The organism is Variovorax sp. GW823-FHT04F07 (assembly GCF_058795995.1).
On the sequence record NZ_JBXAIG010000001.1, the window covers coordinates 1 to 54,062 of the forward strand.

General features: G+C 68.3%; 58 protein-coding genes (1 of these 58 running past the window's edge). 31 read left to right on the forward strand and 27 right to left on the reverse strand.

Going from position 1 to position 54,062, the window contains the following annotated elements; genetic code table 11:
- Positions 1-182: 182 nt before the first annotated feature.
- Entirely contained in the window at positions 183-1,100 is a 918-nt protein-coding gene (locus AC1RAA_RS00005; RefSeq protein ID WP_062482210.1) for an AEC family transporter, read from the reverse strand.
- 116 nt (positions 1,101-1,216) lie between these two features.
- On the opposite strand from AC1RAA_RS00005, the gene AC1RAA_RS00010 reads away from it, so the two are divergent.
- Positions 1,217-2,191, forward strand: coding sequence for a tripartite tricarboxylate transporter substrate binding protein BugE (locus AC1RAA_RS00010; protein WP_447743126.1), 975 nt, complete (start codon positions 1,217-1,219; stop codon positions 2,189-2,191).
- A 67-nt stretch (positions 2,192-2,258) separates the two neighbouring features.
- Positions 2,259-3,173, forward strand: a complete 915-nt coding sequence (gene xerD / locus AC1RAA_RS00015; protein WP_492725759.1) for a site-specific tyrosine recombinase XerD — start codon at positions 2,259-2,261, stop codon at positions 3,171-3,173.
- A gap of 14 nt (positions 3,174-3,187) precedes the next feature.
- On the opposite strand, the gene AC1RAA_RS00020 is transcribed toward xerD, so the two are convergent.
- Entirely contained in the window at positions 3,188-4,072 is an 885-nt protein-coding gene (locus AC1RAA_RS00020; protein WP_062482221.1) for a LysR substrate-binding domain-containing protein, read from the reverse strand.
- A gap of 250 nt (positions 4,073-4,322) precedes the next feature.
- Here AC1RAA_RS00020 and phnD point away from each other — a divergent pair, with 250 nt between their 5' ends.
- From phnD to AC1RAA_RS00065, 9 genes are all read left to right on the forward strand, one after another.
- The gene (gene phnD / locus AC1RAA_RS00025; RefSeq protein WP_062482233.1) at positions 4,323-5,186 is read left to right on the forward strand and encodes a phosphonate ABC transporter substrate-binding protein; all 864 of its coding nucleotides are present in this window, start codon (positions 4,323-4,325) and stop codon (positions 5,184-5,186) included.
- Positions 5,183-6,040 (forward strand): phosphonate ABC transporter ATP-binding protein, encoded by an 858-nt coding sequence (phnC, locus tag AC1RAA_RS00030; protein ID WP_492725761.1) that lies wholly within the window; start codon positions 5,183-5,185, stop codon positions 6,038-6,040. The genes phnD and phnC overlap by 4 nt, the downstream gene beginning before the upstream one ends.
- Positions 6,037-6,855 carry a phosphonate ABC transporter, permease protein PhnE gene (phnE, locus tag AC1RAA_RS00035; protein WP_492725762.1) on the forward strand — a complete coding sequence of 273 codons (819 nt, stop codon included), beginning with the start codon at positions 6,037-6,039 and terminating at the stop codon, positions 6,853-6,855. Before phnC ends, phnE begins: the two co-directional genes overlap by 4 nt.
- Positions 6,856-6,917: 62 nt before the next feature.
- Entirely contained in the window at positions 6,918-8,021 is a 1,104-nt protein-coding gene (psrA, locus tag AC1RAA_RS00040; protein WP_492725764.1) for an iron-containing alcohol dehydrogenase PsrA, read from the forward strand.
- 73 nt (positions 8,022-8,094) lie between these two features.
- Positions 8,095-9,063 (forward strand): Bug family tripartite tricarboxylate transporter substrate binding protein, encoded by a 969-nt coding sequence (locus tag AC1RAA_RS00045; protein WP_062482231.1) that lies wholly within the window; start codon positions 8,095-8,097, stop codon positions 9,061-9,063.
- A 41-nt stretch (positions 9,064-9,104) separates the two neighbouring features.
- On the forward strand, positions 9,105-10,097 hold the full coding sequence (locus AC1RAA_RS00050; protein WP_492728307.1) for a Bug family tripartite tricarboxylate transporter substrate binding protein: 993 nt from the start codon (positions 9,105-9,107) through the stop codon (positions 10,095-10,097).
- Positions 10,098-10,142: 45 nt separating this feature from the next.
- Positions 10,143-10,724, forward strand: a complete 582-nt coding sequence (locus AC1RAA_RS00055) for a TetR/AcrR family transcriptional regulator (RefSeq protein ID WP_095947288.1) — start codon at positions 10,143-10,145, stop codon at positions 10,722-10,724.
- A gap of 94 nt (positions 10,725-10,818) precedes the next feature.
- Entirely contained in the window at positions 10,819-11,952 is a 1,134-nt protein-coding gene (locus tag AC1RAA_RS00060; protein ID WP_492725766.1) for a thiolase family protein, read from the forward strand.
- A gap of 39 nt (positions 11,953-11,991) precedes the next feature.
- On the forward strand, positions 11,992-12,444 hold the full coding sequence (locus AC1RAA_RS00065; protein ID WP_062474638.1) for a MaoC family dehydratase: 453 nt from the start codon (positions 11,992-11,994) through the stop codon (positions 12,442-12,444).
- A 9-nt stretch (positions 12,445-12,453) separates the two neighbouring features.
- On the opposite strand, the gene AC1RAA_RS00070 is transcribed toward AC1RAA_RS00065, so the two are convergent.
- Positions 12,454-13,134 (reverse strand): pentapeptide repeat-containing protein, encoded by a 681-nt coding sequence (locus AC1RAA_RS00070; RefSeq protein ID WP_492725768.1) that lies wholly within the window; start codon positions 13,132-13,134, stop codon positions 12,454-12,456.
- 8 nt (positions 13,135-13,142) lie between these two features.
- Positions 13,143-13,955, reverse strand: coding sequence for a ferritin-like domain-containing protein (locus AC1RAA_RS00075; protein ID WP_492725771.1), 813 nt, complete (start codon positions 13,953-13,955; stop codon positions 13,143-13,145).
- A 39-nt stretch (positions 13,956-13,994) separates the two neighbouring features.
- Here AC1RAA_RS00075 and AC1RAA_RS00080 point away from each other — a divergent pair, with 39 nt between their 5' ends.
- Both AC1RAA_RS00080 and hslO read left to right on the forward strand, forming a co-directional pair.
- The gene (locus AC1RAA_RS00080; protein ID WP_492725773.1) at positions 13,995-14,519 is read left to right on the forward strand and encodes a gamma carbonic anhydrase family protein; all 525 of its coding nucleotides are present in this window, start codon (positions 13,995-13,997) and stop codon (positions 14,517-14,519) included.
- Positions 14,520-14,550: 31 nt separating this feature from the next.
- Positions 14,551-15,549, forward strand: a complete 999-nt coding sequence (gene hslO / locus AC1RAA_RS00085; RefSeq protein WP_307590459.1) for an Hsp33 family molecular chaperone HslO — start codon at positions 14,551-14,553, stop codon at positions 15,547-15,549.
- A 12-nt stretch (positions 15,550-15,561) separates the two neighbouring features.
- Here hslO and AC1RAA_RS00090 read toward each other — a convergent pair whose 3' ends face one another.
- Together AC1RAA_RS00090 and AC1RAA_RS00095 are read right to left on the reverse strand one after the other, a co-directional pair.
- Complete coding sequence (locus AC1RAA_RS00090; RefSeq protein ID WP_492725776.1) at positions 15,562-16,437, reverse strand: NAD(P)-dependent oxidoreductase; 876 nt, start codon at positions 16,435-16,437, stop codon at positions 15,562-15,564.
- A 28-nt stretch (positions 16,438-16,465) separates the two neighbouring features.
- Positions 16,466-17,254, reverse strand: a complete 789-nt coding sequence (locus AC1RAA_RS00095) for an SDR family oxidoreductase (protein ID WP_492725777.1) — start codon at positions 17,252-17,254, stop codon at positions 16,466-16,468.
- A 106-nt stretch (positions 17,255-17,360) separates the two neighbouring features.
- Here AC1RAA_RS00095 and AC1RAA_RS00100 point away from each other — a divergent pair, with 106 nt between their 5' ends.
- Positions 17,361-18,236 carry an AraC family transcriptional regulator gene (locus AC1RAA_RS00100; protein ID WP_492725778.1) on the forward strand — a complete coding sequence of 292 codons (876 nt, stop codon included), beginning with the start codon at positions 17,361-17,363 and terminating at the stop codon, positions 18,234-18,236.
- A 3-nt stretch (positions 18,237-18,239) separates the two neighbouring features.
- Here AC1RAA_RS00100 and AC1RAA_RS00105 read toward each other — a convergent pair whose 3' ends face one another.
- The 8 genes from AC1RAA_RS00105 to pyrG are packed head-to-tail and all read right to left on the reverse strand — an operon-like array spanning position 18,240 to position 25,061.
- Positions 18,240-19,223: a hypothetical protein gene (locus AC1RAA_RS00105; protein ID WP_492725780.1), complete on the reverse strand. Its 984-nt coding sequence runs from the start codon at positions 19,221-19,223 to the stop codon at positions 18,240-18,242.
- Between the two features lie 52 nt (positions 19,224-19,275).
- Positions 19,276-19,953: an AAA family ATPase gene (locus tag AC1RAA_RS00110; RefSeq protein ID WP_492725782.1), complete on the reverse strand. Its 678-nt coding sequence runs from the start codon at positions 19,951-19,953 to the stop codon at positions 19,276-19,278.
- On the reverse strand, positions 19,950-20,582 hold the full coding sequence (gene pnuC / locus AC1RAA_RS00115) for a nicotinamide riboside transporter PnuC (RefSeq protein ID WP_492725784.1): 633 nt from the start codon (positions 20,580-20,582) through the stop codon (positions 19,950-19,952). Before pnuC ends, AC1RAA_RS00110 begins: the two co-directional genes overlap by 4 nt.
- Before the next feature lie 25 nt (positions 20,583-20,607).
- On the reverse strand, positions 20,608-20,886 hold the full coding sequence (gene ftsB / locus AC1RAA_RS00120; protein WP_070059525.1) for a cell division protein FtsB: 279 nt from the start codon (positions 20,884-20,886) through the stop codon (positions 20,608-20,610).
- A gap of 15 nt (positions 20,887-20,901) precedes the next feature.
- Positions 20,902-22,185 (reverse strand): phosphopyruvate hydratase, encoded by a 1,284-nt coding sequence (gene eno / locus AC1RAA_RS00125; protein ID WP_099796284.1) that lies wholly within the window; start codon positions 22,183-22,185, stop codon positions 20,902-20,904.
- A 52-nt stretch (positions 22,186-22,237) separates the two neighbouring features.
- A complete protein-coding gene (locus AC1RAA_RS00130; protein ID WP_062474654.1) occupies positions 22,238-22,528 on the reverse strand; it encodes a DUF1330 domain-containing protein in 291 nt (96 codons plus the stop codon).
- Positions 22,525-23,382, reverse strand: coding sequence for a 3-deoxy-8-phosphooctulonate synthase (gene kdsA / locus AC1RAA_RS00135; RefSeq protein ID WP_139705617.1), 858 nt, complete (start codon positions 23,380-23,382; stop codon positions 22,525-22,527). The genes AC1RAA_RS00130 and kdsA overlap by 4 nt, the downstream gene beginning before the upstream one ends.
- The gene (gene pyrG, locus AC1RAA_RS00140) at positions 23,379-25,061 is read right to left on the reverse strand and encodes a CTP synthase (protein WP_139705616.1); all 1,683 of its coding nucleotides are present in this window, start codon (positions 25,059-25,061) and stop codon (positions 23,379-23,381) included. Before pyrG ends, kdsA begins: the two co-directional genes overlap by 4 nt.
- 124 nt (positions 25,062-25,185) lie before the next feature.
- Between pyrG and coaBC the strand changes: the two genes are divergently transcribed.
- The 4 genes from coaBC to AC1RAA_RS00160 all read left to right on the forward strand — a co-directional run bounded on the left by coaBC (position 25,186) and on the right by AC1RAA_RS00160 (position 28,002).
- On the forward strand, positions 25,186-26,409 hold the full coding sequence (gene coaBC, locus AC1RAA_RS00145; protein WP_095947300.1) for a bifunctional phosphopantothenoylcysteine decarboxylase/phosphopantothenate--cysteine ligase CoaBC: 1,224 nt from the start codon (positions 25,186-25,188) through the stop codon (positions 26,407-26,409).
- Positions 26,409-26,849, forward strand: coding sequence for a hypothetical protein (locus AC1RAA_RS00150; RefSeq protein ID WP_492725787.1), 441 nt, complete (start codon positions 26,409-26,411; stop codon positions 26,847-26,849). Before coaBC ends, AC1RAA_RS00150 begins: the two co-directional genes overlap by 1 nt.
- Before the next feature lie 16 nt (positions 26,850-26,865).
- Positions 26,866-27,312, forward strand: a complete 447-nt coding sequence (dut, locus tag AC1RAA_RS00155) for a dUTP diphosphatase (RefSeq protein WP_062474662.1) — start codon at positions 26,866-26,868, stop codon at positions 27,310-27,312.
- A gap of 189 nt (positions 27,313-27,501) precedes the next feature.
- Entirely contained in the window at positions 27,502-28,002 is a 501-nt protein-coding gene (locus AC1RAA_RS00160) for a glycine zipper 2TM domain-containing protein (RefSeq protein ID WP_062474665.1), read from the forward strand.
- A 70-nt stretch (positions 28,003-28,072) separates the two neighbouring features.
- Here AC1RAA_RS00160 and AC1RAA_RS00165 read toward each other — a convergent pair whose 3' ends face one another.
- The gene (locus tag AC1RAA_RS00165; RefSeq protein ID WP_492725788.1) at positions 28,073-28,597 is read right to left on the reverse strand and encodes an FKBP-type peptidyl-prolyl cis-trans isomerase; all 525 of its coding nucleotides are present in this window, start codon (positions 28,595-28,597) and stop codon (positions 28,073-28,075) included.
- A 14-nt stretch (positions 28,598-28,611) separates the two neighbouring features.
- Here AC1RAA_RS00165 and AC1RAA_RS00170 point away from each other — a divergent pair, with 14 nt between their 5' ends.
- From AC1RAA_RS00170 to AC1RAA_RS00180, 3 genes are all read left to right on the forward strand, one after another.
- Positions 28,612-29,754 (forward strand): JmjC domain-containing protein, encoded by a 1,143-nt coding sequence (locus AC1RAA_RS00170; protein WP_492725790.1) that lies wholly within the window; start codon positions 28,612-28,614, stop codon positions 29,752-29,754.
- The gene (locus AC1RAA_RS00175; RefSeq protein ID WP_492725792.1) at positions 29,744-30,250 is read left to right on the forward strand and encodes a hypothetical protein; all 507 of its coding nucleotides are present in this window, start codon (positions 29,744-29,746) and stop codon (positions 30,248-30,250) included. Before AC1RAA_RS00170 ends, AC1RAA_RS00175 begins: the two co-directional genes overlap by 11 nt.
- A gap of 94 nt (positions 30,251-30,344) precedes the next feature.
- A complete protein-coding gene (locus AC1RAA_RS00180; RefSeq protein ID WP_056583267.1) occupies positions 30,345-30,593 on the forward strand; it encodes a hypothetical protein in 249 nt (82 codons plus the stop codon).
- A gap of 79 nt (positions 30,594-30,672) precedes the next feature.
- On the opposite strand, the gene AC1RAA_RS00185 is transcribed toward AC1RAA_RS00180, so the two are convergent.
- The 8 genes from AC1RAA_RS00185 to AC1RAA_RS00220 form a co-directional block, all read right to left on the reverse strand.
- Positions 30,673-31,452 carry an MBL fold metallo-hydrolase gene (locus AC1RAA_RS00185; RefSeq protein ID WP_070059518.1) on the reverse strand — a complete coding sequence of 260 codons (780 nt, stop codon included), beginning with the start codon at positions 31,450-31,452 and terminating at the stop codon, positions 30,673-30,675.
- Between the two features lie 5 nt (positions 31,453-31,457).
- Positions 31,458-32,537 carry an NlpB/DapX family lipoprotein gene (gene bamC / locus AC1RAA_RS00190; protein ID WP_307590484.1) on the reverse strand — a complete coding sequence of 360 codons (1,080 nt, stop codon included), beginning with the start codon at positions 32,535-32,537 and terminating at the stop codon, positions 31,458-31,460.
- A 156-nt stretch (positions 32,538-32,693) separates the two neighbouring features.
- Positions 32,694-33,590 (reverse strand): 4-hydroxy-tetrahydrodipicolinate synthase, encoded by an 897-nt coding sequence (dapA, locus tag AC1RAA_RS00195; RefSeq protein ID WP_370680965.1) that lies wholly within the window; start codon positions 33,588-33,590, stop codon positions 32,694-32,696.
- Between the two features lie 71 nt (positions 33,591-33,661).
- The gene (locus AC1RAA_RS00200) at positions 33,662-34,234 is read right to left on the reverse strand and encodes a class I SAM-dependent methyltransferase (RefSeq protein WP_492725794.1); all 573 of its coding nucleotides are present in this window, start codon (positions 34,232-34,234) and stop codon (positions 33,662-33,664) included.
- A 43-nt stretch (positions 34,235-34,277) separates the two neighbouring features.
- Complete coding sequence (locus AC1RAA_RS00205; RefSeq protein ID WP_167395003.1) at positions 34,278-34,421, reverse strand: hypothetical protein; 144 nt, start codon at positions 34,419-34,421, stop codon at positions 34,278-34,280.
- Positions 34,422-34,463: 42 nt separating this feature from the next.
- Entirely contained in the window at positions 34,464-35,690 is a 1,227-nt protein-coding gene (locus AC1RAA_RS00210) for an MFS transporter (protein ID WP_492725796.1), read from the reverse strand.
- A gap of 131 nt (positions 35,691-35,821) precedes the next feature.
- Positions 35,822-37,027: an MFS transporter gene (locus AC1RAA_RS00215; protein ID WP_492725798.1), complete on the reverse strand. Its 1,206-nt coding sequence runs from the start codon at positions 37,025-37,027 to the stop codon at positions 35,822-35,824.
- Positions 37,011-38,216 carry a serine hydrolase domain-containing protein gene (locus tag AC1RAA_RS00220; RefSeq protein WP_492725800.1) on the reverse strand — a complete coding sequence of 402 codons (1,206 nt, stop codon included), beginning with the start codon at positions 38,214-38,216 and terminating at the stop codon, positions 37,011-37,013. Before AC1RAA_RS00220 ends, AC1RAA_RS00215 begins: the two co-directional genes overlap by 17 nt.
- Positions 38,217-38,306: 90 nt before the next feature.
- Here AC1RAA_RS00220 and AC1RAA_RS00225 point away from each other — a divergent pair, with 90 nt between their 5' ends.
- From AC1RAA_RS00225 to AC1RAA_RS00245, 5 genes are all read left to right on the forward strand, one after another.
- Entirely contained in the window at positions 38,307-39,218 is a 912-nt protein-coding gene (locus tag AC1RAA_RS00225) for a LysR family transcriptional regulator (RefSeq protein WP_492725801.1), read from the forward strand.
- Positions 39,219-39,292: 74 nt separating this feature from the next.
- Positions 39,293-41,281 (forward strand): DNA topoisomerase IV subunit B, encoded by a 1,989-nt coding sequence (locus AC1RAA_RS00230; RefSeq protein ID WP_492725802.1) that lies wholly within the window; start codon positions 39,293-39,295, stop codon positions 41,279-41,281.
- Between the two features lie 33 nt (positions 41,282-41,314).
- Positions 41,315-42,250 carry a lytic transglycosylase domain-containing protein gene (locus AC1RAA_RS00235; protein ID WP_492725804.1) on the forward strand — a complete coding sequence of 312 codons (936 nt, stop codon included), beginning with the start codon at positions 41,315-41,317 and terminating at the stop codon, positions 42,248-42,250.
- An 87-nt stretch (positions 42,251-42,337) separates the two neighbouring features.
- Positions 42,338-44,734 (forward strand): DNA topoisomerase IV subunit A, encoded by a 2,397-nt coding sequence (gene parC, locus AC1RAA_RS00240; protein ID WP_095744758.1) that lies wholly within the window; start codon positions 42,338-42,340, stop codon positions 44,732-44,734.
- Positions 44,734-44,931: a hypothetical protein gene (locus AC1RAA_RS00245; RefSeq protein WP_253252366.1), complete on the forward strand. Its 198-nt coding sequence runs from the start codon at positions 44,734-44,736 to the stop codon at positions 44,929-44,931. Before parC ends, AC1RAA_RS00245 begins: the two co-directional genes overlap by 1 nt.
- 22 nt (positions 44,932-44,953) lie before the next feature.
- Here AC1RAA_RS00245 and AC1RAA_RS00250 read toward each other — a convergent pair whose 3' ends face one another.
- Positions 44,954-45,907, reverse strand: coding sequence for an ABC transporter substrate-binding protein (locus AC1RAA_RS00250; protein ID WP_492725806.1), 954 nt, complete (start codon positions 45,905-45,907; stop codon positions 44,954-44,956).
- Between the two features lie 562 nt (positions 45,908-46,469).
- Positions 46,470-47,597 (reverse strand): MBL fold metallo-hydrolase, encoded by a 1,128-nt coding sequence (locus AC1RAA_RS00255; protein WP_492725808.1) that lies wholly within the window; start codon positions 47,595-47,597, stop codon positions 46,470-46,472.
- A 154-nt stretch (positions 47,598-47,751) separates the two neighbouring features.
- Between AC1RAA_RS00255 and AC1RAA_RS00260 the strand changes: the two genes are divergently transcribed.
- Positions 47,752-48,288: a cysteine hydrolase family protein gene (locus tag AC1RAA_RS00260; protein WP_492725810.1), complete on the forward strand. Its 537-nt coding sequence runs from the start codon at positions 47,752-47,754 to the stop codon at positions 48,286-48,288.
- A gap of 7 nt (positions 48,289-48,295) precedes the next feature.
- Here AC1RAA_RS00260 and AC1RAA_RS00265 read toward each other — a convergent pair whose 3' ends face one another.
- Both AC1RAA_RS00265 and AC1RAA_RS00270 read right to left on the reverse strand, forming a co-directional pair.
- Positions 48,296-49,045 (reverse strand): metallophosphoesterase family protein, encoded by a 750-nt coding sequence (locus AC1RAA_RS00265; RefSeq protein ID WP_492725812.1) that lies wholly within the window; start codon positions 49,043-49,045, stop codon positions 48,296-48,298.
- A 296-nt stretch (positions 49,046-49,341) separates the two neighbouring features.
- The gene (locus tag AC1RAA_RS00270) at positions 49,342-51,036 is read right to left on the reverse strand and encodes a hypothetical protein (protein WP_492725814.1); all 1,695 of its coding nucleotides are present in this window, start codon (positions 51,034-51,036) and stop codon (positions 49,342-49,344) included.
- A 135-nt stretch (positions 51,037-51,171) separates the two neighbouring features.
- Here AC1RAA_RS00270 and AC1RAA_RS00275 point away from each other — a divergent pair, with 135 nt between their 5' ends.
- The 4 genes in view from AC1RAA_RS00275 to AC1RAA_RS00290 are tightly spaced (at most 56 nt apart) and all read left to right on the forward strand, a layout consistent with a single transcriptional unit that may run on beyond the window.
- Positions 51,172-51,843 carry an amino acid ABC transporter permease gene (locus tag AC1RAA_RS00275; RefSeq protein WP_062474717.1) on the forward strand — a complete coding sequence of 224 codons (672 nt, stop codon included), beginning with the start codon at positions 51,172-51,174 and terminating at the stop codon, positions 51,841-51,843.
- A gap of 31 nt (positions 51,844-51,874) precedes the next feature.
- A complete protein-coding gene (locus AC1RAA_RS00280) occupies positions 51,875-52,528 on the forward strand; it encodes an amino acid ABC transporter permease (RefSeq protein WP_062474720.1) in 654 nt (217 codons plus the stop codon).
- A 56-nt stretch (positions 52,529-52,584) separates the two neighbouring features.
- Positions 52,585-53,382: a transporter substrate-binding domain-containing protein gene (locus AC1RAA_RS00285; RefSeq protein WP_062474723.1), complete on the forward strand. Its 798-nt coding sequence runs from the start codon at positions 52,585-52,587 to the stop codon at positions 53,380-53,382.
- Positions 53,383-53,409: 27 nt separating this feature from the next.
- Positions 53,410-54,062, forward strand: partial view of an amino acid ABC transporter ATP-binding protein gene (locus tag AC1RAA_RS00290; protein ID WP_056583293.1) — the 5' portion only. The gene runs 103 nt beyond the window's last position; 653 of the gene's 756 nt are visible here — the first part of the coding sequence; its start codon is at positions 53,410-53,412; its stop codon lies beyond the right edge, outside the window.

A 54,062-nucleotide genomic window follows, 5' to 3' on the forward strand; every position in this document is an offset into this window, starting at 1 on the left:
CGAAGCGAGTTTGGGCGAGACCCCGCGAAACGCGAGCACCGCAGGTTGCCCGAAGCGAAGCGTAGGGACGCAGACAGCAGGGTCGCCTTTCTTTTGCCTACGTTTCTTTGGCGAAGCAAAGAAAAGTAGGTCGCCCGCCGGGGCGAGACCCGGCCTCGGAACGTCCTACGACCACGCGGCAACTACCGAGGCAGAGCCAACGCAAACGGCAAACTAACCACCCCCAAGATCGTAGACAGCGTCACCAGCCCCGCCACATAAGGCCCGTTGTATCCCATCCGAGCCGCCAACACATAAGCACTCGAAGCAGTCGGCACAGCAGAAAAAGCCATCAACACCGAAGCCTGCGTAGCGTCCAGCTTCAGTGCAAGCGACAACCCCCAAGCCACGAGCGGCAAGAAGAAGTGCCGTATCGCCAGCACAGACACCGCCAACACCTTCCCCCTCCCCAACGTCGCAAACTGCATCCCTGCCCCCGCCGCAAGCAACCCCAACGCCAGCGACGCAGCCCCGATCCGCGTGAGCGTCGGCGTCAACCAGCCAGGCACCGTGAGCCCCAGCACATTGGCCAGCAGCCCCGCCAGCGTCGCCACGATCAGCGGATTGCGCACCAGCTGCCGCACGAAGCCGGTCTGCGCATGCCGCGTCATCGGCCACACGGCCGCGATGTTGAACATCGGCACGCACACGCCGATCAGCACCGCGATCAGCAGCAGGCCTTCGGGCCCGGCCAGCCGCTCGGCCAGCGCCAGGCAGATGAACGAGTTGAAGCGGAACGCGATCTGCGCGCTGGCGGCGTGGTCGTGTCGATCGATGTGCGCGCGCAGGCCCGGCACGAAGGGCAGGGCGTAGGCCATCGCGATGCCGGCCAGCCCGACGCCGACGCCCGCGGTCAGCAGGCTCGAGGTCGCACCGAAGTCGAGCGGGCTGCGCACGATCGAATGGAACAGCAGGACGGGAAATAGAAAGTAATACACCAGGCTCTCGACCTGGTCCCACACGCGGCGGTCGAGCGCGGTGTAGCGGCACAGGAGCCAGCCGATGGCGATGAGGGAGAAATCGGGGAAGAGCAGCTGCGCGTAGTTCACCGCTTCGAGCATAAACCGGCACAACCGTGGGTATTCCACAGCATGACGGAAAGCCCCGACCCGCTAGCATCCGGGCTTCGCTTTTTTCCGGCCGCCCCGGCCGGTCCCGTCAAGTCAAGGAGTTATCGATGCAACGTCGTCAATGGAGCGCGTTCGTGGGCGCTGCCGCGCTGGTCACAGTGGCAGGCCAGAGTTTCGCGCAGGGCTATCCCACCAAGCCGGTCGAACTGAGCGTGCCGTTCGCACCCGGCGGCACGACGGACATCGTGGCGCGCGTGATCGCCGACCCGCTGGGCAAGGTGCTGGGTCAGCCCGTGGTGGTGATCAACCGCGCCGGTGGCGGCGGCATCGTGGGCGCGGCCGAAACCGCGCGCGCACCGGCCGACGGCTACAAGCTGGGCGTGGCCACGGTGTCGAGCACCGCCGCCAACCCGGCCATCAACCCGAAGACGCCGTACGACCCGATCACCGACTTCACGCCGATCATCAACATCGCGGCCACGCCGAACGTGATCGCCGTCAACCCGAGCTTCCCGGCCAAGAACTACGCCGAGTTCGTGGCCGAGCTGAAGAAGAACCCGGGCAAGTATTCGTACGCCTCGTCGGGCACGGGCGGCATCGGCCACCTGCTGATGGAGCTGTACAAGAGCCTGACCACCACCTTCGTCACGCACATCCCGTACCGCGGCGCGGGCCCGGCACTGAACGACGTGGTGGCCGGCCAGGTGCCGATCATCTTCGACAACCTGCCCTCGGCGATGCCCTTCATCCAGAGCGGCCGCCTGGTGCCGATCGTGGTGTCGGCGCCGACGCGCGTGGCCGGCCTGCCGAACGTGCCGACCTTCAAGGAAGTCGGCCTGGAGCCGGTCAACCGCATGGCCTACTACGGCATCCTCGGCCCCAAGGGCCTGCCGAAGGAAGTGGTCGACAAGATCAACGCGGGCGTGAAGAAGGCGGTGGAAGATCCGGCCGTGAAGAAGCGCATCGAAGACACGGGTTCGCTGATCGTGGCCAACTCGCCCGACCAGTTCGCTGCGCAGATCAAGGCCGAGTTCGACGTGTACAAGCAGGTCGTGAAGAAGCAGAACCTCAAGCTCGACTGAGCCTCTTCGCTTCCCCCGAAAGCCGCCCGCGTTCCGGGCGGCTTTTTCTTTTGTTATCTTGCACCGCATGACCGAGGCCGCCGCCGCTCCCCCCACCGCCGACATCGACACCTTCATCGACGCCCTCTGGCTCGAGGACGGGCTGTCGAAGAACACGCTGGCCGCCTACCGCCGCGACCTCGCGCTGTTCGCGCAGTGGCTGCGCGAACAGCGCGACGGCATGGGGCTCGACGCCGCGCGCGAGACCGAACTGCAGGCCTATATGGGCGTGCGCCTGTCCACCAAGGGCAAGGCGACCTCGGCGAACCGCCGACTCACGGTGTTCAAGCGCTACTACCGCTGGGCGCTGCGCGAACGCCGCATCACGGCCGACCCGAGCATCCGCCTCATGCCCGCGCGTCAGATGCCGCGCGCGATCAAGACGCTGTCCGAGAAGCAGGTCGACGACCTGCTGGCCGCACCCGATGTCGAGAGCCCGCTCGGCCTGCGCGACCGCGCGATGCTGGAGCTGATGTACGCGAGCGGCCTGCGCGTGAGCGAACTGGTCGCCCTGAAGGCCATCGACATGAGCCTGAACGACGGCGTGCTGCGCGTGCTCGGCAAGGGCAACAAGGAACGCCTCGTGCCCTTCGGCGGCGAGGCGCGGCGCTGGATCGAGCGCTACCTCGACGAGTCGCGACCCGTGATCCTCGACGGCCAGCAGACGCCCGACCTGTTCGTGACCGCGCGCGGCGCGGGCATGACGCGCGTGATGTTCTGGGTCATCGTGAAGAAGCAAGCCGCGGCTGCCGGCATCCATGTGCCGCTGTCGCCGCACACGCTGCGCCATGCCTTTGCCACGCACCTGTTGAACCACGGCGTCGACTTGCGTGCGGTGCAGTTGCTGCTGGGCCATGCCGACATCTCGACCACCACCATCTACACGCACGTGGCGCGCGAGCGCCTGAAGCAGCTGCACGCGGCGCACCATCCGCGCGGCTGACGCGGCCTTCGTTCTCAGCTCTTGCGCTTGCGCGCCTCGATGGCCGGCACCAGCGTGTCGTAGAAGGCGCTCACCATGCGCATCTCGCGCCGCTCGGCCAGGCACAGCACGTGGGCGTAGGTAAATATTTCGGTGTCGCTGAAGCCGACCATGTGCAGGTTGGGCCCCGGCACGAACTCCACCCCCGACACGGCCGCGATGCCCAGGCCTTGCGCCACGGCTTCGCGGATCACTTCGCGGCTGCTGATCTCCATCACCACGTCGACCTCGACCTTGGCTTTCGCGAGCGCCAGTTCGAGCGCCTTGCGCGTGGTCGACCCTTGCTCGCGCAGGATGAGCCGTTCGCCCTGCAGCTCCGCGAGCCGGATGTTGCGCCGCTTCGCGAAGCGGTGCGTGGAGGGCACGAACATCACGACCGGGTGCTGGCTGAAGGGCACCGACAGAAAGCGATCGTCGCGCACCAGCTGCGCGAGCACGCCGACGTCGGCGCTGTAGTCGAGCAGGCGGTCGAGCACGTCCTGTGAATTGCCGGTGCTCACCGTGACCTTCACGTCGGGGTAGCGCAAGCTGAAGTCGACCAGCATCTTGGTCACGTGGTACGGGCCCACGGCCGCCACGCGCAGGTGGCCGGTGCGCAGCTTGCCGGCGTCGCCGAGCAGCGCCACCGCATCGCCTTCGAGGCTGAAGATCTGCTGCGCCAGCTGCATGAGCTGTTCGCCGATCTCGGTGAGCTGCACGCGCCGGCCGCGCCGGTGAAAGAGCTCGACCTGGTAGGCCTCTTCGAGAAAGCGCACCTGCGTGGTGATGGTGGGCTGGCTCACATGCAGGTGCTCGGCGGCCCGCGTGAAGCTGCCTTCGCGGGCCACGGCATAGAAGGAACGCAGCTGGGTGAGGCGCATCGCGGGAGCCTTTCTGATCTATAGGTTCAGTATATAGATCATCGAAAAAATTTGAATTTGATCGATATGAGTACCAGTGATGTACTCGCGCTCAAGACGGACCAGGCCTCGACAGAAACACGCCGGACGTCCCGAATCCTCGCGTTGTCATGACCATGACACGCACGACTGGAAGACTCGAGACGGGTACTTTTGCCCTTCGAAACGACCTGAGGATTCCATGCAACGCAGACCACTGGAGACAACCATGATGAAGCGTAGAAAGCTGCTGCTCGGCACTGCCGCCGTGACAGCGTCCGCCTTCGTGCCGATGGCACGGGCACAGCAGGTTCTCACTGTCGGGCTGATTCCTTCCGAGGACTCGCGCGCCATGATTGCCAACAGCCAGGCCATGATGGACATGCTGTCCAAGGCCCTCGGTTTTGCGGTCAAGCCCTTCGTGGCGGCCGACTACAACGGCGTGATCGAAGCACTGCGTTCCAAGCGGCTCGACGTGGCCTACCTCGGCCCCTTCTCGTATGTGCTGGGCACCACGGTGGCCGACATCGAGGCCTTCGCGGTGGCCGAGACCAAGAAGGCCGGGCGCACCTCGTACCACAGTCAGATCGTGACCCACAAGGACACCGGCATCAAGACGGTGGCCGACCTCAAGGGCAAGACCTTCGCCTTCGTCGACCCGAGCTCCACTTCGGGCCATCTGTTTCCCAAGGCCGGCCTGCTGAAGGCGGGTTTCAACCCCGACAAGGATTTCGGCCGCGTGATTTTTTCGGGCTCGCACGACTCGAGCGCGATCGCGGTGCAGAACAAGAAGGTCGATGCCGCGGCCATTGCCGACCGCATCCTCGATGCCGCCGTGTCCAAGGGCCTGGTCAAGCGCGAAGACCTGGTCGAGGTCTGGAAGTCGGACCCGATCCCCGAGTCGCCCACCGTGTGGCGCAAGGACCTGCCCGCCGACCTGAAGACGCGCGTGCAGGCCGCCTTCCTGCAGGTGAAGGACATCCCCTGGTCCGACCAGGGCCTGCTCAACGGTTTCCACCCGACCAACGACGCGGCCTACAACATCATCCGCGACACGGCCAAGGTGCTGAACCTCGACCTGAGGAAGATGAAATGATCGAGATCCGCGGGCTGTGCAAGCGCTACGGCGACTTCACCGCGCTCCACCGTGTGGACCTCACGGTGGCCAAGGGCGAGTTCGTCGTCATCCTCGGCGCGTCGGGTGCGGGCAAGTCGACGCTGCTGCGTTGCATCAACCACCTGACCGAGCCGAGCGAAGGCGAGATCCACGTGGACGGCGAGCGCTCGCGCGGCGACCGCGCCGGGCTGCGCAAGGTGCGCCGCGACGTCGCGATGATCTTCCAGCACTACAACGTGGTGCCGCGCCTGTCGGTGCTCAAGAACGTGCTGACGGGGCGGCTGGGTTCCATGCCCGCGCTCCTGTCGTGGTTCCAGGTGTTCCCCGCGAAGGACATCGCCATCGCCCGCGAATGCCTGCGCCGCGTCGAGCTCGACCCCAAGGCCGACCTGCGCACCGACACGCTCTCGGGTGGACAGAAGCAGCGCGTGGGCATTGCCCGTGCGCTGGCGCAAAAGCCCAAGGTGATCCTGGCCGACGAGCCCGTGGCCAGCCTCGATCCGAAGACCTCGCGCAAGGTGCTCAACTACCTGAAGCAGGCCAGCCGGCAGGACGGCATCACGGTGATCTGCAACCTGCACCAGGTCGACTACGCCCGCGAGTTCGCGCAGCGTGTGATCGGCGTGGCGGCCGGACGCATCGTGTTCGAAGGCCGGCCCGACGAACTGACCGACGAGGTGCTGCACCTCATCTATCCGGGCGGCGTGGAAGAGGGCACCGAGGCCGCCGTTGCGGGCGCAGAGCCTGACACCGCAACGCCGAGCGTGCCCGCTGCGGCCCTTCATGCGGCGCCGGTGCGCACCGCCCCGCAACTCGCCATGGAGCAATCATGATCGCCCTCGGACGCTACAACCTGCTGATCGCCAAGAGCGCCGGCAACCCCGGCTGGTGGAAATACGCCGTGGCCGTGCTCGCCGGCATCGGCGTGCTCTGGTGGGCGGCCATCGGCAGCCAGGTGAGCTTCAGCGAACTCGGCAAGGGCATGCCCTGGATCGCCGACTTCCTGGGGCGCATGCTGCCGCCCAACTGGGAGTTCATGGGCAAGCTCGTGAAGCCGGCCATCGAGACCGTGCAGATCGCGCTGTGGGGCACGCTGCTGGCGGTGATCCTCGCGGTGCCGCTGTGCTTCTTCGCGGCGCGCAACATCTCGCCGAACGTCGCCGTGTTCCACGCGATGCGGCAGGTGCTGAACATCACGCGCGGCATCAACGAGATCATCCTGGCGCTGATCTTCGTGGCGGCCGTCGGCCTCGGTCCGTTCCCCGGCGTGCTGGCGCTGGCGCTGCATGGCGCGGGCATGCTCGGCAAGTTCTTCGCCGAGTCGATCGAGGAGATCGACCAGGGCCCGCTCGAGGCGCTGCGCGCCACCGGTGCAGGACCGATCCAGACCATCATCTTCGGCGTCATCCCGCAGGTGGTCACCGCGTGGATCGGCGTGATCGTCTACCGCTTCGAGACCAACCTGCGCCAGGCCACCGTGCTGGGCATGGTGGGCGCGGGCGGCATCGGCTTCGAGCTCGTGGGCAGCATGAAGCTGTTCCAGTACCAGGACACGGCCACCTGCATCCTGGTGATCGTCGTGATGGTCATGACGGCCGACTACCTCTCGACCCGGCTGCGCGGCTGGATCCAGCAGGGCGCGCGCTGATGACTCGATCGCTCTTCGCGTCTCTCCCCGCGGCTTTGGCCGCCTCCTGAAGAAACCTCTCCATGAGCGCCAACTACCACAACCCCGTGCACAGCGTGTACGGGGCAGGGGCCCTGCTGTCCCTGCCGAAGCTGCTCGAAGGACGGCGCGCCGCGCTGGTGACCTTTCCCGAGGCGCGCGCGCTGGGCCTGCTCGACCGGCTGGCGTCGGTGCTCGGCGATGCGCTGGCCTGCACGCTCGACCAGACGCGGCCCAACCCCGACGTGGCGGAACTGGCCGAGACCTACGAATGGTTCTGGCGCACGCACGCCGACGTGGAGGTGATCGTCGCGGTCGGCGGCGGCAGCGCCATCGACACCGCGAAGGCGCTGATGGTGGCCGACGACCACGGGCGCTTCGCGGACCTGGTGGCGGGCCTCGCGGGCGAGCGGCCCTTCGTGGCAACGCGCCACAAGACGCTCATCGCCGTGCCCACCACGGCCGGCACGGGCAGCGAGGTCACGCCCTGGGCCACCATCTGGGACCGCGAGCGCCAGAAGAAATATTCGCTGCACCTGCCGCAGACCTGGCCGACCTATGCCGTCATCGACCCCGAGCTGATGCTGTCGCTGCCCGCGGCGGTCACGCTGCAGAGCGGGCTCGATGCGCTGTCGCACGCGCTCGAAGCGATCTGGAACGTCAACGCCAATCCGCTGTCCGACACCTTCGCCGTGGCGGCCGTGCAGGACACGCTGGAGGTGCTGCCGCAGCTCATGGCCCGGCTCGACGACGTCGAACTGCGCGGGCGCATGGCACTCGCCGCGCTGAAGGCGGGCATGGCGTTCTCCAACACCAAGACCGCGCTCGCGCATTCCATCTCGTACGAGATGACGCTGCGCTACGGCCTGCCGCACGGCATCGCCTGTTCGTTCCCGCTGCCGATGGTGCTGGCGCGCGCCATCGGCCGTCGGCCCGACCGCGATGCGGTGCTGGCGCAGGCGCTGCGCATGCCGCTGGCCGAGGCACCGGCGCAGCTCGCGGCCTTCATCGAATCGCTTGGCGTGAAGACGCGCTTCGCCGACTACGGCGTGGGCGAGGACGAGGCGCGCGAGATGCTGCGCCATGCGCAGGGCGGGGCGCGCGGGCGCAACTTCATCGGCAACGACGTGCAGGTGCAGCAAGCCTGAGTTGCGCAGGGGCCGCACGGCCCCGGGATGTTTCAAAATGGACGCTCCCTTCAAGAGAGATCCAGAGACATCCATGAACCTTCGCAGACTCTGCACCGGCCTCGCACTGGCTACGACCGCCGGCCTTGCCATCGCCCAGGGCTTTCCCACCGCCAAGCCCATCCGCCTGATCGTCGGCTACCCGCCCGGCGGCGGCATCGACTTCGCAGCGCGCACGGTGCAGGTGCCGCTGCAAGAGGCGCTCAAGCAGCAACTGGTGGTCGACTACAAGCCGGGCGCCAGCGGCATGATCGCGGCGACCGAGCTCACGCGCCAGCCGGCCGACGGCTACACGCTGCTGCTGGCCAACACCGGCCCCTTCGCCATCGCGCCGTACCTGCAGAGCAAGCCGCCGTACGACCCGATCAAGCAGTTCACCTACATCGGCCAGATCAGCCAGGGCAGCTACATCGCGGTGACGCGGCCCGACCATCCGGCGAAGAACCTCAAGGAGTTCGTGGCGTGGGCCAAGGGCCAGCCCGGCAAGGTCAACTTCGCCTCGGGCGGCAACGGCACCTCGACGCACCTGAACGGTGAGCTCATGAACCAGGTGACGGGCCTGGACATGACGCACGTGCCGTACAAGGGCAGTGCGCCTGCGGTGCAGGACCTGCTCGGCGGGCAGACGCAGATCCTCATCGACGCGGGCAGCGTGCTGCTGCCGCAGGTGAAGGGCGGCAAGCTCAAGGCGCTGGCCGTGACCGGCCCCGTGCGCGACCCGCAACTGCCCGACGTGCCGACCGTGAAGGAGTTGGGCCTTGCAGGCATGGAGGCGGTCGGCTTCCAGGGCCTGGTCGGTCCTGCCAACATGCCCAAGGAGGTGGTCGATCGCCTGTCGGGTGAACTCGCGAAAGCCTTGGCGACGCCGGAGATCAAAGCCAAGTTCGCGACGGCCGGTGCCGAGGTGCATCCGCTCGGCCCGGCGGCTTTTGCGGCTTTCGTCAAGGCGGACAATGAGAAGTGGTCCAAGCTGATCCGCGAGCGCAAGCTGCAGCTGGACTGACCGATCTTCTATCTCATCGACGCATGCCTTTCATCGACACCATGAACTTCCTCGCCGCCTCCAAGCCTTCGCGCCGGACCACGACCCGGCTGCTCGCCGCCGCGGCGCTGTGCGCGGCCAGCGGCGCGCATGCGCAGGCCGTGCCGCGCACCGTGCGGCTCATCGTGGCCTACCCGGCGGGCGGTGTGAGCGACGTGGTCGCGCGCGCGCTCGGCGACCGGCTCGCCGCGCAGCTGGGCACCACGGTGATCGTCGACAACCGCGCGGGCGCGAGCGGCGCCATCGGCATGGACGCCGTGGCCAAGGCCGCGCCCGACGGTGCCACGCTGGGCTTCTCGGCCATTAGCCCGCTGGTGCTGAGCCCGCACCTGGGCAAGCTGCCGTTCGATCCGCTGAAGGACATCGTGCCGGTGGCCAGCGTGATGTATTCGCCCGTGCTGCTGGTGGCCACGCCCGCCAGCAAGGCGAAAGATTTCCGCGCGCTGATCGCCGAGGCCAAGGCGCAGCCCGGCGCGGTGCGCTGGGCCACGTCGGGGCCGGCCTCGCTCGGGCACATCGTGCTCGAACAGGTGCGCGCAACGGCCGGCGTGGACATCACGCACGTGCCGTACAAGGGCGGCGGCCAGCAGCTCAACGATGCGCTGAGCGGGCAGTTCGAAATTTTGTCGACCAACGCGAGCCCGACGCTGTCGGCGCACATCCAGTCGGGCAAGCTGCGCCCGCTGGCGGCGGGCGCACCCGCGCGACTCGACAGCCTGCCGCAGGTGCCCACGCTGGCCGAACTGGGCTACAGCGCGGCCAACATCCATTCGCTGTTCGGCGTGTTCGCGCCCGCGGGCACGCCGGCGGCGCTGGTCGCGAAGTACAACGCCGAGATCAACAAGGCGCTCGCCAGCCCCGAGCTGCGCGCCAAGCTCACGGCCACCGACAACGTGCCCGCCCCGGGCACGCCGGCCGCCTTCGCCAAGGAGATCGCCAGCGAGTTCGAGAGCAACGGCCGCATCGTGAAGGCCGCGGGCATCAAGGCCGATTGACCCCGGCGCTTGCAGGGTGGCGTCTACCTACCTTATAGTAGGTAGATGCATGACGCTTCAACCCTGGCTCCCGGCGGCACCCGCGATCAGATCCTCGCGGTGGCGCGCGGGCTCATCGAAACCCGTTCGTACCTGGGCTTCAGCTTCCAGGACGTGGCCAACGCGGTGGGCGTGCGCAAGGCCAGCCTCTACCACCACTTTCCCACCAAGGAAGCGCTGGGCATCGCGGTGATCCAGGGCGCCACGCAGGGCTTCAAGGACTGGGTGGCGGCGCGCGCGCGAGAGCCCAAGGACGCGCTCGAATCCTATTTCCGCATGTACCGCAACACGCTGAAGGCGGGCTCGGGCCTGTGCCCGGCGGGCGCGCTGGCGCCGGGCTGGGACTGCATCAACGAAGACCTGCGCCAGGCCGTGCAGGCCCTGCGCAACACGCAGGTGATGTGGCTCACCGGCGTGCTCGGCGCGCTGGTGCCGGCGCAGGCGCAGAAAGACAACCCCGTGGCTTCGCTCGCGGCCTTCGTGTTCTCGTCGTGCCAGGGCGCGCTGCTCGCGTCGCGCATGACGGGGCGCGTCGAAGACTTCGACGACGCCATCGCGCAACTGCGGCGCGCGCTGCCGCTGGACTGACCGATCCGTTTCACCACGGGCACGCCGGACGTGCCTTTTTTTGAACCCTGAAGCCTACCGATTGGAAGGTAGTTTTTCTCCAAGGAGTGTTCCCATGAAAGCCGTGATTTCCGCCTACGCCCGTTCCCCGTTCCACTTCGCCAGGAAGGGCGCGCTGGCCGAAGTGCGCCCCGACACGCTCGCCGCCGGCGTGGTGCAGGGCCTGCTGCAGCGCACCGACCTCGACCCGGCGCTGCTCGAGGACATCATCCTGGGCTGCGCCTACCCCGAGGCGTCGCAGGGCAACAACCTCGCGCGCATCGTCGGGCTGCTGGCGGGCCTGCCGCACGAGGTGGGCGGCATGACGGTGAACCGCTTCTGCGGCTCGTCGATGCAGGCCGTGCACATCGCCGCCGCGCAGATCGAGGCGGGCATGGGCGACGCCTTCCTGTGCGTGGGCGTGGAGTCGATGACGATGGTGCCGCAGGGCGGCTTCAACTTCTCGCCCAGCCCCGAGCTGCTGGCGAACACTGACGCCTACATCTCGATGGGCGAGACCGCCGAGAACGTCGCGCAGCGCTGGCACGTGAGCCGCGCCGACCAGGAGGCGCTGGCCGTCGAGTCGCACCGCAAGGCGACCGAAGCGCGCGCGCAGGGCCGGTTGGCCGGCGAGATCGTGCCGGTGCGCCTGGCCTCCGGCGAGGTGGTCGATGCCGACGGCTGCATCCGCCCCTCGACCTCGGCTGAGGCGCTGGCCAACCTCAAGCCCGCGTTCCGCCCCGACGGCGTGGTCACGGCGGGCACCTCGTCGCCGCTGACCGACGGTGCGGCGGCCGTGCTGGTCACCAGCGACGCCTTCGCCGCCAAGCACGGCCTGAAGCCGCTGGCACGCATCCGTTCGTTCGCGACCGTGGGCGTGGACCCGGCCGTCATGGGCATCGGCCCGATTCCCGCCACGCGCAAGGCGCTCGCACGCGCGGGCCTGGGCGTGGCCGACCTCGACGTGGTCGAGATCAACGAGGCCTTCTCGTCGCAGGCGCTGGCCTGCATCCGCGACCTCGGGCTCGACCCGGCAAAGGTGAACCTAGACGGCGGCGGCCTGGCCATCGGCCACCCGCTGGGTGCGACCGGCGCGCGCATCACGGGCAAGGCGGCTGCGCTGCTCGCGCGCGAGAACGGCCGCTACGCGCTGGCCACGCAATGCATCGGCGGCGGGCAGGGCATCGCCACCATCCTCGAGCGCGTCTGATCGCCCGAGAATGACGGGCAACGCAACAAGGAGACTCCCATGGACAAGCTGTATCTCGAAGACCTGAAGGTCGGCGACCGTTTCCAGAGCGGCGAACACCTGCTCGACGCGGCACAGATCAAGGCCTTCGCACAGCAGTTCGACCCGCAGCCCTTCCACACCGACGAAGAGGCCGCCAAGAACACCTTCTTCGGCGGGCTGGCCGCGAGCGGCTGGCACACGGCGGCGCTCACCATGAAGCTGCTGGTCGACAGCGGCATCCCGCTGGCGGACGGCATCATCGGCTCGGGCGGCGAGCTGCAGTGGCCCAAGCCCACGCGGCCCGGCGACGTGCTGCATGTGGTGAGCGAGGTGGTCGACATCACGCCCTCGCGCTCCAAGCCCGGCCGCGCGATGGTCTCGATGCGCTGCCAGACGCGCAACCAGCGCGGCGAGGTGCTGCAGTACTTCACGCCCAAGCTGGTGGTGCACAGCCGCACCGCGACGTCCTGACTCTCAAACTCAGACGACGCGCAGGCCCAGTTCCTCGACCAGCGCGGCCGCCTGCCGGTGGGAGATGGTCGCGCCCTTGAACGGCGCGGCGTTGGCCAGCCGCAGGCCGCCCAGGTCCACGTCGCGCAGGTCGGCGCCTTCGAAGCGTGCGAGCTTCAGGTGCGCGTTGCGCAGGCTGCCGCCTTCGAACACGGCCTCGCGGAAATCGCAGCCCGAGAGGTCGGCCTCCGAGAGGTCGAGTTGCGCGAGCGTCTGCTTGCGGAACGACAGGCCGCGCAGGTGCGCGTCGACCAGCAGCGAATCCTTGAACACGACGCCCAGCGCCGACACCTCGCCGAAGTGCGCGCCCGTGAGCTTCACGCCCGTGAAGAGCGCCGAGGCCAGCTTGGTGCGCGCCCATTGCGTGTTGTTCAGGTCGCAGTCCTGGAAGCGCGCGTTCGTGAGGTCGGCCAGGCCGAAGTCGGCCTGGCGCGCGCGGCAGCCGACCCATCGCGTGTCCGCCAGCTGCGCGCGCTCGAACGAGGTTTCGGCGAAGCTGCACAGCGTGAACTGTGCGCCGCGCAGATCGAGGCGCGACAGGTCGGCCTCGTCGAAATGGCAGCGTTCGAAATGCGGTGGCGTGTCGCGGCCCTGCAGGCAGGCCTGCAGCTCGGCGCGTGACCAGGTCTGGTCGGAAATCACATCGGTCATCACGAGAATTATTCGGGGCGGGAGTCGGTCAGCGCGCGCAGCTCTGCGGGGCTGAAGCCCGCCCGGCCGCGTGCTTCGAGGTTGAAAGGCGGCTTGTGGCGCGGTGCGTCGTAGCGCGCCACCAGGGCCGGGTAGTTGGCTTCGGCGTCGAGCCCGGCGCGCTCGCACAGCCAGCGGTACCAGTGGTTGCCGATGGCCACGTGGCCCACTTCGTCGCGCAGGATGATGTCGAGGATTTCCACGGCACGCAGCGCGTCGGGCGTGTTCACGCGCTTGAGCTTGGACTGGATCAGCGGCGTGGCGTCGAGCCCGCGCGCTTCGAGCGTGCGCGGCACCAGCGCCATGCGCGCGAGCACGTCGTCCTTCGTCTTTTCGCACATGTTCCACAGGCCGTCATGGCCCGGAAAGTCGCCGTAGCGCCAGCCCATGGCCTGCAGGTGCGTGTGCAGCAGCGTGAAGTGCTGCGCCTCTTCGTCGGCCACGCGCAGCCAGTCGCGGTAGTAGGCCTCGGGCATGCCGTCGTAGCGCCACACGGCGTCCAGCGCGAGGTTGATGGCGTTGAACTCGATGTGGCAGATCGAATGGATCAGCGCGGCGCGGCCTTCGGGCGTGAAGGGCGAGCGCTTTTGCACGGCGGTGGCGGCCACGCGCAGCGGGCGCTCGGGGCGGCCGGGCACACCGTCGTCGTCGCCGGGCGTGCGCAGGGGCTCGATTGCTATGGAAACAGTAGCTGCCTGTGCAGCCGTGGCGCGCGTGGCGGCCACCTTGTCGTCGGGGTCTGTCAGGCGCAGCGCGGCCAGCGCGCTCAATCGGGGGTGCATCCCTACAATTCTAGTTTTGCCCCTCCGGAGACAACCACGATGGCGATTTACGAATTGGATGGCATTGCACCGCACCTTGGCGAAGGCGCATGGGTCGCGGACAGCGCCCAGGTCATGGGCAATGTCGAACTGGCAGAGAACGCGAGCGTCTGGTTCGGCGCCGTGCTGCGCGGCGACACCGAGGTGCTGACCATCGGGCGCAACAGCAACATCCAGGACCTGTCGGTGCTGCACGCCGACATCGGCTGCCCGCTGACCATCGGCGACAACGTGACGGTGGGGCACCAGGTGATGCTGCACGGCTGCACCATCGGCGACAACTCGCTGATCGGCATCCAGGCGGTGGTCTTGAATAACGCGAAGATCGGCCGCAATTCGATCGTTGGCGCCGGCAGCGTCGTGACCGAGGGCAAGGAGTTTCCCGACAACTCCCTCATCATCGGCTCGCCCGCCAAGGTGGTGCGCACGCTCGACGATGCCGCCGCCGCCAAGCTGCGGCAAAGCGCCGAGCATTACGTAGAAAACGCCCATCGCTTTGCGAAGGGCTTGAAAAAAATCGCCTGACCCGCGCAGGCACAGACAGAAAGATTCCGTTTTGAGCGAGCTGCACAAATTCCTGTTCGATGGCCTGCCGGTGCGCGGCATGATCGTGCGCCTGACGGATGCGTGGCAGGAGATCCTTGCGCGGCGCGCCTCCAACACCGCCACCGGCGCCTACCCGCCGCCCGTGGCCGAGCTGCTGGGCGAGATGACGGCCGCGGCCACGCTGATGCAGGCCAACATCAAGTTCAACGGCGCGCTGATCCTGCAGATCTTCGGCGACGGCCCCGTGAAGGTGGCCGTGGCCGAGGCCAAGCCCGACCTGAGCCTGCGCGCCACCGCCAAGGTCATCGGCGACCTGCCGGCCGACGCGCGCCTGCCCGACATGGTCAACGTGAACAACAAGGGCCGCTGCGCCATCACGCTCGACCCGAAAGACAAGCTGCCCGGCACCACGCCGTACCAGGGCGTCGTGCCGCTGTTCGGCGACGACGGCCAGAAGCTGGGCAAGCTCAGCGACGTGCTGCAGCACTACATGCTGCAAAGCGAACAGCTCGACACCACGCTGGTGCTCGCCGCCGACGACAAGGTGGCGGCCGGCCTGCTGATCCAGCGCCTGCCCATCAAGGGCGAGGGCAACCTCGAAGGCTCCTCACAGCAGGTGCACGACGAGGCGCACCAGGACCAGATCGGCCGCAACGAGGAATACAACCGCATCTCGATCCTGGCGTCGAGCCTCACGCGCGACGAGCTGCTCACGCTCGACGTCGAGACCATCCTGCGCCGCCTGTTCTGGGAAGAGAAGCTACTGCGCTTCGAACCGCAGGCCGGCCTGCTGGGCCCGCACTTCGCGTGCACCTGCGGCCGCGAGCGCGTGGCGCAGATGATCCGCGGGCTCGGCGTGGAAGAGGCCGAGGAAATCCTCGCCGAGCGCGGCGACATCGAGGTTGGCTGCGACTTCTGCGGCAAGCAGTACCGCTTCGACGCGGTCGACACCGCGCAGCTGTTCAAGCCGCTGGGCGACCAGCTGCCGGGCAGCCCGGTCGTCCAGTAGGCGCGACGCGGTTCAAGCGGGCTGCGGCGGCTGCCGCAGCACCTTGACCATCGCGGCCAGGCGCTCGTTGCCCAGGCCCGCGCGCATCGCGCGCTCGAACTGACCCATCAGGAAAACCGGAAAGCCCGCATCGAGCTGCGCCTCGCGCGCCTGCTTCACGAACAGCCGGCCCGATCCCGCGCAGGTGGCCATCGAGCTCTCGGGCTCGCCGTACTGGCTGGCGTGGATGGCTTCGCCCTCGGCCTGGATCATTTCGCCGAGCACCGGCGAGATCGCGCCGATCATCTGAGAGAACCCGTCCACCGGCAGCCCTTCGGCTTCGCAGATGCGCACGCCGTGGAAAAAGCCGCTCATCGCGCCGAACATGCACGAGAGCGTGGCCAGGTCCCAGGCGGCCGCGTTGCCGATCGGCTCGCCCATGTGCTGGATGTTGCCGGCGATGGCGTCGAGCAGCGGCCGGCAGGCGGCGAGGGCGCGTGCCTCGCCCGAGATGAAGAGCGGCGTGTCGGGCCGGCCGATCTGCCCCGGCGTGGCGAGCAGGGCGCCGTCGAGATACGCCACGCCGCTGAGCGCGGCCCAGTCGTCGCGTGCGTCCTGCGGCGTGCCGGTGCTCAGCTGCACCAGCACCTTGCCGCGCAGCGCGTCGTGAACGCCGGGCGCGGCGAGGATGGCGCGCGACGCCGGGTAGTCGGCCACGCAGACCAGCACCACGGGGCTGGCCTGCACGGCGGCCAAAGCCGTCGGTGCCAGCACCGTGCCCTGGTTCAGGAGGGGCGTGGCGCGCTCGGCGGTGCGGTTCCACACCGTCAGCGTGAACTTCGACGATTGAAGGGCGCGCGCGAGGGCAACGCCCATGGGGCCGAGGCCGATGAGGGAAACGTCGGTCATGTTGTGAGGTCCTTGGTGAGAGATCGGATCAAGCGGCAGCCGGCGTCAGGCCCTGGCCCAGTCCGCCGTCGACGGTGAGGCGCGCACCCGTCGTGAAGGTCGCCTCGAAGGCGAAGAACAGCACCGCGCGCGCCACTTCGGCGGAGGTGCCGTGGCGCCGCATCGGCGTGATCTGGTCGCCCAGGCGCATGAACTCGGCGCGTTCCTCGGCGCTCGCGTCGGTCACGCCGAGCGTGGGCGTGTCGATGAAGCCGGGGCTCACCACGTTCACGCGGATGCCGCGCGTCACCAGCTCCGCCGCGAAGCCCGAGGCCATCGAGCGCAGTGCGGCCTTGGTGGCGCTGTAGACGCTCATGCCGTGCATGCCGCCTTCATCCGCGATGGACGAGGTGAACACGATCGCGCTGCCCGCCGGCATCAGTGGCGCCAGGCGCTGCACGGTGAAGAACGGGCCCTTGGTGTTGACGGCGAAGGCGCGGTCGTAGCCGGCCTCGGTCACCTGCTCGAAGGGCTCGAGCGACGAGATGCCCGCGTTGATGTGCAGCAGGTCGATGCGGCCGAAGCGCTCGCGCACGGTGGCGGCGAGGGTGTCGATGTCGGCCAGCGAGGCCGTGTCGGATGCCAGCACGTGCGCCCGCGCGCCGAAGGGGCTGAGCACGCGGCGCGCGGTCTCCAGGTTCTGCGGGTTGCGGCCGGTCACGAGCACGTCGGCGCCGCCGTCGAGCAGCGCCTGCGCAGTGGCCAGGCCCATGCCGAGGGTGCCGCCGGTGATGACGGCTTTCTTGCCTGCGTAAGGAGTGTGGGGTGTGGTGTTCATGGCCGTCGATGATCCGGATCGCACGGCTTTCGGTCGCGCACGTTCGGCCATGGGGGAGCACAAACGGCCGACGGCATGCACGCCGCGCGCGGCCCATAATGTTTCGATGAGCGATACCGATCTGGACACCGATCTGCACGGGCACGGTGGTGCGGCGTCCGAGGTGGCGCTGTCGGCCGACAGCTTCGTCGCGCCGCCCGCCACCGACAGCCTGCGCGTCGACGTGCGCCGGACCCCCGGCGGCGTGGTCGGCTACGAGGCGCTGCCCGACCACCGCCTCAAGCTGCACGCGGGCGCGCCGGTGGAGGGCGCCTGCCAGTTCCACCGCTTTCTCTACACACGCGGCGACCTCGACATCCTGCCGGCCGGCAGCACCGACATCTGGCATGAAGAGTCGCCGAGCACCTCGGTCGTGGTGCGCATGGCGCCCGCACTGCTGGTGCGCACGGCCGACGAGATGGGCCTGCCGGCCGAGCGCGCGGTGCTCGGCGAACGCCACCAGTTCCGCGACCCGCAGATCGAGCACATCGCCTGGGCGCTCGACGCCGAACGGCGCGCGGGCTTTCCCAATGGCCGGCTCTACACCGACAGCCTGGGCACCGCACTCGCGGTGCAGCTGATCGCGGCTGGCCCGCAGGTGTCGCCGTCACCCGCGCAGGGGCTGACGCGGCTGCAGCTGAAGCGTGTCACCGAGTTCATCGAGGCGCATCTGGATGGCGACCTGTCGCTGGCCGCACTGGCCGAGGTCGCGGGCCTGAGCGCCTCGCATTTGAAGACGCAGTTCAAGCGCTCGACCGGCCAGGCGGTGCATGCGTATGTGGTGCACCGCCGTGTCGACCGCGCGCGCAGCCTGCTGCTGAACAGCGAGATGCCCGCCAGCCTCGTGGCGCTCGAGAGCGGCTTCTCGCACCAGAGCCACATGGCGCGCTGCATGCGCCGCGTGCTGGGCCTCACGCCCGGCGAGGTGCGGCGCGCGGCGTAGGGTTCAGCGCGCTTCGTCGTCGAAGCCGCCGAATGCGATGTCGGGCGCGCTCGTGTTGTGTTTGGAGGGGAGGCTGCGGCCGAAGCGCACCTGCGTGGCGTTCAGCGTCTTCACCTCGGGCAGCGGCAACGCCTGCTCGGCCGCCTTCGGCGAAGCCTGCCAGCGCACCTCGCTCATGTCGGCGTTGTCGGGTGTCACGTACATCGAGCGCAGCACCGCGAAGGGTTGCTTCGCGCTCGACGTGGGTTGGGAGAGCGTCACGTCGAGCGCGGTGCGGGTGCGGCTGATCTCGGTCACGCGCGCCACGGCGCTGCCGCCGTCGGTGAAGCGCAGGTGGATGGCCAGCGGTTGCGGCACCACGCGGATCGATGCGATGTCCACCACCGGCCGCCCGGCCTGCACGACGGGGCCGAGCAGGAACGACGAGCCGTACACGCCGTCGCCGAAGCGCGCCTCGGGCAGCGGCTTGAGGCGCCAGTAGCCGTCGGAGGGGTAGAGCACGATGGCCTCGAGCGCCTTGCCGTTTTCCTTCTTGAACACCTGCAGCAGATGAAAGCCGCGGTCGTGGCGCGCGCCGACCTGCACCGGCACGCGCGCCGGACGCCAGAAGGTCGGCAGCGTCATGCCGACGATGCGCCACTGCGCGTTGTCGAGCAGCACGACGGTGCGCTTCTTGAAACGGTGCGCCGGGTCGGTGGGGTGGGCGCCGCCGTCGAAGTTGCAGCCCGAGAAGTCGGGCGCGGTGACGTCGTTGCCGATGGTGCCGAGGTAGCTCGGCTGCAGCGCTTCGATGCGCATTTTGCGGATGCCGTCGCCGCGCAGCACCATCGACACGTTGTCTTCCTCGGCGCAGGCCGTGGGGGTGGTGGCGTTCTCGACGGTGGCGGCAACGGGGGCTGCAGAAGTGGCACCGGTGGCCAGCAGCAGGGCGAGGAAGGCGGCGGCGGGAGCGCGCGAGGCAGGGCGCGCAGCAATCGAAACGGGCATCGGGTCTCCGGTGAAAGGGAGAGGGCGCGCGAATGCGCAAGAACCGAAAGGCTCAGGGCGTGTCGCGGCGCGCCATCAGGTCGCTGAAGAGTTTATGTTCGCATTCCGGGTCGGAACACTTCTCGCAAGGCCATGTCCACGAGGCGGGCTTGGCATCGCGGCGGGTGCGCGTGCGGGCGCGGCCTTCGTTGCCGGCGATGGTGTTGATCGCATTCCATGCATTCGCCAGCCGTTCGCCGCCGCTGCCGTGCACCACGGCATACGAGAGCCCGGCGCGCGAGAGCGCGGCGCGCACCAGCGTGTCGGTCGGCTGGCGCGCATGGGGGCCGTCGCGCATGTCGTCGGCCACCCAGGGCAGGTCGAGCGCGGTGAGCAGCGTGATGGCATAGCGCTGTTGCGCGGCCAGGGCGCTGTCGTACAGCGAGGTGTCGGCGAACAGCTGCTCGCTGTAGACCGCCGTCATGAGCGCCGTGGTGTCGGCCACCACCACGCCGGTGGCGGCAGCGGCGTCGATGCGGCGCCTCTGTTCGTCGGCGATGGCCTGCTGCTCGTCGGGGCGGGGCGTGCGGCCCTCGCGCTCGCACCATTCGCGCAGGTACTCGCCGACCAGCGTGACGGGCGTGCCGCGGTCTTGCAGGCGCTGTGCGATGGCGCGCGAGAGTTCGGTCTTGCCCGTGCTCTCGGCGCCCACGAGCGCGATGACGCAGCCGGTCGGCAGGTTCGGTGTCATGCGGGCACCGCCTTCGCTGCGGCCTTCGGCAGGCGTCGCTGCCAAGCCAGGAAGCCGGCCACGCTGAGCACGGCGAACACCGCGTACAGCGCCGTCGTGAGCCACAGGCCCTTGTGGATGAACAGGCCCACGCTGACCACGTTCACGGCCAGCCAGATGACCCAGTTCTCGATGAATTTGCGCCCGAGCAGGAACTGTCCGACCAGGCTCAGGCCGGTGACGAAGCCGTCCCACCAGGGCACGTCGGTGTTGGTGAAGCGACGCAGGAAGAGGGCGACCACGGGCCACGCAATCGCGCAGGCCGCGAGGGCGTACATGGTGCCGCGCGGCGACAGCCGGCTGACCCGCAAGGCGCTGCCGTCGGCGCGAAAGCCGCGCAGCCATTGCGCCCAGCCCCAGAGGGCGACGAAAGCGAAGAAGACTTGAAGCGAGGCGTCGCCGTAGATGCGTGCGTTGGCGAACACCACCACGTAGAGCAGCGAGCTGACGATGGCCAGCGGCCAGCCCCAGTGGATCTCGCGCATGTTGCAGCCGACCATCGCGAGCGCGAGCACGGCGGCGACGAGTTCGAGCCAGGTGACGGGAGAGCCCCACAGCACAAAGGCGGAGGCCGAGAGAAGCTCTGGCATCGAGAAGCGGTGGCGAAGGAAAGGGTCAGTGCGCGATCTGCACGAAGACTTCGTTCGGTTTGACCATGCCGAGTTCCGCGCGGGCGCGTTCCTCGACCATCTCGAGGCCGTCTTTCAGGTCATTGACTTCGGACGCAAGCCGCTCGTTGTTGAGGGCGGCCTTGGCGTTGGCGTCCTTCTGGTCGGCCAGCTGGGTTCTGAGCTGGGCGACCTCGCGCACGCTGCCGCGCCCGTTCCACAGCTGCCACTGCAGGATGACCAGCAGCAGCACCAGGATGAGAGGAGGGACGAAGCGCGCGCGCATGCAGGCTGCGAGGCGCTACTTGAGGTTGTAGAACGCGCCGCGGCCCGGGTAGACGGCGATGTCGCCGAGGTCTTCTTCGATGCGCAGCAGCTGGTTGTACTTGGCGATGCGGTCCGAACGCGACAGCGAGCCGGTCTTGATCTGGCCGGCGTTGGTGCCCACGGCGATGTCGGCGATGGTGCTGTCTTCGGTTTCGCCCGAACGGTGCGAGATGACGGCCGTGTAGCCGGCGCGCTTGGCCATCTCGATGGCGGCGAAGGTTTCGGTCAGCGTGCCGATCTGGTTGATCTTGATCAGGATCGAGTTGGCGATGCCCTTGTCGATGCCTTCTTGCAGGATCTTGGTGTTGGTGACGAACAGGTCGTCGCCCACCAGCTGCACGCGCTTGCCCAGGCGGTCGGTGAGCAGCTTCCAGCCGTCCCAGTCGCCTTCGTGCATGCCGTCTTCGATGCTGATGATCGGGTACTTGTCGACCCAGGTCGCCAGCATGTCGGCCCAGTTGCCGGCCGACAGCGTGAGGTTCTCGCCCGACAGCACGTAGTTGCCGTCCTTGTAGAACTCGCTGGCTGCGCAATCGAGGCCCAGGGCGATCTGTTCGCCGGCAACGTAGCCGGCCTTGTCGATGGCTTCCAGGATCAGCTGGATGGCCGCTTCGTGGCTCTCGACGCTGGGCGCGAAGCCGCCTTCGTCGCCCACGGCCGTGCTGATGCCGCGGTCGCCCAGGATCTTCTTCAGGGCGTGGAACACTTCGGCGCCGTAGCGCACGGCCTCGCGGAAGCTCTTGGCGCCCACGGGGATGATCATGAACTCTTGCAGATCGAGGCTGTTGTTGGCGTGCGCGCCGCCGTTGATGACGTTCATCATCGGCACCGGCAGTTGCATGCCGCCCATGCCGCCGAAGTAGCGGTACAGGGGCAGGCCCGACTCTTCGGCCGCGGCGCGGGCCACGGCCATCGACACGGCGAGCGTGGCGTTGGCGCCCAGGCGGGCCTTGTTGTCGGTGCCGTCCAGGTCGATCATCGTGCGATCGAGGAAGGCCTGTTCGCTGGCGTCCAGGCCCAGCACGGCTTCCGAGATCTCGGTGTTGATGTTCTCGACGGCCTTCAGCACGCCCTTGCCGAGGTAGCGGCTCTTGTCGCCGTCGCGCAGCTCGATGGCCTCGCGCGAACCGGTCGAAGCGCCCGAGGGCACGGCCGCGCGGCCCATGGTGCCCGACTCGAGCAGCACGTCGCACTCGACGGTGGGGTTGCCTCGGCTGTCGAGAATTTCGCGGCCGACGATGTCAACGATTGCACTCATCTCTATCTCTTTCTCTGGGTCTCTTGGTGGAGTGGACTGGCAAAAAACGGAATCAAAGGCCTTCGACCGCGATCATGTTCATGATGGCGGCGCCGGCACGCGCTTCACGCGCCTTCAGGTATTCGGGCGTCTCGTAGAAGGCCTTGGCCTTCTCGAAGCTGGGGAATTTGAGCACGACGACGCGGGTGGGCTTCCAGTCGCCTTCGAGCGGCTGCACCTGGCCGCCGCGCACGCAGACTTCGGCGCCGTGCGCCTGCATCGCGACGCTCGACCACTTCTTGTATTCCTCGTACTGCGTCGGGTTGGTGACTTCGACGTGGGCGATGACGTAACCACTGCTCATGCTTGAAAACTGTCCTCGAGGAATGCGTTTTTCTTGGTGACCCGGTCGAGCGCGACGAGCGTCTCGAGCAGGGCCTTCATGTGCTTGAGCGGCACGGCGTTGGGGCCGTCGCTCAGGGCTTTGTTCGGGTCGGGGTGCGTCTCCATGAAGAGACCGGCCACGCCTACGGCCACGGCCGCACGCGAGAGCACCGGCACCATCTCGCGCTGGCCGCCTGAGCTGGTGCCCTGGCCGCCGGGCAGCTGCACCGAGTGGGTGGCGTCGAACACCACGGGCGCCTTCGTCTCGCGCATGATCGCGAGCGAGCGCATGTCCGACACGAGGTTGTTGTAGCCGAAGCTGGCGCCGCGCTCGCAGGCCATGAAGCTGTCTTCGTTCAGGCCGGCTTCCTTGGCGGCAGCGCGGGCCTTGTCGATCACGTTCTTCATGTCGTGCGGTGCGAGGAACTGGCCCTTCTTGATGTTCACCGGCTTGCCCGACTGCGCCGCGGCATGGATGAAGTCGGTCTGGCGGCACAGGAAGGCAGGCGTCTGCAGCACGTCGACCACCTTGGCGGCCTCGGTGATGTCTTCGTGGGTGTGCACATCGGTCAGCACCGGCAGGCCGAGTTCGCGCTTCACCTTGGCCAGGATCTCGAGGCCCTTGTCGCGGCCCGGGCCGCGAAAGCTCGTGCCCGAGGAGCGGTTGGCCTTGTCGAAGCTGCTCTTGAAGATGAACGGGATGCCCAGCGACGCCGTGATTTCCTTCAACGTGCCGGCCGTGTCCATCTGCAGCTGCTCGGATTCGACCACGCAGGGGCCGGCGATCAGGAAGAAAGGCTGGTCCAGCCCGATGTCGAATCCGCAAAGCTTCATGCCACTGCCTTGAGCGTCTTGTTGGTGCTGCCCGCGCCCTTGTCCTTGTGGTCGAGCGCCGCCTTGATGAAGGCGTTGAACAACGGATGGCCGCCCCACGGCGTTGACTTGAACTCGGGGTGGAACTGCACGCCCATGAACCACGGGTGCACGTTCTGCGGCAGCTCGACGATTTCGGTCAGGTGCTCGCGCTGCGTGAGCGCCGAGATCACGAGGCCGGCATTGCGCAGCTCGTCCAGGTAGTTGACGTTGGCTTCGTAGCGGTGGCGATGGCGCTCGGTGACCACGTCGCCGTAGATGCTGTGCGCCAGCGTGCCGGGCGTCACGTCGGAGCTTTGCGCGCCCAGGCGCATGGTGCCGCCGAGATCGGATTTTTCGTCGCGCGTCTTCACGGTGCCGTCGCGGTCCTTCCACTCGGTGATCAGCGCGATCACGGGGGTGGGCGTTTCCGGGTCGAACTCGGTGCTGTTGGCGTTCTTGAGGCCGGCCACGTGGCGGGCGTACTCGATGGTGGCGACCTGCATGCCCAGGCAGATGCCCAGGTAGGGCACCTTCGATTCGCGGGCGAAGCGGGCGGCCGAGATCTTGCCTTCCACGCCGCGCTGGCCGAAGCCGCCGGGCACCAGGATGGCGTCGTACTTGGCCAGGCGCGACACGTCTTGCGCCGAGATGGTCTCGGAGTCGATGTAGTCGATCTTCACGCGGGCATGGTTCTTCATGCCGGCGTGGCGCAGCGCCTCGTTGAGCGACTTGTAGCTGTCCGACAGGTCGACGTACTTGCCGACCATGGCGATCGACACTTCCTGTTGCGGATGCTCGACCTCGTACACCAGCTCGTCCCAACGCGTGAGCTTGGCCGGCGGGGTGTTGATGCGCAGCTTGTCGCAGATCAGGCCGTCCAGGCCCTGCTCGTGCAGCATGCGGGGCACCTTGTAGATGGTGTCCACGTCCCACATGGAGATCACGCCCCATTCGGGCACGTTCGAGAACAGCGAGATCTTCGCGCGCTCGTCGTCGGGAATCGGGCGGTCGGCGCGGCACAGCAGGGCGTCGGCCTGGATGCCGATGGCGCGCAGTTCCTTGGCGGTGTGCTGCGTGGGCTTGGTCTTGAGCTCGCCGGCGGCGGCGATCCAGGGCACGTAGCTCAGGTGCACGAAGGCCGAGTTGTTCGGGCCCATGCGCAGGCTCATCTGGCGCACGGCTTCCAGGAAGGGCAGCGACTCGATGTCGCCCACGGTGCCGCCGATTTCGACGATGGCCACGTCCACCTCGTGCGCCGTGCCGATGCCGGCGCCGCGCTTGATGTATTCCTGGATTTCGTTGGTGATGTGCGGAATGACCTGGACGGTCTTGCCGAGGTAGTCGCCGCGGCGTTCCTTCTCGAGCACGGTCTTGTAGATCTGGCCGGTCGTGAAGTTGTTGGCCTTGCGCATCCGCGTGTTGATGAAGCGCTCGTAGTGGCCGAGGTCGAGGTCGGTCTCGGCGCCGTCATCGGTGACGAACACCTCGCCATGCTGGAACGGTGACATCGTGCCGGGGTCGACGTTGATGTACGGATCGAGCTTGATGAGGGTGACTTGGAGGCCGCGCGATTCGAGGATCGCGGCGAGCGAGGCGGAGGCGATTCCCTTGCCAAGGGAAGATACGACACCACCGGTGACGAAGACAAATTTGGTCATGCCAGTTCCGGACGCGTGAATCCGGGCAGTGGGAAATTGCGATTATAGGTGTCCCCTTTGTGCCTCCACGGCCGAAGGCCATCCCATTCCTGATCTTGTCGGTATGTGAGCAACAATATGTCCCATGCAAGATCTCGCCGGCAAACACATCGTCCTCGGACTCACAGGGGGCATCGCCTGCTACAAATCGGCCGAGCTGTGCCGCCTGCTCGTGAAGGCGGGCGCCACCGTCCAGGTCGTGATGACCGAGGCGGCCGAGCAGTTCATGACGCCGGTCACCATGCAGGCGCTCTCGGGGCGCACCGTCTACACCTCGCAGTGGGACGCCCGTGAGCCGAACAACATGCCGCACATCAACCTGAGCCGCGAGGCCGATGCGATCGTGCTGGCGCCCTGCAGCGCCGATTTCATTGCGCGGCTGGTGCAGGGCCGCTCCGACGAGCTGCTGAGCCTGCTGTGCCTGGCGCGTCCGACCGACCGCGTGCCGCTGTTGATCGCCCCGGCCATGAACCGCGAGATGTGGGCCCATCCGGCCACGCAGCGCAACCTGATGCAGGTGTCGGCCGACGGCGCGACCGTGCTGGGCGTGGGCAGCGGCTGGCAGGCCTGCGGCGAAACCGGTGACGGGCGCATGCTCGAACCGGCGCAGCTGCTCGAGGACATCACGGCCTTCTTCCAGCCCAAGCTGCTGGCGGGGCAGAAGGTGCTCGTCACGGCCGGCCCGACCTTCGAGGCGCTGGACCCGATTCGCGGCATCACCAACCATTCGTCCGGCAAGATGGGTTTCGCCATCGCCCGCGCGGCGCGCGAGGCCGGTGCCGAGGTCACGCTGGTGGCCGGCCCGGTGCACCTGCCGACGCCACGCGGCGTGAGCCGCATCGACGTGCTGTCGGCGCAGGAGATGCTCGAAGCCACCACCCGCGCTGCGCAGGCAGCTAGCATTTTTGTAGCAACGGCCGCCGTGGCCGACTGGCGCCCCGCCACGCACAGCGACCAGAAGATCAAGAAAGACGGCAGCGGCCAGACGCCGGTGCTGCACTTCGTCGAGAACCCCGACATCCTGCTTACCGTGGCCAAGAGCGAACGCGCGCAGGCCAGGAAGCTGTTCTGCGTGGGCTTCGCGGCCGAGAGCGAGAACCTCGCCGAGCACGCCAAGGCCAAGCGCGAACGCAAGGGCATTCCGCTGCTGGTGGGCAACATCGGCCCGCTGACCTTCGGGCAGGACGACAACGCCTTGCTGCTCGTGGACGCGAAGGGCGTGCGCGAGCTGCCCCGCGCGCCCAAGCTCCGGCTGGCACGCGAGTTGATGACGGAGATTGCCGCGCGACTTCCTGATTGGAGGGCCTGATGAACACCGAATCCAACACACCGCCGAATGGCGACTTCGCCCGCTACGTGGAGCAGTTGTCGGCGCGGGCCGGCCAGTCGGCGCGCGTCCCAGGCAAGGAGTCCGAGCACGGGTTGGACGTCGGCATGACGCCTTCGCCCGGTGCGCAGGGGACCACCGTCGCACGGCGTGAATCGCCGGCTGGCGAGGCCGCGAAGGCGGACGGCACCAAGGCCATCCCCCCGGGCACGCTCAAGGTGCTGGCCGGCATGGGGGCGATGGTGTTCCTGGTGCTGTGGGCCATCGGCGTGCCGCTCTCCGTGCTCGTCCTGGGCGCCGCCGCGGCGGCCTGGTTCGGCAAGCGTTTTCTCAAGGGCCTCAACCTGAGGCCCGGGGTCGCCAAGTGGCAGCAGGTGCTCGAAGAGGCCGCGCGCAGGCAAAAAGAACAGCAACAGAAATAAACAAGGCAGCAAGTCAGTGAAAGTAGACGTCCGAATCCTCGATCCGCGCATGGTGGATCAATTGCCCGCGTATGCCACCCCCGGAAGCGCCGGTCTCGACCTGCGGGCCTGCCTCGATGCCCCGGTCACGCTCGAACCCAATGCCTGGCAACTGGTGGGCACCGGCATCGCGATCCACCTGGCCGATCCGGCCTATGCCGCGCTGATCCTGCCGCGCTCGGGCCTGGGCCACAAGCACGGCATCGTGCTGGGCAACCTCGTCGGCCTGATCGACAGCGACTACCAGGGCGAGCTGAAGGTCAGCGCCTGGAACCGCAGCAACACGCCCTTCGTGCTGCAGCCGATGGAGCGGCTCGCGCAGCTGGTGATCGTGCCGGTGGTGCAGGCGCAGTTTCGCGTGGTCGCCGAGTTCGAGGCCTCGCAACGCGGCGAGGGCGGCTACGGCTCGACCGGCAAGCACTGAGCCTTTGCTCCAGCAAAGCTGAAGGGCACCTGAGTATCCAAGGCGTAAAGAACGGAACCGCCGGCGCGTGGTTCGTCTCGAAGGTTTCAGCGTGTGTCTTTCGTCATCGCGGCTTCGGCTGAAACGTTAGACACAGGCAGGCATGCGGCCCGTCCGGGCGCGTGCTGTTTTCTTCGAGGAGCCTCTTTCATGAACATCTCAATGCGCTTCATTTCCGTCACGGCGTCCGTGCTCGCACTGGCCACGCTCACGGCCTGTGTCGCGCCGGCCCCGGTCTACCAGACCTCGCGCTACCCCTACCAGGCCCCGCCGCGGGCGATCCAATACCAGGAAGCGGCCTACGTCGAGTACGGCCACGTCGCCAACATCGAGGTGCTGCGCAGCGAAACCGCGGGCGTGGGCACCACGGGTGGCGGTGCCATCGCGGGCGGCCTCATCGGCGGCGTCGTGGGCAACCAGTTCGGACGCGGCAACGGCCGTGCCGCAGCCACTGCGCTCGGCCTCGTGGGCGGCGCCTTGCTGGGCAACACCATCGAGGCCCAGCAGAACGGCCCGCGCGCCTACGAGAGCTACCGCGTCTCGGTGCAGACCGACCGCGGCGGCTACCGCGCCTTCGACGTGCAAAACCCGGGCGACCTGCGCATCGGCGACCGCGTGCGCATCGACAACGGGCACATCTCGCGCATGTAAGCGGTCGGCCGCGCGCGCAAAGAAAAAAGCCGGGCACTGCCCGGCTTTTGCTTTGTGAAGTGGCGTGGTCTCAGTGCAGCATCTGGCCGCCCGGCGCCATCGGCGGCACCTTGAAGAAGGCCGTGCCGGCCGAGCCGCGGCCGACTTCTTCTTCGGTGGCTTCGCGCACCGAACGCACCGTGATGTCCAGGCGGATCGCGATGCCCGCCAGCGGGTGGTTGCCGTCGAGCACGAGGTGGTCGGGGTAGATCTCGGCCACGGTGTAGATCGCGTCCTTGGGGATGCCGTCGCTCACGCCCTTGGGCAGGGCGGAGCCGTCGAAGGTCATGCCTTCCTCGGTGCCTTCGGGGAACAGCGAACGCGGCTCCAGGAAGAGCAGCTGGTCGTTGAAGTCGCCGAAGCCCTGCTCGGGCTCGATCTGCAGTTGCACGCGCGCGCCGGGCTCATGGCCCTGCAGGGCGGCCTCGATCACGTCGAAGAGGTCGTCGCCGCCCACCATGAATTCCACCGGCTCGTCGAGCACGTCCAGCACATCGCCGAGCGTGTCTTTCATGGTCCAGGTCAGGCCGACCACGCATTGTTCAGAGATTTCCATTGCAGAATTCTCCCATGGAGATCAATCAACCGCTGCCCTTGCTTGGCGGCCTGAGTCCCGCGCTGTTCATGCGCCGGTACTGGCAAAAGAAACCCCTGCTGATCCGGCAGGCCGTTCCCTCGATGGTGCCACCGATCGACCGCCAAGCGCTCTTCGCGCTGGCGGAGCGCGAGGGGGTCGAGTCGCGCCTGATCCGGCATGGGAAATCCGGCTGGTCGCTGAAGCACGGCCCGCTGCCCCGGCGCGCGCTGCCGCCGCTGAAGCAGCCGGGCTGGACGATGCTGGTGCAGGGCGTCGACCTGCACCACGACGGCGTGCACGACCTGCTGCGGCAGTTCCGCTTCCTGCCCGATGCGCGCCTGGACGACCTGATGATCAGCTACGCGAGCGACACCGGCGGCGTCGGCCCGCATTTCGACAGCTACGACGTGTTCCTGCTGCAGGCGCAGGGGCGGCGCCGCTGGTCCATCGGCAAGCAGTCCGACCTGCGGCTGCAGCCCGACGTGCCGCTCAAGGTGCTCGAGCACTTCGAGCCCGAGCAGACCTTCGTGCTCGAGCCCGGCGACATGCTGTACCTGCCGCCCAAGTACGCCCACGACGGCGTGGCGGTGGGCGACGACTGCATGACGTACTCCATCGGGCTGCGCTCGTCCGCCGTGGGCGAGTTGGGCGCGGACCTGCTGGCGCGCGTGGCGCAGGCCTATGCGGAAGACCTGGAAGACGCGGGCCCGTCCGAGCTCGCGCGTTACCGCGATCCGTCGCAACCTGCCGTCGAGGCCCCGGCCGCGATGCCGGCTGCGCTGCAGGACTTCGCGCGCAAGGCCGTCGAGGCCGCGCTGCGCGACCCCGACGCCATCGACCGCGCGCTGGGCGAATCGCTCACCGAGCCGAAGGCCAACGTCTGGTTCGGCGAAGGCAATGAAGTGCCCGAGGTGCTGCGCGAGGTCGCGCTCGATCGCCGCACGCGCATGCTTTACGACGCGCGGCACGTCTACATCAACGGCGAGAGCTTCCGCGCCGGCGGGGCCGACGCCACGCTGATGCGGCGGCTGGCCGACCAGCGCGCGCTCGGTGCGCGCGAGCTGGCCCGCGCCAGCGAGGGCGCGCGGGCGCTGCTGGGCGAGTGGTGCGAGGCGGGCTGGCTGCATGCCGGGTGAAGGCGCCGTACCGGTCCTGAGCGAAGGCCGTTTCGACGGCCGCGAGGCGTTTGCCGACCTCGTCCGCAACGCCTTGTCTGCTGCTGCGCATCAGGGCTGGAACGAGATCGTCTTCAGCGACCTCGACTTCGCCGACTGGCCGCTGGGCGAGCGCGCCAGCATCGAGGCGCTGCAGGCCTGGTCGGCCAGCGGGCGCCGCCTGTTGCTGCTGGCTGGGCGCTTCGACCTGATCGAGCGCGGTCATGCGCGTTTCGTGACGTGGCGCCGCACCTGGGACCACATCGTCGAATGCCGCGCGGCAGGCCGCTCGGGCACGGCCGAGGAGGTGCCCAGCGCCTTCTGGACGCCCACCTGGTGCCTGCACCGCATCGACCCCGAACGCAGCCGCGGCGTCTGCAGCAGCGAGCCGCGTGCGCGGCGCGACCTGCGCGAAAGTCTCGACGAGCGCTGGCGCCAGGGGCGACCGGCCTTTCCCGCCTCCACGCTCGGCTTGTAAGCCAATGCCGCAAATACACCCCCGCGACATATCCGGGCGGGGTTGGCGGTCTAGAATTTTTTGGTTCCAGACCTTCATTGCCAAAGGAGTCCTCATGAAGAAGTCGTCGTCCGTCCTGATTGCCTCGCTGATCGCCGCTGCCGCCCTGGTGGCCTGCGGAAAGAAAGAGGACGCCGCCCCCGCGGTCGTGACCCCGCCGCCCGCTCCCGTGACCGAACCCGCACCCGCCGCACCGCCGGCCGCCGCGCCTGCATCGGCACCGTCGGCCGCCGCCTCGTCGGCCCTGGACGCCGCCAACGCCGCGACCGAGGCCGCCAAGAAGGGCGAGGCACCGAAGCAGTAATTCCGCTGCCAGGTCCGCACGATGCAAAAAGCCGCCCTCGGGCGGCTTTTTCATTGGGGGAGGGCGATGCCCCGCCTGCTCAGACGTCGAGCCAGGGCGAGCCCTCGGCGGCGGTGGCCGTGAGCATCTCGGCCTCGTCGCCACCCAGCGCTTCGGCCATCAGGCGCCGCACGATCTCGGGCCGGTTGTTCTGCTCGCTCAGGTGCGCCGCGACCACGTGGCGCAGCCCGTCGTGAAGCACGGCACGCGCGATCTCGGCGGCCGCGGTGTTCGACAGGTGGCCGTAGTTGCCGCCCACGCGCTGCTTCAGGAACGACGGGTAGGCCGAGCCGGCGAGCAGGTCGCTGTCGTGGTTGAACTCCAGCAGCAGCGCATGCGCGCCGCGCAGCCGGGCCAGCACGTGGCTGGTGGCGTGGCCCAGGTCGGTCAGCACGCCCAGCGTGCGGTTGCCGTCGGTGCAGCGCAGCTGCAGCGGCTCGCGCGCGTCGTGGGGTACGGTGAAGGGCTGCAGGCAGAGGTCGCCGACGCTGAACTCGGCGTCGTCGCGCGCCAGGTGCAGGCGGCCTTCGTAGTCGCGCCCGCCGGTCGCGAGCCAGGTGCCTTCGCTCATCCAGACCGGGATGCGGTCGCGCAGCGACAGGGCATGGGCGCAACCGATGTGGTCGCCATGCTCGTGGGTGATGAAGACGGCGTCGAGGTCCGCTGCGGCCAGGCCCGCCTGGGCCAGGCGCCGGTCGAGCTGGCGGATGCCGAAGCCGCAGTCGACGAGGAGGCGGGTGGTGCGGCCGGCGCTGGTCGTTGCTTCGACCAGCGCGGCGTTGCCCGTGCTGCCGCTGCCGAGGCTTCGGAAGCGGAGCATGGGGCTTACTTCAGGTCGTCGGCGATGACCTTGACGATGCGCTGCGCGTTGGCCGAGGTTTCGGGCGCGCCGGCGTCGTTCAGGACCGAGACCGTGGTGGCTTCGCCCTGGCTCTTGACCGAGATGCGGAACTTGATCGGCGCTTCGTCCTTCTTGGAGCTGCTGAACAGCTTGCCGAAGAAGCCGTCGTCCTTCTTGTCGGGGTTCGGCGTCACGTAGCGCACGTAGTAGATGCCGGCGCTGCGGTCGCGGTCTTCGACGGTGAAGCCGGTGCGGTCCAGGGCCAGGCCGACGCGGCGCCATGCGCGGTCGAAGCCTTCGCTGATCTGCACGACCGGCTGGTTGCCGACGGTGGCCACGGTGGCGGTCTTGGGCGCTGCGGTGGTCGCGGCGAGGATCTTCGACTGCTCTTGCGAGACGCCGAGCTTGACCATCAGGCGGCGCAGGAATTCGGTCTCGAGCTCAGGATCGCTCGGGCGGGGCTGCCACACGGTCTGGTCCTGGCGGGAGTTGTTGTAGACCTCCTGCATGCCGCGGTGGCTGACGAAGATCTCGGTGCCGTTGGTGCTGCGCTCCAGGCGGGTGCGGAAGCGGTCGAGTTCGCCGGTCGAGTAGACCGAGTCGACCAGCTTGCCCAGCGTGCCGCGGATGATGTCCTGCGGCAGCTTGGCGCGGTTCTCGGCCCAGTCGGTTTCCATGATGCCCAGGTTGCGCTGGTCGGTGGTCAGCAGGAAGCCGCTTTCCTGCCAGAAGTCTTTCACAGGCTCCCAGAGCTGGTCGGGCGTGCGGTTGACGACGATCCAGCGCTGCGTGCCCGAGCGCTCCATGCGCACGTCGCCGATGTTGGCCACGGCGGTGGGAATGCCCGGTGCGTTCGCGATGCCGGCCTGGTAGGCGTTGGCGGTGACGGCGCCGCCCGGCACTGCGTAGCGGTTGTCGCGCGAGAGCTGGGACAGGTCAGGTGGGACTTCGAGCGTCGGGGCCTTGCCAGCGCTCTTGTAGTCGATCTTGTCGCTCTCGAGGACGGAGCAGGCGGCGAGGCTGGCAACGAGGGCCAGCAGTGCAAGTCGCGAAATGTTCTTCAACGTCGTCTTCCTTGGTGGAATGGTTCGGTCAATCGATGGGCCCCAGCGCCCCGCCCTCTCTGAGCACCGTTGCGGCAAAAGGTTGCTTGACCTTGCTGCGAACAGGGGAAAGGGCGGACGGGAGGCGGTGTGATCGGTGGGGAAACCCGGGCTCGGTCAGTCCTTGAGCAGGCCGGTGGCGCGCAGGGCGCCCTCGACCGCCGGGCGGCTCGCTTCGCCGAGTTCCGTGAGCGGCAGCCGCAGGGCGCCGCCGCACAGACCCAGGCGGGCCATGGCCCACTTGAGCGGGATCGGGTTGGGTTCGACGAACAGGTTGCGGTGCAGCGGCATCAGTTCGAACTGCAGCTGCATCGCGCGCTTGACGTCGCCGGCCAGCGCGGCCACGCACAGCTCGTGCATCTTGCGCGGCGCCACGTTGGCCGTGACGCTGATGTTGCCCTGGCCGCCGCACAGCATGAGCGCGACCGCGGTCGGGTCGTCGCCGGAGTAAACGGCAAAGTGCTTCGGCAGGTCGCGGATGAGCCATTGGGCACGTTCGATGTTGCCGGTGGCTTCCTTGATGCCGATGATGCCGGGCACCTGTGCCAGACGCAGCACGGTGTCGTGCGCCATATCGGCGACGGTGCGGCCGGGCACGTTGTACAGCACGACGGGCAGGTCGCCGACGGCTTCGGCGATGGCCTTGAAGTGCTGGTACTGGCCCTCTTGCGTGGGCTTGTTGTAGTAAGGGACGACCTGGAGCTGCGAGTCGGCGCCCACGCCCTTGGCGAACTTGGCGAGCTCGATGGCTTCCTTGGTCGAGTTCGCGCCGCAGCCGGCCATCACGGGCACGCGGCCCCGGGCCTGCTCGACGGATACGCGGATGATTTCGCAGTGCTCTTCCACATCGACCGTCGGCGATTCGCCGGTGGTGCCGACCACGCCAAGGCAGTCGGTGCCTTCGTCAATGTGCCAGTCGATGAGCCGCCGCAGGGCGGGGTAGTCGACACTGCCGTCGTCGTGCATCGGCGTGACGAGCGCGACGATGCTGCCTGTCAGTTGCTCCAAGGGAATCTCTTTGTCGGTGGACGAAAGCGGCCATTCTACTGACTCCGGCCGGGCCGGAGACAGTTGTGTCGGCCAGCTCAGCTGGCCTTCAGGAAGTGGCGCGGCGGGGCGCCCGCGGCCGCTTCGCCGGGTCGCACGGCGGCGATGCGCTGGACGAAGCGCGCCGGCTCCGGCAGGAAGCCGTCTTCATAGGCGATCACCTGCAGGCTGGCGCAAGCCCCGAGCAGCTCGCCCGGCCGCAGCAGGAAATCGGGCCGCGAGGGCTTGCCGACGGTCTCGTTGCCGGCCGCGAAGGTCTCGTACAGCAGCACGCCGCCCGGCGCCACGGCGGCCACGATGTCGGCCATGCGCGGGCGCCAGAGGTAGTTGGTGACGACCACCGCGCCGAAGCGCTGGGCCGCGAAGGGCCAGGGGCCCGACTCGATGTCGGCCGCCACCACGCGACCGAAGGCGCCGGCCGCCTCGACGGCCTCGGGCGACCGGTCGACGCCGGTCGCCGCATGCCCGCGCCCGGCGAACCACTGCATGTGCCGCCCGGACCCGCAGGCCACGTCGAGCACCGTGGCGTTCGGCGCAAGCAGGTGCGACCAGCGCACGATCCATTCGGAGGGCGCCGTGCTCGCATGCACGGGAATTGCTACATCTTTCATAGTGGCCTGGGCCCGGCTTGCGGGCATTTCGGGGCGAAGTCGTTCAGAAACAGGACCACACCTGGTCGACCAGCGTGACCAGGAACGTCGGATGCACGTACAGCGCGAACACGCCGCCCAGCGCCGCCAGCACGGCGGCGAGCCAGGCGGCTTGGGCCAGGTAGTGGTTGCGTGTGCGGGGCGTCATGGCGATGGCTCCTTGCAAACAAGAGACGAAAAGCGCGGGCCGTCAGCCCGCCACGGCGACCGGCCGGACCGCGCGCGCAATGGCGCTTTCCTTGACCGGCAGGTTGATCAGCGCCGCGAACACGCCCAGCGCGATCGAGATGTACCAGACGATGCTGTAGCTGCCCGTCGTGTCGTACAGGAAGCCGCCCAGCCACACGCCCAGGAACGAACCCACCTGGTGGCTCAGGAACACGAAGCCGCTGAGCATAGACAGGTGCGCCACGCCGAAGATGCCCGCGACGATGGCGTTGGTGGCCGGCACGGTCGACAGCCACAGGAAGCCCATGGCCGCCGAGAAGACGTACACGCTGAGCGGCGAGATCGGCGCCAGCAGGAAGAGGGCGATCGACACCGCCCGTGCAAAGTAGATGGCCGCAAGAATCTTGGGCTTGGACAGCTTCTGCCCCAGCAGGCCGACCGTGTAGGTGCCGAACACGTTGAACAGCCCGATCAGCGCCAGCGCGTAGCCCGCCACTTCGGGCGACAGGTTCTTGTCGCGCAGGTAGGTCGGCATGTGGATGCCGATGAAGGCCAGCTGGAAGCCGCAAACGAAGTAGCCCGCCATCAGCAAGCCGAAGCTCGGGTAGCGGAAGGCCTCGCCCACGGCCTGCAGCACCGATTGGTCACGGTGGCCGGCCAGGGCCGCGGTCTTGGGCTCGCGCAGGCCAAAGGCCAGCGGCACGATCACCAGCACCAGCACCGCCACCACGGCCAGCGCCGTCTGCCAGCCGAAGGCGCCGATCAGGCGGCCTTCGATGGGCGCCATCAGGAACTGGCCGAACGAGCCGGCGGCCGCCGCCACGCCCATGGCCCACGAGCGGCGCTCGGCCGGGATCTGCCGGCCGATCACGCCGTAGATCACCGCGTAGGTCGAGCCCGCCTGCGCCGCGCCGATCAGCACGCCCGCGCTCAGGGTGAACAGCAGCGGCGTCGGCGAATGCGCCATGCCGAAGAGGCCCGCCGCGTACAGCAGCGAGCCGCCGATCAGCACGCGGAACGCGCCGAAGCGGTCGGCCAGCATGCCCGCGAACACGCCGAAGATGCCCCACGACAGGTTCTGCACCGCGAGCGCGAACGAGAAGGTCTGCCGGCTCCAGTCCTGCGCCTGCGTGATGGGCTGCAGCCAGAGGCCGAAGCCATGGCGGATGCCCATCGAGAGCGTGACGATCATGGCGCCGCAGAACAGCACCTGCTTGATCGAAAGGGTGGGAGCGGGGGAGGCTTGCATCCTTCGAATGTAGCGAAATGGATGCTGCGGCAGGTGGCGTGGCGGCCAAGGCCATTGATGATTTGTGGGCGCGGTTTCAATGCGCGCACGGCATCAAAGAAAAAAGGCAGGCGCGTGGCCTGCCTTTGGGGTCAGCGCGCCGGTGCCGCCGCCGCGCCGCGCGCGCCAGGAAAACCGTGCTCGCAGGCCCGCCACGCCAGCACCAGCCCCGGCACCAGCAACGCCAGCAGCGACCAGGGCAGGCTGCCCGCGCCGCCGCCCTGCAGCAGCAGGCCGCCCGCCAGTCCGCCGCCCGCGATGGCGAGGTTCCAGGTCGTCACGACCATCGACTGCGCCACGTCCGCCGCGTCGCCGGCGGCCTGGGCCGAGGCGGTCTGGAACAGCGTTGCCGCGCCGCCGAAGGCCAGGCCCCAGACCGCGACAGCGAGGTACACGCCCGCCGCCGACCCGCCCGCCGCGGCGAGCATCAGCGCTGCCAGCGCAAAGGCGGCCGTGCCGGCCAGCACCAGCGTGCGCAGCCAGCGGTCGATCAGCACGCCCGTGAGCCAGATGCCGCCCAGCGAGGCCGCGCCGAACACCAGCAGCACCCGCCCGACCTGCGCCCCGAGCCCGGCATGCGCCAGGAAGGGCGCGATGTAGGTGTAGAGGATGTTGTGCGCCAGCACGAAGGCGAACATCACCACCAGCACCGGCCGCACGCCCGGCAGCAGAAACACGCGGCGCACGCTCTGCTGGCGCCCGGCCTCCTGGCCCGGGAAGTCGGGCACCTGCCAGCGCACCCAGCCGAGCAGCAGCACCGACAGCGCCGACATGATCAGAAAGGCCGGCCGCCAGCCGACGCTCGCGCCCAGCAGCGTGCCCGCCGGAATGCCCAGCGACAGCGCCAGCGGTGCGCCCAGCATCGCCACGGCGATGGCCCGGCCCTGCTGCGACGGCGCCACCATGCGCGCGGCGTGCCCGGCCAGCAGCGCCCACAGCAGGCCCGCGAACACGCCGGCGAAGAAGCGCGCGACCAGCGTCAGCGTGTAGTCGTGCGACAGCGCCGTCACCGTGTTGACCACCGCGAAGCCGCCGATCGCGCCCATCAGCAGCGGCCGGCGACGCCAGCCGCGCGTGAGCGCCACCAGCGGAATGGCCGCCACCAGCGAGCCCAGCGCGTACACGGTGACGAGTTGGCCGACCAGCGCGGGCGCCACGCCCAGGTCGGCACCGATCTGCGGCAGCAGGCCGGCCGGCATCGCCTCGGTGAGGATGGTGATGAAGCCGCCGGCTGCCAGCGCCAGCAGGCCGGACAAGGGCAGGGGGGAGGAAGAGGTCGTGTCACGCATAGACGGCATCCCTCAGTTCGGTGACGAAGCGGCCCGACATGCCTTCATAGAGCGTGTTCGTGAAGGCCACCACGCTGAGCCCGCGCGCCCGGTCGACGAACCAGGCGTGGCCGTAGGCGCCGCCCCAGCGCCAGGTGCCGGGCGATTCGGGCGTCTGCGTGGGCTGCGGGTCGTGCAGCACCGAAAAGCCCAGGCCGAAGCCCCAGCCCGGCGCGTCCGCCGGCCCCCAGGCGCCCGTGTGGTTGCGGCCCATGGCGTCGACGGTGGCGGTGCCCAGCAGCGGTGCGCCGCCGGTGCGCAGCGTTTCGAGCAGGCGCAGGAAGTCGCCCGCGCTGCCGACCATGCCGGCGCCGGCCGAGGGCCAGGCGCTGGCGTCGAAGGCGCGCGCCGGGTCGAAGCGGATGCCGACGGCGCCCTCGAACGGGGTGGCGACGACGGGGCCGTCCATGCGCTGCGGCGGCGTGCCGCTGGGGCCGTTCACGTAGGGCGTGGCCAGCCGCGCGTCGCCGGGGGCGGCGGCGAATCCCGTGTCGTGCATCTGCAGCGGCCCGGTCACCAGTGCGCGCACCGCCTCGGGCAGCGGCAGGCCGCTGGCCGCCTCGACCACCGCGCCGAGCACGTCGATGGCCAGCGAGTAGAGCCAGCCCGTGCCCGGTGGGTACAGCAGCGGCACGCCGGCCAGGCGCTGCAGGTTGGCGGCCAGCGTGAGGCCGTCGTCGCGGTCCATGCCGTCCGACACGCCGGCGCGCGCGTACGGGCCGTCGTCCGTGCTTTCGAGGAAGCGGTAGCCCAGGCCGGCCGTGTGGGTCAGCAGTTGCCGCAGCGTGATGACAGCTTCGCTGCCGCCTTCAGGCAGGCGGGGGCGGAAGTCCGGCAGCCAGCGCGTCACGGGGTCGTCCAGGTCGAGCCGGCCCTGGTCCACGAGCACCATCGCGGCGGTCGAGACGATGGGCTTGGACACCGAGGCCAGTCGGAACAGCGCGTCCTCGCGCATCGGCCGGCCGGCCTCGCGGTCGGCCAGGCCGGCGGCGCGCCGATGGACGAGGCGCCCGTCGTGGCGCACCAGCACCACCGCGCCGACCAGCCGCTCTTCGGCCAGCGCACGGTCGATGGTCGCGTCGATGCGCGACGGGTCCGGGCCCTGCCACGCAGGGGTGACAGGGGTGAAAGTGGGGGAAATGTCGGGAAGAAAGGTCATGCGGCCAACGATAGGAAGAAGCCGACTTCGGATAAAGACGGCTACAGTTCCGCTCAATGCGGATGTTGAAGTCCGCAATGGAGATTCCCCATGGACAGCCTCAGCGGCTTTGCCGTCTTCGTTCAGGTCGCCGAAACCCGCAGCTTCGTGGCGGCCGGGCGCGCGCTCGGCGTGTCGGCCTCGGCCGTGGGCAAGCGCGTGGCGCGGCTCGAGGGGCGGCTGGGCGTGCGCCTGTTCCACCGCAGCACGCGCAGCATCACGCTCACCGCCGAGGGCGCGCTGTTCCTGGCGCGCAGCCGCCGCGTGCTGGCCGAGATCGAGGCCGCCGAGCAGGAGCTGTCGCACGCCGCCGAGGCGCCGCGCGGGCGGCTGCGCGTGAGCCTGCCGCTGGTCAGCTCGCTGGTGCTGCCGGTGCTGGCCGACTTCATGGCCGCCTACCCGGCGATCGAGCTCGACCTCGACTTCAGCGACCGCCTCGTCGACGTCATCGAGGAAGGCTTCGACGCCGTGGTGCGCACCGGCGAGCCGGCGGATTCACGGCTGTCGTCGCGCCAGTTGGGCGAGTTCTCGCAGCTGCTGGTGGCCTCCCCCGCGTACCTGGCGCGCCACGGCACGCCCGCCTCGCCGGACGATCTGGCCCGCCACGCCTGCCTGCACTACCGCTACCCGGCGACCGGCAAGGTCGAGGTCTGGCCGCTCGCGCCCGGGCCCGACGGCAGCGAGGTGCGCCCGCCGGTCTCGATGATCTGCAACAACATCGAGACCCGGCTGTGCTTTGCCCTGCGCGGGCGCGGCATCGCCTGCCTGCCCGACTTCAGCGTGCGCGCCGCGCTGGCCGAGGGCGCGCTGCAACCCGTGCTGGCCGAGCACCTGCGCCGGCCCCGTACCATCGCGTTCCGCGTGCTGTGGCCGTCGGGGCGCCATCCGTCGCCCAAGCTGCGGGCGTTCATCGATTTCCTGAGCGCGCGGATGTTCGGTCCGCCCGCAGAAACTCCCGCCTGATGTGCGAAAAGACCGAAGCCGGTGCCTGTATGGGTATCCAGTCATTTCAACCCAACTGACTACAATCCGCCCCCATGGCGACTTCCCCCAAGACATCTTCAGACTCCGCTTCCGGCTATTCGGAAGGCTCCATCCGCGTGCTCAAGGGCCTCGAGCCCGTGAAGCAGCGCCCGGGCATGTACACCCGGACCGACAACCCCCTGCACATCATCCAGGAAGTGCTCGACAACGCCGCCGACGAAGCGCTGGCGGGCTACGGCAAGAAGATCAAGGTCACGCTGCACACCGACGGCTCGGTCAGCGTCGAGGACGACGGCCGCGGCATTCCCTTCGGCCTGCACCCCGAGGAAAAGGCCCCCGTGATCGAGCTGGTCTACACCCGGCTGCACGCCGGCGGCAAGTTCGACAAGGGTTCGGGCGGCGCCTACAGCTTCTCGGGCGGCCTGCACGGCGTGGGCGTGTCGGTGACCAACGCGCTGTCCAAGCGCCTCGAAGTCAGCTCGCACCGTGAAGGCTCGGTCGCGAAGCTGGCCTTCAGCGCCGGCGACGTGATCGAGGCGCTCGAGATCCGCAAGCTCGAGGCCGGCGAACGCAAGCAGGGCACCACCGTGCGCGCCTGGCCCGATGCCAAGTACTTCGAGACCGCCGCGCTGCCCATGGGCGAGCTCACCCACCTGCTGCGCAGCAAGGCCGTGCTGATGCCCGGCGTGAGCGTCACGCTGGCCGTCGAGAAGACCGGCGAAAGCCAGCAGTGGCTCTACAAGGGCGGCCTGAGCGACTACCTGATGCAGACGCTCAACGGCGACCCGATCATTCCGCTGTTCGAAGGCAGCGGCCATGCCGACAAGAACGCCGACAACTTCGCCGAAGGCGAGGGCGCCGACTGGTGCGTGGCCTTCACCGAAGACGGCCAGCCGGTGCGCGAGAGCTACGTCAACCTGATTCCCACCAGCGCCGGCGGCACGCACGAAAGCGGCCTGCGCGACGGCCTGTTCAATGCGGTGAAGAGCTTCATCGAGCTGCACTCGCTGCTGCCCAAGGGCGTGAAGCTCCTGCCCGAAGACGTGTTCGCGCGCGCCTCGTACGTGCTCAGCGCCAAGGTGCTCGACCCGCAGTTCCAGGGCCAGATCAAGGAGCGCCTGAATTCGCGCGACGCCGTGCGCCTGGTGTCCAGCTTCGTGCGCCCCACGCTCGAGCTGTGGCTCAACCAGCACGTCGACTACGGCAAGAAGCTGGCCGAGCTGGCCATCAAGGCCGCCCAGACGCGTCAGCGCGCCGGCCAGAAGGTCGAGAAGCGCAAGGGCTCCGGCGTGGCCGTGCTGCCCGGCAAGCTGACCGACTGCGAGAGCAAGGACATCAGCCACAACGAAGTCTTCCTGGTCGAGGGCGACTCCGCCGGCGGCAGCGCCAAGATGGGCCGCGACAAGGAAAGCCAGGCCATCCTGCCGCTGCGCGGCAAGGTGCTCAACACCTGGGAAGTCGAGCGCGACCGCCTGTTCGCCAACACCGAAATCCACGACATCTCGGTGGCCGTGGGCGTCGATCCGCACGGCCCCGCCGACACGCCCGACATGAGCGGCCTGCGCTACGGCAAGATCTGCATCCTGTCCGATGCCGACGTGGATGGCTCGCACATCCAGGTGCTGCTGCTCACGCTGTTCTTCCGGCACTTTCCCAAGCTCATCGAAGCCGGCCACGTGTATGTCGCAAAGCCGCCATTGTTCCGGGTCGATGCGCCCGCGCGCGGCAAGAAACCGGCCTCCAAGGTCTATGCGCTGGACGAGGGCGAACTGACCGCCACGCTCGACAAACTGCGTAAAGATGGCGTGCGCGAAGGCGCCTGGAGCATCAGCCGCTTCAAGGGCCTGGGCGAAATGAGCGCGGAACAATTGTGGGAAACCACGCTCAATCCGGACACCCGTCGCCTGATGAAGGTCCAATTGGGGCGGTTCGATTTTTCGTCCACCCAGGGCGAGATCACCAAGCTAATGGGCAAGGGCGAAGCGGCGGCGCGGCGCGAGCTCATGGAATTGCGCGCAGACGACGTCGACATCGACGTCTGACGGTTTCCTTTTTCTTTCCTTCTTCTCACACGCATGTCGGTTTTCAAGCGTTCGCTGTGGTTGGCCCTTCTGCTGTGCATGCAGCAGGGGCTCGCGCACGCGACCGACATCTATGGCTACATCGACAGCAACGGCGTGGCGCACTTCGCGGCCGAGAAGGTCGACGAGCGCTACAAGCTCTTCTTCCAGGGCGGCCAGAGCTTCGACACCGCCAAGGGCCTGTCGCCGATGGGCCGCGGCAGCATCAACCGCCGGCTCGACGGCAGGGTGTCGCCGGCGTCGCAGAACCTGCTCGCCATGTTCGAGGCCTCGCCCGGCTACAAGACCGCCAAGGCGGCGCTGCGCGATGCGTCGAGCAAGCACGCGATCGACTACGAGCTGCTGCAGGCGCTGGTCGCCACCGAGTCGGGCTTCGATGCCAAGGCCGTCTCGCCCAAGGGCGCGATGGGGCTCATGCAGCTCATGCCGGCCACCGCGCAGCGCTACGGCGTGGCGACGGACAAGCGCGGCACGATCGAGAAGAAGCTGTTCGATCCGCACATCAACATCGCCGCCGGCTCGCGCTACCTGCGCGACCTGATCGCGATGTTCCCGGGCCAGATCGAGCTCGCGCTGGCCGCCTACAACGCGGGCGAGGGCGCGGTGCAGCGCGCGGGCAACAAGATCCCGAACTACAAGGAAACGCAGAACTACGTGCAGACCGTGCTGCAGCTGTATGCGTACCTCAAGCCCTCGGCCGTGACCGTGGGCGGCAACCTGCGCAGCGGCAGTGGCAGCAGCGGCGGCAGGACGCCGGGGCGCATCCGCATGGAAATGTCGGTGCCCAAGGGCGGCGCGATCGGGCGCGGCAACATGCCGTCCGAGTCGCCGCGGAACGTGCCGACCATGCCCGATATTCCCGAGCCGTCCGACGTGCCGACCAGCGCGGCGGAGCCGGGCGACGCTTCGCCGCCGTCGCCGCTGTCGTGATCCCGCAGGCTGCCATGCACCCCACTTTCATTTTGGGCTGAGCGCGAACGCACGCCGCCCGTCACTGTTTTTCTTTCTCTCTTCTTCATGGACGACTCTCAACCTCCGCTCGACCTTGCAGGCCCCACCGACGGCGACACCACCCTCACGCTGGCCGACTACGCGCAGACCGCCTACCTCGAATACGCCCTGAGCGTGGTCAAGGGCCGCGCGCTGCCCGACGTGTCCGACGGCCAGAAGCCGGTGCAGCGGCGCATCCTGTACTCGATGTCGCGCATGGGCCTGGGCTTCGGCGGCACCAACGGCACCGTGGGCGCCAAGCCCGTGAAGAGCGCGCGCGTCGTCGGCGACGTGCTCGGCCGCTTCCACCCGCACAGCGACCAGGCCGCGTACGACGCGCTGGTGCGCATGGCGCAAGACTTCTCGCAGCGCTATCCGCTGGTCGACGGCCAGGGCAACTTCGGCAGCCGCGACGGCGACGGCGCCGCGGCCATGCGCTACACCGAAGCGCGCCTGGCGCGCATCACCAGCCTGCTGCTCGACGAGATCGACGAAGGCACGGTCGACTTCATTCCCAACTACGACGGCAGCACCGAAGAGCCGCGCCTCTTGCCCGCGCGGCTGCCGTTCACGCTGCTCAACGGCGCCAGCGGCATCGCCGTGGGCCTGGCCACCGAGATCCCGAGCCACAACCTGCGCGAGATCGCCGACGCCTGCGTGGCGCTGATCAAGTCGAACGGCAAGCTCAGCGAAGAAGAACTCTTCGCCCTCGTGCCCGGCCCCGACTACCCGGGCGGCGCGCAGATCATCAGCAGCGCGAGCGACATCGCCGATGCCTACCGCACCGGCCGCGGCTCGCTCAAGGTGCGCGCGCGCTGGAAGATCGAAGACCTCGCGCGTGGCCAGTGGCAGCTCGTGGTCAACGAACTGCCGCCGGGCGTGAGCACGCAGAAGGTGCTCGAGGAAATCGAGGAAATCACCAACCCGAAGGTCAAGGCCGGCAAGAAGGCGCTCTCGGCCGATCAGACGCAACTGAAGGCCGCGATGCTGTCGGTGCTCGACGTGGTGCGCGACGAATCGAGCAAGGACGCCGCCGTGCGCCTGGTGTTCGAGCCCAAGACCTCGCGCATCAGCCAGGACGAGTTCGTGACCACGCTGCTGGCGCAGACCTCGCTCGAGACCTCGTCGTCGATCAACCTCACGATGGTCGGCATCGACGGCAAGCCCACGCAGAAGTCGCTGCGCCAGATGCTCAACGAGTGGATCGCGTTCCGCGAGATCACCGTCGAGCGGCGCTCGCGCCATCGCCTGGACAAGGTGCAGGACCGCATCCACATCCTCGAAGGCCGGCAGCTGGTGCTGCTGAACATCGACGAGGTGATCGCGATCATCCGCGCGGCGGAAGACCCGAAGGCGGCGCTCATCGCGCGCTTCAACCTCAGCGAACGCCAGGCCGAGGACATCCTTGAAATCCGGCTGCGCCAACTCGCGCGGCTCGAGGCCATCAAGATCGAGCAGGAGCTGGCCGGCCTGCGCGACGAGCAGAAGAAGCTCGAAGACATCCTCTCCAGCCCGGCCACGCTGCGCCGCCTGCTGGTCAAGGAAATCGAGGCCGACGCCAAGACCTTCGAAGACCCGCGCCGCACGCTCATCCAGGCCGAGAAGCGCGCCGTGGCCGAGGTGAAGGTGGTCGACGAGCCCGTCACCGTGATCGTGTCGCAGAAGGGCTGGGTGCGCGCGCAGAAGGGCTGGGCCAGCGAGAAGGCGGCCGGCAACGGGGGCACCGCGCCCGAGTACAGCTTCAAGTCGGGCGACACGCTCTACGGCGCCTTCGAATGCCGCAGCGTCGACACGCTGCTGGTCTTCGGCAGCGCCAAGGACAAGAGCGTGCGCGTCTACACCGTGCCCGTGGCCTCGCTGCCCGGCGCGCGCGGCGACGGCCAGCCCGTCACCACGCTCATCGAGCTCGATGCCGGCACGCACGTCACGCATTTCTTCGCGGGCCCGGTGGGCGCCTGCCTGCTGCTGGCCAACACCGGCGGCTACGGCTTCATGGCCACCATCGAGAACATGATGTCGCGCCAGCGCGGCGGCAAGGCCTTCATCGACGTGGGCGAGGGCGAGCAGCTGTGCCGGCCGTCGCTGGTGGGCGGCGCGAGCGGCGCCGAGCCGATGCCGGCCGCGACGCACGTGGCCTGCGCCTCGAGCGGCAAGCGCATCCTGACCTTCGACATCGCCGAGCTCAAGAGCCTGCCCAAGGGCGGACGCGGCCTGATGCTGATCGACCTGGAGGCCAAGGAATCGCTGGCCGGTGCGGTGGCCTACACGCGCAGCGTGCGGATCGAAGGCGTCGCCCGCGGCGGCAAGGAGCGCGAAGAAACGCTCGAGATCCGCTCGCTCAACAACGCGATGGGTGCCCGCGCGCGCAAGGGCAAGGTGGCAGACCTCGGATTCACGCCGGCGAGCGTGGTGCGGGTGCTCTGATGCTGGGCGGCATCGACATCAGCATCCTCGGCGTGATCCTCGCCGTGGTCACGGGTTTCGGCAGCTACATCCTGGGGCGCCGCATGCGCGAGAAGCGCCAGGGCAAGCGGCGCGCGAAAGACCGCGCCGCCGCGCAGGCCAACGAGACGCGCCAGGTGCGGCGCGCGCGCGAGCGGCGCGAACAGGAAGGCAAGTAAGCAGGCAGGCCGAGGGGCTGGCTCACCAGCCCCCGTAGCCGTCGACGTTCTCGCGCGTCACGAGCTTCGACGGCAGCAGCAGCACGCGCTGCGCCGGGGGCTGGCCCTTCAGGAGCTTCAGCCCGATCTGGGCCGCTCGCTGGCCCATCAACGTGGGCGACTGCGTCGCGCTGCCGACGATCAAGGTGGTCGGGTCCTGCAGCCGCTGCGCCACCTCCGGCGAACCGTCCATCGCCGTGATGACGATGTCGCGCCGGCCCGCGACCTGGGCCGCCAGTTCCGCGCCGATGCCGCACAGGTCGTTGATCGCGAACACGCCCGACAGCTTCGGATGGCGCGCGAGCAGCCGCGTCATCTGTTCGACGCCGCCGTCCTTGGTGGCGCCGCCATTGAGCGCCATCGACACGACGCGCACGCCGGGTGCGGCGTTCAATGCCTCGCGGCAGCCGTTGACGCGGCCCACCGCGGCCGTGTTCGGCGGGCCGTCGATGATCGCCACTTCGCCTTTGCCGCCGAGCGTGCGCACCAGGTGTTCGCAAGAGAGCCTGCCGGCCGCGCGGCTGTCGGTCACCACGGCCGCGTCCGCGCCTTGCACGAGCGCATCGACCGCCACGACCTTGATGCCGGCCGCGCGTGCCTCCGTGACGCGGGCGTGCAGGCTGGTCGAATCGACCGGCGTCACGATCACCAGCTGCACGCGCTGGCGGATCATTTCCTTGAGCTGTTCGTCCTGCCGCTGCGGATCGAACCCGCTCGACACGACCGTGATGTGCGCCGCATTGCGACTGTCTGCGGCCAGCGTGCTTTCCACCGCGCGTGCGATGTAGGCAAAGAAGGGGTTGCGCAGGTCGCTCACGAGCACGCCGACGCGCGGGCCCTTGCCATGGTTGGCATGTGTCGCGAGCGCGCTGCCCACGGGGCCCACGGCGAGGAGGAGGGCCAGCAGCCAGGTGCGCCAGGGACGTTTCATGGGCATGGGTGCGAGGGCCTCGTTGCGAGAGGGGGCCGGTGAAGGGGTGGGGATGATGACATGTTCCGCAGCGCCTCGCATCCGCGATCTGCGGGGGGCAAGCGTGGGGGAATGGACGGATCTGCCGGCCCCGGTCGGTGCCGATGTTGCCGCGGGTCGGCAGCGTGGGCGGCGGCGGTGTCAGACCTGGAGGAAGAAGAGGTTGCCCGGGTCGCTGACGATCAGGCCGATGTGCGGCGCATCGGGGCTGCGACGACCCCTGCGCCTGCGATCGATGCCAGCACGCGCCCCGTGGCGAAACCCCTGGCGATGCGCGCCAGGCGGCGCCTCGGGGCGCGCGTCGAGATGGCGGGAATGCCGCCTCCTTTCTTGCCGGTTCTTCTTGTGATCACCTTGCTCCCTGTGGCTGCTGCCTTGCAGATGACGGTGTCGTCCGCGATCGGCGTCCGGTGAGGGATTCGTCGCGGCGACACGGCGATTGAACCGGCCGCTGGTTAACTGTCTGTAAACCTTCCAAAAGTGGCGCGCAACATTTGAAATACACACCGCCGCGTGGACGGTGCGCTCCTTACTTCAGCCCGGCCCACCAGCGCACGTTGGTGCGCGCCTGGCCCACCGTGAGCACTTCGCCGATCACCGGCGTGGCCAGGTCGATCTTCTTGGCCTGCGCCAGGTCGGCGATGCGGTCCAGCGGGTCGTGCCAGGTGTGGAAGGCCAGGTCGAAGGTGCTGTTGTGCACCGAATAGAGCACCTTGCCGCGCAGGTCTTCGAAGGCCTGCACGCTCTGCTCGGGCGTCATGTGCACGCCGGGCCAGTAGGCGTCGTAGGCGCCGTTCTCCATCAGCGCGAGGTCGAAGCCGCCGAAGCGTTCACCGATCTGCTTGAAGCCCGGGAAGTAGCCCGAGTCGCCGCTGTAGAAGATGCGCTGCTCGCCGCTTTGCACCACCCACGAGGCCCACAGCGTGCGGTCGCGGTCGGTCAGCGTGACCGCGCGGCCCGAGAAATGCTGCGCGGGCGTGGCGGTGAGCTTCACACCCGCATGCTCGCCGCCTTGCCACCAGTCGAGCTCGGTCACGCGCTCGGCGGGCACGCCCATCTCGATGAGCCGGGCGCGCACGCCCAGCGGCACGAAGTAGCGCTGCACGCGCGTGGCGAGGTACTCGATGGTGGCCACGTCGAGGTGGTCGTAGTGGTCGTGCGAGAGGATCACGGCCTCGATCGGCGGCAGCTGCTCCAGCTGGATCGGCGGCTTGTGAAAACGCTTCGGCCCGACCCAGGTGAAGGGCGAGACGCGCTCGCTGAACACGGGGTCGATGAGCCAGTACTTGCCCTTGAGCTTCAGCAGGTGCGACGAGTGGCCCAGGCGCACCACGTGGTTGGCGTCGGCCGCGAGCGCGTCGAGCGCCTGGGGCGTCAGGGCGCGCACCGGAATGGGGTCGACCGGCACGGTGTCGACCTTGCTGCCGACGATGAAGCGCGACCAGATGCGCCAGGTGCTGGCGGCGGGCTGCAGCTCGGGGTTGGGCATGTTCTGGAACACGCCGCCCTTGAACTGCGGCGAGTTGTCGTAGCGCGTTTCCCCGCCGCCGGCGCTGCTGCAGCCGGCGACAAACGCGCAGCCCGCCGTGGCGAGCACCGCGCTGCGGCGCAGCAGCCGGGGTAAATAAGCGCCTTGCGAATCCGATTCGTCAGCCATGGGGAAGCCCTCTGCGTGTGTGTTGGTCTTGAGGCGCGAGACTAGCGGGAGTTGGCTTTTCAATGGTTTCAGCGACAGAAACATTCGGCGAGCGGGGGCAATCCGCGGGGCGGCGGCATACTGCGGCGATCCACGGCTTCAGCCCTTCATCGCCATGAAAACTGCCATCCTCGTCATCGACATGCAGCGCGGCCTTTGCGACGATCCGCCCCGGCCGTACGAGGCCGAAGCGGTCATCGCGCGCATCAACGCGCTCACGGCGCGGGCCCGCGCGGCGGGCGTGCCGGTGGCTTTCGTCCAGCACGAGAACGCGATCGACCTGGAATTCGATTCCGAGCGCTGGCAGCTGGCCGATGCCTTGCAGGTGACGCCGACGGACGCGCGCCTGCGCAAGACCACGCCCGACTCGTTCCTGCGCACGCCGCTCGAAGCGTGGTTGTCGGGGCAGGGCGTTCGGCGCGTGGTGGTCTGTGGCTATTCGTCGGAGTTCTGCGTGGACACCACCGTGCGCCGCGCCGCCGCGCTGGGCTACGAGGTGGTGCTGGCGGCCGACGCCCACACCTCGCACGACAAGCCCCACGCCAAGGGCGCCTTCATCCGCGCGCACCACAACGCGACGCTGTCGGACATCACGAGCTTCGGCGTGCCGATCCGCGCGGTCGACAGCGCGGACATCGCTTTCGGCGATTGATCTGGCGCTAGGGCATGCGCCCGGTGGCCAGTGCGTGGGCCCAGTCCGCACGCCCATTGGCAGCAGCCAGTGCCGCCATGGCCACGTGGTCGTAGGGCACGGTGACCAGCGTGCAGGTCCACTGCCCGTGGTCGTGCCGTTCGACCAGCGCGTAGCGCGCATCGGGTGAGCCGGTCTCCACGTGGTGCGGGTACGGATGCTCGTCGCCATAGGCCTGCAGACCTACGCTGCCGGGGTTGACGACCACGATGCCGCTGGATGCGCGCACCACGCGCGGCAGGTGCGTGTGGCCGCAGGCGACCAGTTCCGTGCCGGCGTCCACTGTGCCGAGACGCGCATCGATCTCTGCTGCAGTGCCCATGCGCAGTTGCGTGGGTTCGACGGTCTCGAGGAAGTAGGTGAGGTCGCTGTCGGGCGTGCCGTGGCACAGCAGCACCTCGGAGCTCAAGCGCAGGCGTGGCGTGAGCGAGGCGATCCATGCGAACTCTGCCTCGCCGAGTCGGGCGTGCGCGAAGGCGTCGGACTCGCCGCGCTGGCCGGAGGTCGGCAACGTGAGCAGTTGCCGTTCGTGATTGCCGGCGAGTTGGACCCAGTCCTGCGCCATCAGGAACTGCGCAGTCTCCAGCGGTATCAGTGGGCCCGAAAGACTGTCGCCGAGGTTGACGATGGCATCCACGTTGTGGCGCGCGATGTCCTCGACGACGGCTTTCAGTGCGGGGAGGTTTCCGTGGATGTCGGAGACGAGGGCGATGCGCATGCGTGGCTTCTTTGTGAGGGCGGTGATCTTAGTTCGGGGTGCGTGCACAGGCCACCGGGTACTTCCCTCCGCGAATGTCCCCCGGCCTTCGGCCTCCTCCTTGATTTCGCTGCGGGAAGCACCCAGTGTCCTGAGCACGGGACACATTGCTGGTGCGCGCCGATCAACAACCGCTCGGCTCGACGATCCCGCCGACGGGTGCCTTGCGCAGCGAAATCAAGGGGGAGGCCGCAGGCCGGAGGACATTCGCGGAGCAAGGTACGCCGTCGGCGGGAGCGTCGCCCCGAGCAAAACTTTCAGTCCGCCCCAGCCCGCCACACCCGCGCCAGCGCCGCCAGCTTGCCCCTGAAACTCAGCCGGTCGTTCGACAGCGCATCGATGAAGTCCGACAGCCGCTGCGACTTCACCATCGTGTAGATCGTGAGCCAGGTGGTGAACACGAACACCACGCCGAACCAGATCGCCTTGCGCCACAGCGGCGCGTCGGCTTCGGCCAGCAGGTTCATGCCGAGGAAGCCGGTGGTGACGGTGCCGATGAGGCCGAACAGCGTGACCACCGTGAGCCGCACCACGGTGCTGGCCTGCCGGCGCAGGCTGTCGGCATCGAGGTAGGTGTTCATGTCGGCGATGCGCGACTTGACCTCGTCGTACAGCGGGTCGAGCCCGAGGTGCGCGGCGCACATGTGCGAGAGCGCGCGCACCTGCGCCTGCTCCGAAATCTCGTGGAACCAATAGCGGTGCGTGAAGCGAAGAAAGCGCTCGAAGCTCGCGCGGATGGCGCGCTTGAACTGCTTCACGCTCGGCGTGCTGCGGATGTCGAGTTTCTTCAGCGCTTCCACCAGCTGGTCCGAGAACATCAGCAGCGAGGCCTTCTGGAAATGCGCGATGAGGAACAGCAGGAAGTGCTGGTGCCTGAACTGCGCGAGCACGCCGCGGTCGCGGCAGCAGAAGAACTCGGAGCGCGCGTCGCCCACCACGACGAGGGCGTGGCCGTTGCACAGGTAGCGCGTGTTGGGCGCCGCGCCCGTGTTCACCCAGAAGCGGTCGTAGCAGTACTTGTGCTCGAAGTCGGCCAGGTGGTGCTCGGCATAGGGCCGGTGGGCGTCGGCGCCGCCCGCGCCGGTGACGAGCGCGAGCCGCACGAAGTCGTCGCGCGTGAGGCGGCGTGGATCGTCCAGCGACAGGTAGGCCATCACCGGCATGCGGTAGTACTCGATCTGGCGGTAGCGCAGCACGCCGGGATCGTCCGAATGGTCGCTCACCAGCGGCTGCATCAGGTAGGCCCAGTGCGCGGCGATGCGCGGCGCGCGGTGCTGGGCCACGTGCGACAGGAAGGCGTCGCGCTGCTGCGCGTCGGAAGCGGCGAGCACGCGGCCATCGGCGTCCAGCCACTCGACGCTGGCCATGCAGTGCAGGGCGGCGCCGTCGGGCTCCCAGCCCGAAGGGTAGGCGCGGCCGAAGCGGTAGAGGATGTCCTGCGCCTGCGCCAGGCTCAGGTGATCGGTGCCGACCTCGAGGTTGAGCAGCACCACGTCGATGTCGAAGAAGAAGTACAGGTCGCAATGAATCACGTCGAGCGTGATGGGCGCCTCGCCGGGGTGCGCCACCAGCCGCACGGCCGCGATGTCGCGGCGGCGGAACACGCGCATCGGCGAGTCGCCGTCGCTGCCTGCGGCGTCGGTGCTGCCGCGCGATCGGCCTTCGCCGTACAGGAAGCGCTGCACGTACGGCAGGAAGCTCACGAACTCGTTGTAGTGGCGCTCGTGGAAGCGGCCGCTCTCGCCGGTGTATTCGTCGACCTCTTCGCGCCAGGGCGAGGCGTCGCCCAGGTCGCGCAGCACGTGCCAGGGGCCGTGGTGCGTGGGCGCCGCGCCGGGCGCCGGCACGAGGCGCAAGGGCCAGAGCAGCGCCTGCCGGAAATGCTGCACGACGGGGCCGGTGGCCGGGGTGCCTGCCGGGGAAGAAGTGGGGTCCGCGTGGGGGGTCGGCATCGCGCCAGTGTAGGCAGGCGGGTAGGGCAAAACGCCCACCTAGGGGAATCCCTAGCTAGGCCTGAAACCGGTTTCATTTAAGCTGCAAGCATTCCTTTCAGGGTCTGCGCACGGCCTGGCCGTGCACGCTCCGCCATGAACTACCAGTTCCAATTCGACGCCGTCTTTGCCGCCTGGCCGCTGCTGCTCAAGGGCACGTGGATCACGGTGCAGCTCTCGCTCACCGCCACCTTGCTGGGGCTGGTGGTGGCCATCTTCTGTGCCTGGGGCAAGACCTCGGGGCCGGGCTGGCTGCGCTTCATCGTCAATGCCTACATCGAGGTGATCCGCAACACGCCGTTCCTCGTGCAGCTGTTTTTCTTCTTCTTCGCGCTGCCGGCCATCGGCCTGCGTTGGTCGCCGCAGACGGCCGCGCTGGTGGCGATGGTGGTGAACCTGGGCGCCTACGCCACGGAGATCATCCGCGCGGGCATCGAGTCGATTCCCAAGGGCCAGATCGAGGCGGGCCGCGCGCTCAACCTCAAGCCCTGGGAGATCTTCCGCTTCGTGATCATCAAGCCCGCGCTGAAGGCCATCTACCCGGCGCTCACGAGCCAGTTCATTTTGCTGATGCTGAGCTCGGCCGTGGTCTCGGTCATCTCGGCCGACGACCTGACCTCGGTGGCCGCCAACCTGCAGTCGCAGACCTTCCGCAGCTTCGAGATCTACATCGTGGTCGCGGCCATCTACCTCGCGCTGGCACTGGCTTTCTCGGCCATGTTCAAGCTGATCTACAAGCGCACGCTCAACTACCCGGACCGCCGGTAACTGACTGACCACGACGGACGGAGCACACACCATGCGCACCTTCGGTTTTCCCGAATTCCTTTTCATCCTCGAAGCCGCCCAGTGGACGCTGGCGCTGTCGGCCATCGCCTTCGTGGGCGGCGCCATCCTGGGGCTGCTCATCGCGCTCATGCGCACGTCGGAATCGACGTGGGCGCGCGCCGTGTCGACCACCTTCATCCAGATCTTCCAGGGCACGCCGCTGCTGCTGCAGCTGTTCCTGGTGTTCTTCGGCGCGCCGGTGCTGGGGCTGGACATCAACCCGTGGGTCGCCGCGGGCGTGGCGCTGGTGCTGAACAGCGCGGCCTTCCTGGGCGAAATCTGGCGCGGCTGCATCCAGGCCATTCCGCGCGGCCAGTGGGAGGCGGCGCAGGCGCTCAACCTGCACTACGTGGCGCGCATGCGCGACGTGGTGCTGCCGCAGGCTTTCAAGATCGCGCTGGCGCCCACGGTGGGCTACCTGGTGCAGATCATCAAGGGCACGTCGCTCGCGGCCATCATCGGTTTCGTCGAGGTCACGCGCGCCGGGCAGATCGTCAACAACGCCACCTTCCAGCCGCTCATCGTGTTCTCGGTGGTGGCCGCCATCTACTTCGTGATCTGCTGGCCGCTGTCGCTGCTCGCGGCGCGCATGGAGCGCAAGCGCGCCCAGGCGCTCGCACGTTGACCCTTTTCGCTTTTCCTTTCTCGTCGCTTCCTTTCTTTATTCAGGAGACACATCCAATGACCGTTACCACCACCCGCCGCGCTGCCATCGCAGCCCTGGGCCTCGGCGCCGCGCTGACCGTGTTCGCTCCCTTCGCTTCGGCGCAAAGCGTGGCCGACATCAAGAAGAAGGGCGAGATCACCATCGGCATGCTGGTCGACTTCCCGCCCTACGGCACCACCGACGCCAAGAACCAGCCCGACGGCTACGACGCCGACGTGGCCAAGCTGCTGGCCAAGGACTGGGGCGTCAAGGCCAACATCGTGCCGGTCACCGGCCCGAACCGCATTCCGTTCCTCTTGACCAACAAGGTCGACCTGCTGGTGGCTTCGCTGGCCGTGACGCCCGAGCGTGCCAAGCAGGTGCAGTTCTCGCAGCCCTATGCCGCTGCGACCATCGTGCTGTACGGCGCGACCAAGACCTCGATCAAGGCGGCAGGCGACCTGAAGGGCCTGCGCGTGGGCGTGGCCCGCGCCTCGACGCAAGACGTGGCCGTGACCAAGGCCGCGCCCGAAGGCACCGAAATCCGCCGCTTCGACGACGACGCCTCGGCCATGCAGGCGCTGATCTCGGGCCAGGTCGATGCGATCGGCTGCTCGGTCACGGTGGCGGCGCAGATCGCCAAGCGCGTGCCGGCCAACACCTTCGAAAACAAGTTCACGCTGGTGCAGCAGTCGATGGGCATCGCGATGCGTCCGGGCCAGGAAGAACTCACCAAGGCCGTGAATGCCTTCGTGCAGAAGAACACCGCCAACGGCGAGCTGAACAAGCTCTATCAAAAGTGGCTGCAGGCCGACCTGCCGAAGATGCAATAAGCGAAAGCGCTTGAAGGGAATCCTGGCATGACGACGGAATCGATCATCCGCATGGAAGCGGTCAACAAGTGGTACGGTGAATTCCAGGTGTTGACCGGCATCGACCTGTCGGTGCGCCAGGGCGAGCGCATCGTGATCTGCGGGCCTTCGGGCTCGGGCAAGTCGACGCTCATCCGCTGCATCAACCGGCTCGAGACGGTGCAAAAAGGCCGCATCGTGGTCGACGGCATCGACCTCACCGCGGGCGGAAAGAACGTGGACGCGGTGCGTGCCGAAGTCGGCATGGTGTTCCAGCAGTTCAACCTGTTCCCGCACCTCACCATCCTGGAGAACTGCACGCTGGCGCCGATGCGCTCGCGCGGCATGACCAAGGCGCAGGCGGAAGAGGTGGCCATGAAGTACCTCACGCGCGTGCGCATTCCCGAGCAGGCGAAGAAGTACCCGAGCCAGCTCTCGGGCGGCCAGCAGCAACGCGTGGCCATTGCGCGCGCGCTGTGCATGTCGCCCAAGATCATGCTGTTCGACGAGCCCACCTCCGCGCTCGACCCCGAGATGGTCAAGGAAGTGCTCGACACCATGATCGGCCTGGCCGAAGACGGCATGACCATGCTGTGCGTGACGCACGAAATGGGCTTTGCCCGCAGCGTGGCCGATCGCGTGATCTTCATGGCCGACGGCAA

Bases quoted from the DNA above. Each gene is read 5' to 3' on its own strand.
- AC1RAA_RS00005 (WP_062482210.1), bottom strand. From the start codon at position 1,100: ATGCTCGAAGCGGTGAACTACGCGCAGCTGCTCTTCCCCGATTTCTCC.
- AC1RAA_RS00010 (WP_447743126.1), top strand. From the start codon at position 1,217: ATGCAACGTCGTCAATGGAGCGCGTTCGTGGGCGCTGCCGCGCTGGTC.
- xerD (WP_492725759.1), top strand. From the start codon at position 2,259: ATGACCGAGGCCGCCGCCGCTCCCCCCACCGCCGACATCGACACCTTC.
- AC1RAA_RS00020 (WP_062482221.1), bottom strand. From the start codon at position 4,072: ATGCGCCTCACCCAGCTGCGTTCCTTCTATGCCGTGGCCCGCGAAGGC.
- phnD (WP_062482233.1), top strand. From the start codon at position 4,323: ATGAAGCGTAGAAAGCTGCTGCTCGGCACTGCCGCCGTGACAGCGTCC.
- phnC (WP_492725761.1), top strand. From the start codon at position 5,183: ATGATCGAGATCCGCGGGCTGTGCAAGCGCTACGGCGACTTCACCGCG.
- phnE (WP_492725762.1), top strand. From the start codon at position 6,037: ATGATCGCCCTCGGACGCTACAACCTGCTGATCGCCAAGAGCGCCGGC.
- psrA (WP_492725764.1), top strand. From the start codon at position 6,918: ATGAGCGCCAACTACCACAACCCCGTGCACAGCGTGTACGGGGCAGGG.
- AC1RAA_RS00045 (WP_062482231.1), top strand. From the start codon at position 8,095: ATGAACCTTCGCAGACTCTGCACCGGCCTCGCACTGGCTACGACCGCC.
- AC1RAA_RS00050 (WP_492728307.1), top strand. From the start codon at position 9,105: ATGAACTTCCTCGCCGCCTCCAAGCCTTCGCGCCGGACCACGACCCGG.
- AC1RAA_RS00055 (WP_095947288.1), top strand. From the start codon at position 10,143: ATGCATGACGCTTCAACCCTGGCTCCCGGCGGCACCCGCGATCAGATC.
- AC1RAA_RS00060 (WP_492725766.1), top strand. From the start codon at position 10,819: ATGAAAGCCGTGATTTCCGCCTACGCCCGTTCCCCGTTCCACTTCGCC.
- AC1RAA_RS00065 (WP_062474638.1), top strand. From the start codon at position 11,992: ATGGACAAGCTGTATCTCGAAGACCTGAAGGTCGGCGACCGTTTCCAG.
- AC1RAA_RS00070 (WP_492725768.1), bottom strand. From the start codon at position 13,134: ATGACCGATGTGATTTCCGACCAGACCTGGTCACGCGCCGAGCTGCAG.
- AC1RAA_RS00075 (WP_492725771.1), bottom strand. From the start codon at position 13,955: ATGCACCCCCGATTGAGCGCGCTGGCCGCGCTGCGCCTGACAGACCCC.
- AC1RAA_RS00080 (WP_492725773.1), top strand. From the start codon at position 13,995: ATGGCGATTTACGAATTGGATGGCATTGCACCGCACCTTGGCGAAGGC.
- AC1RAA_RS00090 (WP_492725776.1), bottom strand. From the start codon at position 16,437: ATGACCGACGTTTCCCTCATCGGCCTCGGCCCCATGGGCGTTGCCCTC.
- AC1RAA_RS00095 (WP_492725777.1), bottom strand. From the start codon at position 17,254: ATGAACACCACACCCCACACTCCTTACGCAGGCAAGAAAGCCGTCATC.
- AC1RAA_RS00100 (WP_492725778.1), top strand. From the start codon at position 17,361: ATGAGCGATACCGATCTGGACACCGATCTGCACGGGCACGGTGGTGCG.
- AC1RAA_RS00105 (WP_492725780.1), bottom strand. From the start codon at position 19,223: ATGCCCGTTTCGATTGCTGCGCGCCCTGCCTCGCGCGCTCCCGCCGCC.
- AC1RAA_RS00110 (WP_492725782.1), bottom strand. From the start codon at position 19,953: ATGACACCGAACCTGCCGACCGGCTGCGTCATCGCGCTCGTGGGCGCC.
- pnuC (WP_492725784.1), bottom strand. From the start codon at position 20,582: ATGCCAGAGCTTCTCTCGGCCTCCGCCTTTGTGCTGTGGGGCTCTCCC.
- ftsB (WP_070059525.1), bottom strand. From the start codon at position 20,886: ATGCGCGCGCGCTTCGTCCCTCCTCTCATCCTGGTGCTGCTGCTGGTC.
- eno (WP_099796284.1), bottom strand. From the start codon at position 22,185: ATGAGTGCAATCGTTGACATCGTCGGCCGCGAAATTCTCGACAGCCGA.
- AC1RAA_RS00130 (WP_062474654.1), bottom strand. From the start codon at position 22,528: ATGAGCAGTGGTTACGTCATCGCCCACGTCGAAGTCACCAACCCGACG.
- kdsA (WP_139705617.1), bottom strand. From the start codon at position 23,382: ATGAAGCTTTGCGGATTCGACATCGGGCTGGACCAGCCTTTCTTCCTG.
- pyrG (WP_139705616.1), bottom strand. From the start codon at position 25,061: ATGACCAAATTTGTCTTCGTCACCGGTGGTGTCGTATCTTCCCTTGGC.
- coaBC (WP_095947300.1), top strand. From the start codon at position 25,186: ATGCAAGATCTCGCCGGCAAACACATCGTCCTCGGACTCACAGGGGGC.
- AC1RAA_RS00150 (WP_492725787.1), top strand. From the start codon at position 26,409: ATGAACACCGAATCCAACACACCGCCGAATGGCGACTTCGCCCGCTAC.
- AC1RAA_RS00160 (WP_062474665.1), top strand. From the start codon at position 27,502: ATGAACATCTCAATGCGCTTCATTTCCGTCACGGCGTCCGTGCTCGCA.
- AC1RAA_RS00165 (WP_492725788.1), bottom strand. From the start codon at position 28,597: ATGGAAATCTCTGAACAATGCGTGGTCGGCCTGACCTGGACCATGAAA.
- AC1RAA_RS00170 (WP_492725790.1), top strand. From the start codon at position 28,612: ATGGAGATCAATCAACCGCTGCCCTTGCTTGGCGGCCTGAGTCCCGCG.
- AC1RAA_RS00175 (WP_492725792.1), top strand. From the start codon at position 29,744: ATGCCGGGTGAAGGCGCCGTACCGGTCCTGAGCGAAGGCCGTTTCGAC.
- AC1RAA_RS00180 (WP_056583267.1), top strand. From the start codon at position 30,345: ATGAAGAAGTCGTCGTCCGTCCTGATTGCCTCGCTGATCGCCGCTGCC.
- AC1RAA_RS00185 (WP_070059518.1), bottom strand. From the start codon at position 31,452: ATGCTCCGCTTCCGAAGCCTCGGCAGCGGCAGCACGGGCAACGCCGCG.
- AC1RAA_RS00200 (WP_492725794.1), bottom strand. From the start codon at position 34,234: ATGAAAGATGTAGCAATTCCCGTGCATGCGAGCACGGCGCCCTCCGAA.
- AC1RAA_RS00205 (WP_167395003.1), bottom strand. From the start codon at position 34,421: ATGACGCCCCGCACACGCAACCACTACCTGGCCCAAGCCGCCTGGCTC.
- AC1RAA_RS00210 (WP_492725796.1), bottom strand. From the start codon at position 35,690: ATGCAAGCCTCCCCCGCTCCCACCCTTTCGATCAAGCAGGTGCTGTTC.
- AC1RAA_RS00215 (WP_492725798.1), bottom strand. From the start codon at position 37,027: ATGCCGTCTATGCGTGACACGACCTCTTCCTCCCCCCTGCCCTTGTCC.
- AC1RAA_RS00220 (WP_492725800.1), bottom strand. From the start codon at position 38,216: ATGACCTTTCTTCCCGACATTTCCCCCACTTTCACCCCTGTCACCCCT.
- AC1RAA_RS00225 (WP_492725801.1), top strand. From the start codon at position 38,307: ATGGACAGCCTCAGCGGCTTTGCCGTCTTCGTTCAGGTCGCCGAAACC.
- AC1RAA_RS00230 (WP_492725802.1), top strand. From the start codon at position 39,293: ATGGCGACTTCCCCCAAGACATCTTCAGACTCCGCTTCCGGCTATTCG.
- AC1RAA_RS00235 (WP_492725804.1), top strand. From the start codon at position 41,315: ATGTCGGTTTTCAAGCGTTCGCTGTGGTTGGCCCTTCTGCTGTGCATG.
- parC (WP_095744758.1), top strand. From the start codon at position 42,338: ATGGACGACTCTCAACCTCCGCTCGACCTTGCAGGCCCCACCGACGGC.
- AC1RAA_RS00245 (WP_253252366.1), top strand. From the start codon at position 44,734: ATGCTGGGCGGCATCGACATCAGCATCCTCGGCGTGATCCTCGCCGTG.
- AC1RAA_RS00250 (WP_492725806.1), bottom strand. From the start codon at position 45,907: ATGCCCATGAAACGTCCCTGGCGCACCTGGCTGCTGGCCCTCCTCCTC.
- AC1RAA_RS00255 (WP_492725808.1), bottom strand. From the start codon at position 47,597: ATGGCTGACGAATCGGATTCGCAAGGCGCTTATTTACCCCGGCTGCTG.
- AC1RAA_RS00260 (WP_492725810.1), top strand. From the start codon at position 47,752: ATGAAAACTGCCATCCTCGTCATCGACATGCAGCGCGGCCTTTGCGAC.
- AC1RAA_RS00265 (WP_492725812.1), bottom strand. From the start codon at position 49,045: ATGCGCATCGCCCTCGTCTCCGACATCCACGGAAACCTCCCCGCACTG.
- AC1RAA_RS00270 (WP_492725814.1), bottom strand. From the start codon at position 51,036: ATGCCGACCCCCCACGCGGACCCCACTTCTTCCCCGGCAGGCACCCCG.
- AC1RAA_RS00275 (WP_062474717.1), top strand. From the start codon at position 51,172: ATGAACTACCAGTTCCAATTCGACGCCGTCTTTGCCGCCTGGCCGCTG.
- AC1RAA_RS00280 (WP_062474720.1), top strand. From the start codon at position 51,875: ATGCGCACCTTCGGTTTTCCCGAATTCCTTTTCATCCTCGAAGCCGCC.
- AC1RAA_RS00285 (WP_062474723.1), top strand. From the start codon at position 52,585: ATGACCGTTACCACCACCCGCCGCGCTGCCATCGCAGCCCTGGGCCTC.